Source organism: Pseudarthrobacter sp. TE9888 (assembly GCF_056279345.1).
In genome coordinates this window covers 1-56,457 of sequence record NZ_JBWBRD010000002.1, presented here as the reverse complement: position 1 = coordinate 56,457, position 56,457 = coordinate 1, and the positions used below count along the sequence as shown (strand labels likewise).

Sequence of the window (56,457 nt, the reverse complement as noted above, 5' to 3'; positions counted from 1 at the left end):
AGCCAATTTGCCGCCGGGGCGGACATCACCACAAAGCCCTATGTGTCGGGCAGCAACTACCTGCGGAAAATGTCCGACCTGCCGTCGGGGGAGTGGATGCCTGACTGGGATGCGCTGTACTGGACCTACGTACAGGACCACCGCCCGGTTTTTGAGCTGAACCCGCGCTCGCGGATGATCGTTTCCCTCCTTGACCGGATGGAGCCCGGCGTGCGTGAAGGCCACCGGCGAAGGGCCCGCACGCTGCTCACCCGGCCCGGTGCGGACAAGTTGCTGCAGAGGCCCCCTCCTGCAACCGGAGGGGGTGCGGATCAGGCTACCGGGCCACAGCACCAAGTATCCTGAGTATGCAGGGCGTGATCGCAGCGGCCCCAGTCCCCTCCGGAGAGGGAAAAACCACAAGGAGACGGCATGCCGGTCAGGCGTCTGATGCAGTTGGTCACCGCCGCTTTGGCGGCAGCCATGGTCCTGTCCGGATGTTCGGGAGGCAGCGCCCCGTCCGTGGTGGTGGGGGAGGCGAAGCGCGGCGGCAGCGTCACCGTGGCCGAAGTCAATGCGTTCTCCTCATTCAACCCCTACAGCGCCGCGGGCAATACCGACATCAATTCCAAGATCGGTGCCATCACGCACTCCGGCTTCTACTATCTGGACGACAGCTCCAAAGTGGTCCGCAATGACAAGTTCGGGCACTTCGAGAAGGTCTCTGACCAGCCCCTGAAAGTGAAATACACGGTCAACGAGGGCGTGAAGTGGTCAGACGGGGCCCCGATCGGCGCGGCAGACCTCCTGCTGGCCTGGGCTGCAGGATCGGGGTATTTCGACGACGTCGATCCCGCCGCCGGCAAGGGCACCAAATACTTCTCCGTCGCCTCGGACACCACAGGCCTGGCGGGCACGCTGTTCCCCGAGATCGGTTCGGACGGCCGGTCCATCACCATTGAGTACGCCGCGCCCTACGCTGACTGGGAAGTGGCGTTCGACGTCGGACTCCCGGCCCACGTCGTCGCTGCAAAAAGTGAACTCAACGACGAAGAAGACCTGGTCAAGCTCCTCAAGGACACGCCGCGGGGCAACCCGGAAAAGCCCGCGTCCCACCCCGCCCTCAAAAAGGTCAGTGACTTCTGGAACACCGGGTTTGACACGAAATCCGTTCCCGACGACCCCGCGCTCTACCTCTCCAGCGGCCCCTACATTGTCCGCGACATCGTTCCGGGTGTCTCCATGAAACTGGTCCGGAACAAGGACTACGTGTGGGGCGCCGAACCCTGGCTCGATGAGATCAACGTCAGGTTCACAGGGGCCGTGCCGGCAGCAGTCGAAGCCCTGCGCAGCGGCCAGGCAGACATCATCTCACCGCAGCCCTCAGCGTCAACTGACAGCCTCCTCAGCGGCCTCTCCAGCCAAGGCATCACCGTTCAACGCTACAAGCAGTCCGGCTATGACCACCTTGACCTGAACTTCACCGGGACGTTCTCCGACAAGGATGTCAGGGAGGCCTTCCTGAAGACCGTGCCCCGGCAGGCGATTGTTGATGCCGTGGTGGGAACCCAGGACACCAAGCCGCTCGATTCGCAGGTGTTCCTCCCCGGGCAGCCCAAGTACGACGACACCGTAAAGAACAACGGGTCTGCCGACTACGCCAAGGTGGACATCGATGGGGCAAAGAAGCTCCTGAATGGCGCAACTCCCAGCATCCGCATCCTCTACAACCGCGACAATCCGAACCGGGCCAAGGCATACGGCTTGATCCGCGATTCAGCCGCGCTGGCAGGATTCAGGGTGGTCGACGGCGGGCTGGCAAGCACCGAGTGGGCCGCGGCGTTGAGCCGGGGTGGCTATGAGGCAGCCATCTCAGGGTGGATCGGGACCGAGGTGGGCGTCAGCAGGGTTCCACAGATCTTCCGCACCGGGGCGGGCAGCAACTTCACGGGATATTCCGACGGCGACGCGGACAAGATCATGGAGCAGCTCGCCGCCACGACGGACCTGGGCAAGCAGGACGAACTCCTGGCCGAGATTGATAAGCACGTATGGGAGGACGCCTACGGGCTGCCGCTCTACCAAACCCTGGGTACCACGGCCTTCCGCTCCAGGGTCGCCGGCGTGAAGACCAGCCCTGGTCCGCTGGGCGTCTGGTGGAACGTGTGGGAGTGGCGGCTGTCCTAGGCGCAGCCCCCCTGGTGTGGGGTCCTTTGGCACTTGCGGCGTCGATTCGCCGTCCAGCCTACCGCCGAGTAGCATGTGACGTGCCTAACTATCCACACCTGACGGGGGCATTGCACTGCGCCGGTCACGGTTTGGCAACGGAGTACCAATATCTGGACTGCGTGCGGTTAGGCTAACTCGTATTGTGTAGGTTCCGTCACAGCGGTGAGCTGCTTCGGCCTGCGGGGAAGCACAAGATTCCCCTATATCTCTCCCACAACTCATAGGAGGCGGAATGCGTTTTACGCGCACTTCCAAAGCACTGGGCATCGTGGCAATCGCCGCGCTTGCCCTGACCGGGTGCGGCGCCGGCGGCGGCGGCAGCACCGACGGATCCAGCAGTGCAGCTGGCGATCCCAACAAGGTCATCACCGCCTACAGCAACGAGCCACAAAACCCGTTGCTGCCGGCTAACACCAACGAGGTCTACGGCGGCCGCGTCGTCAACCTGCTCTTCGAAGGTCTCCGCAGCTACGATGCGAACGGCAAGGCGGTCAACGCGCTGGCCGACTCCATCGATTCGTCCGACGCCCAGAACTGGACCATCAAGGTCAAGCAGGGCCAGAAGTTCACCAACGGCGAGGCCATCACGGCCAAGACCTTCGTTGACTCCTGGAACTTTGCCGCAAACTCCAAGAACCTGCAGAACAACGGATTCTTCTTCGAATCGATCGCTGGTTACGAGGACGTGTCGGCCGTTGACTCGGTCAAGGGTGCTGACGGCAAGACCACCACCACGCCGGCTCCCAAGGCCGACACGATGTCCGGACTGCAGGCCACCGATGACTCCACCATCACGGTCAAGCTCGCCCAGCCGGAAGCCGACTGGTCCCTGCGCCTCGGCTACTCCGCCTTCTACCCGCTTCCTTCCGCCGCTCTGAAGGACCCCAAGACCTACGGCGAAAACCCCGTGGGCAACGGTCCCTACAAGTTCGAAAAGCAGGGTTCCTGGGTCCACGACCAGTCCATCACCCTGGTGAAGAACGCGGACTACAAGGGTACCCGCGAGGCCAAGAACGGCGGTGTGACCTTCAAGTTCTACACCGATCCGGGCCCCGCATACACGGACCTGCAGTCGGACAACCTGGACATCACTGACGTCCTGCCGTCCAACGCCCTGAAGACCTACGTCAACGACTTCCCGGACCGCAACGCCACCAAGGCTGTTGCCACCGACTCCACCCTGAACATCCCGGGTTACAACCCGAACTTCCAGGGCGAAGCAGGCAAGCTGCGCCGCCAGGCTCTGTCCTACGCCATCAACCGCGAGGAAATCGCCAAGGTGGTCTTCAACGGCACCCGCACCCCGGCCAAGGCCTTCGCACCGCCGGTCATTGACGGCTTCAAGGAAGGCATCAAGGGCAGCGAGGTCCTGAACTTCGATCCTGCCAAGGCCAAGGACCTGTGGGCCCAGGCCAACAAGATCCAGCCTTACGACGATTCCAAGCCGCTCCAGATTGCTTCCAACACTGACGGTGGCAACAAGGAATGGATCGACGCCGTAGCCAACGGCTTCAAGAACAACCTCGGCATCCAGGCTGAAATCCAGCCCTTCGCCAAGTTCGCCGAAGTCCTGAACCTGCGCAAGTCCCAGCAGCTGCCCGGCCTGACCCGTGCAGGCTGGCAGGGCGACTACCCGTCGCTCTACAACTTCCTGGGACCCGTCTGGGCCACCGGTGCTTCCTCCAACTACGAGAAGTACTCCAACCCGGAGTTCGACAAGCTGCTGAAGGAAGGCCTGGCGGCAAAGAGCACGGACGAGGCAAACGCCAAGTTCAACCAGGCCCAGGAAATCCTGTTCCAGGACCTGCCCGGCCTGCCGCTCTGGGACCAGGCACGCCCGATCGTGTGGAGCAACAACGTCGTGAAGGCCGAAACCGGCTGGAACGGTGAAATCCTCTACTACGGCATCACGGCCAAGTAGGCCCAGATCTAACTTGCCGTAAAAGCTGATGGGGGTTCCGGTTACGTCCGGGCCCCCATTGGCTTGCAAGCGGCAGGAAGGCATTCATGAACCCGTTTTCCCCTTTACCGGAAGGCAGGTGATCCTGTGATCCGGTTCATCTTGCGCCGACTCCTCCAGGTGATCCCTGTTTTCCTCGGCACGACCCTATTGGTGTACTACATGGTGTTTGCCCTGCCGGGCGATCCCATTGCTGCCCTGTTCGGCGATCGCCAGCCCCCACAGGCAGTTATTGACACCCTGCGCAGCCAGTACCACCTGGACCAGCCGTTCTGGGTCCAGTACGGCCTGTTCCTTAAGAACCTCTTTACGTTTAACCTCGGCAACGACTTCACGGGCCAGCCCATCGCGGCAAGCCTTGCCCGCGTCTTCCCGGTGACGGCGATGCTCGCCATCGAGGCGCTGGCCATCCAGGCCATCTTCGGCGTCGCATTCGGCGTCTTTGCAGGCCTGCGCCGCGGTGGCTGGTTCGACTCCACTGTCCTGGTCGCCTCGCTGGTGGTCATCGCAGTCCCCACCTTTGTCCTGGGCTTCGTTTTCCAGCTCGTCTTCGGCGTGCAGCTTGGCTGGGCAAAACCCACCGTGGGCGCCAACGCCAACTGGGTCACCCTGCTGTTGCCGGCGGTGGTCCTTGGACTCGTGTCCTTCGCCTATGTCCTCCGCCTGACCCGTGCATCGGTCAGCGAGAACATGAACGCCGACTACGTGCGCACTGCCACCGCCAAGGGCCTTTCCCGGCCGCGGGTGGTTCTGGCGCACATCCTGCGCAACTCGCTGATCCCGGTAGTGACCTACCTGGGCGCGAACCTTGGCGGCCTCATGGGCGGTGCCATTGTTACTGAAGGCATCTTCAACGTCCCCGGAGTCGGCAACAAGCTCTACCAGGCTGTCCTCCGCAGTGAAGGCCCCACCATCGTCTCCATCGTCAGCGTGCTGGTGCTGGTGTTCGTGGTGGCCAACCTGCTCGTCGATCTCCTGTACGCCTGGCTTGACCCGAGGATCCGCTATGACCAGTAATAACAGCCACTTCGTGGCCCCCATCGATGAAACCCCGCTGCAGGCGACTGACGCCGTCAAAACTGACCAGGCCCCGCTCAGCCTGTGGGCAGACGCCTGGCGCAAGCTCCGGCGTCGTCCGCTGTTCATCATCTCGGCACTGCTCATCCTTGCCCTGATTGTGATTGCGCTGTTCCCGGGCCTGTTCACCTCGACGCCTCCCAACGAAGGCTGTGAGCTCGCCAATTCCGAAGGCGCCCCCACGGCCGGGCACCCGTTCGGCTTCACTTTCCAGGGCTGCGACGTCTACTCCAGGGTTATCCACGGCACGCAGGCCTCGCTTTCCGTGGGCTTGCTTTCCGTCCTTTGCGTCCTGGTGATCGGTGTGACACTCGGCGCCCTCGCCGGCTACTACGGTGGCTGGATCGACGCCGTGCTCGCACGCCTGGGTGACATCTTCTTCGCCCTGCCGCTGGTCCTGGGTGCACTGGTGATCACGCAGCTGCCCCTGTTCCGGGAGAACAAGAGCGTGTGGACCGTGGTGTTCGTTATCTCGCTCCTGGCGTGGCCGCAGATGGCGCGCATCACCCGCGGCGCCGTCATCGAAGTACGCAACGCGGACTTCGTCACCGCTGCCCGCGCGCTCGGTGTCTCGAAGTTCGGGGCACTGATCCGCCACGTCCTGCCCAACGCTTTGGCTCCGATCATCGTCCTGGCGACGCTGGAGCTGGGCGTGTTCATCGTGGCCGAAGCCACCCTGTCCTTCCTGGGTATCGGGTTGCCCCAAAGCATCATGTCCTGGGGTAATGACATTGCCGGCGCGCAGGCATCGATCAGGACCCGGCCGGAAATCATGCTTTACCCGGCCGCGGCGCTGTCCATTACGGTGTTGAGCTTCATCATGCTGGGTGACGCCGTGCGTGACGCCCTGGACCCGAAGAGCCGTCAGCGATGAGAGATAACAAGATGACCAGTCCAGACGTCCGTATTGATGAATCCGGCGCCACCGGTGTAAGGCCGCTGCTCGAAATCCGCGACCTTGCCATCACCTTCAAGACCGGCGGTGGCGAAGTCAAGGCAGTGCGTGATGCACACCTGACCATCATGCCCGGCGAAACCGTAGCCATCGTGGGTGAGTCGGGCTCCGGCAAGTCCACCACCGCACTGGCCGCCATCGGCCTGCTGCCCAACAACGGCAAGGTGTCCGGCGGCCAGATCCTGCTGGACGGCGAGGACATCGCCCATGCCAGCGAGCAGCGCATGATCGAGCTGCGCGGCAACACCATCGGCATGGTTCCGCAGGACCCCATGTCCAACTTGAATCCCGTGTGGAAGATCGGTTACCAGGTCCGGGAAACACTGAAGGCGAACGGCAGGCCCAGCGGTCCGGACGACATCGCCAAGGTGCTGTCCCAAGCGGGACTTCCGGACGCGAAGCGCCGGGCCGGCCAGTACCCGCACGAGTTCTCCGGCGGTATGCGCCAGCGTGCCCTGATCGCCATTGGCCTCTCCTGCCAGCCGCGCCTGCTGATCGCGGACGAGCCGACGTCGGCCCTTGACGTCACCGTCCAGCGGCAGATCCTGGACCACCTGGAGACCATGACCAAGGACCTGGGCACCTCGGTGCTGCTGATCACCCACGATCTTGGCCTGGCCGCCGAGCGTGCCGACAAAGTCGTGGTCATGTACCAGGGCCGCGTCGTTGAAGCGGGCCCGTCGCTGGAACTGCTGCGCAATCCCCAGCACCCCTACACCAAGCGGCTCGTCGAGTCCGCGCCATCCCTTGCCAGCCGCCGCATCCAGGTGGCCAAGGAACAGGGCGTGGAGACGGCGGACCTGCTGGCACCTGCTGCTGAAACGGTGAAGCCGGACACCTTCCTTCAGATCCAGGACCTGCGGAAGGTCTACAAGCTCCGCTCAGGGCTGGGCAAGGCGACTGACTTCGCGGCCGTTGATGGGGTAAGCTTCGACGTCCGGCGGGGAACCACGACGGCGATCGTGGGGGAGTCGGGTTCCGGCAAGTCCACGGTGGCCAAGATGGTCCTCCAGCTTGAGAAGCCTACGGATGGCAGGATTCTCTTCGACGGCGTCGACACTTCGGCCCTCAAGCCTGCCGAACTGTTCAAGTTCCGTCGGCGCGTCCAGCCGATCTTCCAGGACCCGTATGGCTCCCTCGATCCGATGTACAACATCTACCGCACCATCGAGGAACCGCTGCGGGTGCACAAGATCGGGGACCAGGCGAGCCGGGAAAAGAAGGTCCGGACCCTCCTGGACCAGGTGGCGCTGCCCCAGTCAGCCATGCAGCGGTACCCCAACGAGCTGTCCGGCGGGCAGCGGCAGCGTGTCGCTATTGCGCGGGCCCTGGCCCTCGACCCCGAGGTGATCATCTGTGACGAGGCAGTCTCCGCCCTGGACGTGCTGGTGCAGGCACAGGTGCTGAACCTGCTCGCCGACCTGCAGGCCAACCTGGGCCTGACGTACCTGTTCATCACGCACGACCTTGCCGTGGTGCGGCAGATCGCTGACCACGTGTGCGTCATGGAAAAGGGCCGCCTTGTGGAGACCGGGTCCACGGACGAGGTCTTCGAATCGCCCAAGCAGGAGTACACGAAGGCCCTGCTCAACGCCATCCCGGGTGCCAAGCTGATGCTGCCCCCTGAAGTGGCATAGCTGGAGCCTTCCTTCAGAATGGCTGGAGCCGGGACCTTCGGGTCCCGGCTCTTCCCATGTGCGCGGAAGGCGGAACCGCGGCGGCTGTCAGTCCTGGAAGGCGCTGCCTGCTGCGGGCACGGCAGCGAGGGCCCCTTGGCCCGCCGCAGGATTGCGGCCAAGGCCAAGTTCCCGGAGCCTGCCTGCAAGGATTGCGCCGAGGGCCCGGCGGCCATCAGAGTTCATGTGCACTGCATCGGCGAGGTCCTTCGCCAGCCCGTACCTGGTGAGCCAGTCGCCTGTGGAGATAAAGGGCAGTCCGTTGGCTCCCGCCACGGCACCCAGCACGGCGTCAACCTCGCTCCGGCGGCCGCCGCCGTCGTTCGCTCCGCGCGCCAAGGTGCCGATCATCGCCAGCCGTGTGCCGGGATAGCGGGTCCGCAGTTCAGTGATCAGCCGTTCGGCATTCCCGGCGATCTGCGTGTTGCTGGCGCCGCCGGCGGCATCGTTTCCGCCACCCTCGACCACAATCAAGGCGGGAGTGCCGGAGGGGAGGAGCCAGTCGCCGCGCTGCAGGGCGTCCAGGTAGTTTCCTGTGGCACCGTTCGCGGCGACGTAACCCGTGCCGCCACGGCCGCAAAAGTACACGTTGTACCCGACGGCAGCCAGGCCCAGGCGGGGCCAGCCGTCAACGGGTTCCGACTGCGAATCCCCGATCAGCAGGACGGTGCCGGCGACGTCCGGCACAACCGCTTCCATCCGTCCGTTGCCGGCATTCAGGACCCGGGATGTGGCTGCCACGGCAGGATTGGCCCTGCCAGCCTGCCCGCCTGCCGCCTGGCCTGCGGCTGCCCGCGACATCGCTGTACTAGGGAGTCCGCCGTCCCCGCTGTTGCCAATAATCCCCGAGACCGCCACGAGCGCGGAGACCGCGGCGGCGGCAGCCCAGGCGACACCACGCGGGGTGTTGGCCTTGGCAGGGGGCATCGTTGTCTCCGGCGTGCTCAATGGATGGGCTGTGTCACAGACATCATGCCATGCACCGGGATGTGGAAGTGAACTTGGTCACATCCATTGCGGAATGATGGCTGATATTGGCTTAAGCGGCGGCGGTCAGTCCGCTTGGAATTTAGGCCAACAAATAACTCAGCGGCTAGAATAAAGGAAGGCGCCCTGTGCCAAGGGCCTTGTCCGTCGTGCGTTCCAGTTGGAAATGTCGCGATACAACAGCTGACTCCATTGAATCGAGCCTTTACGCATGTCTGAAACCACCACCAACACCGCGGTAGCCACTGCATCGCGCAGTGACCTCCGCAACGTCGCGATCGTGGCCCACGTTGACCACGGCAAGACCACCCTGGTCGACGCCATGCTCAAGCAGACCCATTCCTTTGCAGAGCACAACCACGTAGAAGACCGCGTCATGGACTCCGGCGACCTGGAGCGCGAAAAGGGCATCACCATCCTGGCGAAGAACACCACTGTCGCCTACAACGGTCCGTCCTCGAACGGCGAGACCATCACCATCAACGTGATCGACACCCCCGGCCACGCCGACTTCGGCGGCGAGGTCGAGCGCGGCCTGTCCATGGTCGACGGCGTCGTCCTGCTCGTCGATGCCTCTGAGGGCCCGCTGCCCCAGACCCGCTTCGTGCTGCGCAAGGCCCTCGCTGCGCACCTGCCCGTGATCCTGCTGGTCAACAAGACCGACCGCCCCGACGCGCGGATCGAAGAGGTCGTGCACGAGTCCATGGACCTGCTCCTCGGCCTCGCCTCCGACCTGGCCGACGAGGTCCCCGATCTGGACCTGGACAAAATCCTCGAGGTCCCCGTGGTGTACGCCGCCGCGAAGGTCGGCCGCGCCTCCCTGGAGCAGCCCGCTGACGGCACCGCTCCGGAGAACGAGGACCTCGAACCGCTGTTCAAGACCATCATCGAGCACATCCCGGCTCCGACGTACAACCCGGAGGGTGTGCTCCAGGCGCACGTCACCAACCTCGACGCCTCCCCGTTCCTTGGCCGCCTGGCCCTGCTGCGTATTTACAACGGCACCCTGCGCAAGGGCCAGACCGTGGCCTGGGCCCGCGCCAACGGCGAGCTGAAGAACGTCAAGATCACCGAGCTGCTCGCCACCAAGGCGCTGGAGCGCGTGCCGGCCGAGTCCGCAGGCCCCGGCGAGATTGTCGCCGTCGCCGGCATCGAGGAGATCACCATCGGTGAAACCCTGACCGACGCCGAGAACCCCCAGCCGCTGCCGCTGATCACCGTGGACGATCCCGCGATCTCCATGACCATCGGTATCAACACCTCGCCGCTGGCCGGCAAGGTCAAGGGCGCCAAGGTTACTGCCCGCCAGGTCAAGGACCGTCTTGACAAGGAACTGATCGGTAACGTCTCCATCAAGGTCCTGCCCACCGAGCGTCCCGACGCCTGGGAAGTCCAGGGCCGTGGCGAGCTCGCCCTCGCTATCCTGGTGGAGCAGATGCGCCGCGAAGGCTTCGAGTTGACCGTCGGCAAGCCGCAGGTTGTCACCAAGACCGTTGATGGCAAGATCCACGAGCCGATGGAACACATGACCATCGACGTGCCCGAGGAATACCTGGGCGCCGTCACCCAGCTCATGGCAGCCCGCAAGGGCCGCATGACCAACATGGCCAACCACGGCACCGGCTGGTGCCGCATGGAGTTCATCGTTCCGGCCCGTGGCCTGATCGGTTTCCGCACCCGGTTCCTCACCGACACCCGTGGTGCAGGCATCGCGGCTTCCATCTCCGAAGGCTACGAGCCGTGGGCCGGCCCCATCGAGTACCGCACCAACGGTTCCATGGTTGCCGACCGCGCCGGTGTTGTTACCCCGTTCGCCATGATCAACCTGCAGGAACGCGGCTCTTTCTTCGTGAAGCCCACGTCCGAGGTCTACGAAGGCATGATCGTGGGCGAGAACTCCCGCGCCGACGACATGGACGTCAATATCACCAAGGAAAAGAAGCTCACCAACATGCGTGCCGCTTCCTCCGACACCTTCGAGAACCTGACCCCGCCGCGGGAACTCACCCTCGAAGAGTCGCTCGAGTTCGCCCGCGAGGACGAGTGCGTCGAAGTGACCCCGGACGCCATCCGCATCCGCAAGGTCATCCTGGACACCAACGAGCGCGCCAAGGCCAACCGCGCCCGCGCCAAGGCCTAGTAACTCCGCAGGTCCCCAGAACGCCACCGGTATTTACCGGTGGCGTTCTGCGTTAAGGGCCGGAGGGTGCAGCCAACCGGCGGCTCAAGACGCAGGGACAGTCACTGCGTCGCGGGAGCTGCCGTCAGCGCGCGGCCGGGCTGCGGCGTGGGGGAGCGGGCGGGACTTCCTTCGCGGCCACCACAAGCTCCAGGGGAATGACGACGTCGGTCCGGCGGGTGCGGACGGTGCAGGAACCGGCGTCGCACGCCAGCAGCTTGCCCAGCGCATCCGTCAGGCCGCCTTCAATCCGGTAGCGCACCACCACCCGGGTTCCGGGCCCAGCCGCGGCAAGGAAGCGGACGGGGGCGGACGGTGGCAGACTCACCAGTTCATACTAGGCCGCCGGCTAGGTTAGCGGGAAAGGGCTGGGAGATAATAGGCTCAGATGTCAATAGTCCGGCCGTGCTGCCGGATGCTAGAGCCGGCGGGTAAGCCGGAACCCAACGTGGAGAGGCCAGGGACGTGACGTACGTAATCGCGCAGCCGTGTGTGGATGTTAAGGACAAGGCATGCATTGAGGAGTGCCCGGTCGATTGCATCTATGAAGGCGAGCGTTCGCTGTACATCCATCCGGACGAGTGCGTCGACTGCGGCGCATGCGAGCCGGTGTGCCCGGTGGAGGCCATCTACTACGAGGATGACACTCCCGAGGAATGGGCCGACTACTACAAGGCCAACGTTGAATTCTTCGATGACCTTGGGTCGCCGGGTGGCGCGGCCAAGATCGGCAACACGGGCAAGGACCACCCGATGATCGCCGCCCTGCCGCCGCAGAACCAAGACCACTGACGCGGACGGGAAGCGTGACCGCAGCAGTGAATTCGTTTGGCCTGAACCTGCCCGACTACCCGTGGGAGGCCATGGCCCCCTACGTGGCCAAGGCCTCGGAACACCCGGGCGGGGCAGTCAACCTCTCCATCGGCACGCCCGTGGATCCCACCCCGCAGCTGGTCCAGGACGCCCTGAAGGCCGCCGCCAACGCCCCCGGATATCCCACTGTCCACGGCACACCGGCGCTGCGGGAAGCCATCGCGGGCTGGTTCGAACGCCGGCGCGGAGTGGCCGGCCTGGACCCCAAAAACATCATGCCGACGGTGGGCTCCAAGGAACTCGTTGCGTGGCTCCCGCTGCTGCTGGGCCTGAAGCCCGGAGACGTCGTCGTACGCCCCAAGGTGGCCTACCCCACGTACGATATCGGCGCCACCCTTGCCGGGGCCACCTCGGTAGCCACGGACAACGTGGACGAGCTTGACGACGCCACGCGTGCACGCGTGCGACTCATCTGGGTCAACTCACCTGGCAACCCCACAGGCAGCGTCCGCGACGCGGAGTCACTGAAGGCCCTGGTGGTCCAGGCCCGTGAAATCGGCGCCGTGGTGGCATCGGACGAATGCTATGCAGAGCTCGGCTGGGGCGACTGGGACGTCCAGCGCGGCGGCCGGCGCGTCCCCAGCATCCTGGATCCCCACGTTGCAGGCGGCTCGCACCAGGGCCTGCTCGCCGTGTACTCACTAAGCAAGCAGTCCAACCTGGCGGGCTACCGCGCCGCCTTCGTTGCCGGTGATCCGGACCTGATGCCCAACCTGGTCAACAGCCGCAAGCATGCGGGCATGATCGTTCCCTACCCCGTCCAGGAGGCCATGCGGGTGGCGCTGGGGGATGACACCCATGTCGAGGCCCAGAAGGACCTCTATCGGGGCCGGCGCGAACGCCTGGTGCCCGCGCTGCTGGACTTCGGCCTGGAGATCAAGGAGTCCGACGCCGGACTGTACCTGTGGTCGACGGCAGGAGAGGACACGTGGACCACGGTGGCCCGCCTGGCCGACCGCGGCATCGTGGTGGGCCCGGGAGTCTTCTACGGGGAGGCGGGCAACGGCTATGTCCGCGTAGCCCTGACCGGATCCGACGAGCGGATCGACGCCGCTGTTGCACGGCTGGCCTGATCCGGCCCCGGGGACACGTAATAATCGTGTGACTCGCCCCACATCCGGTGCATTTTAGGCCGGATGGGAAGCCTGCGGATTAGTGACACCCGCCAAGGAGCGGTACTTTTTAAGTTGACGATCAATGGTGGCTTTCTACAAGAAGGCAGCCCGGGTGTTGGAACCTGTCTTCTCAGGCTCAAGTGCGCGGCTCACCTGATGTTGGATCAAGCTTTCGACAGAGGCCGAAGACGCCTCATGAAGGGGACTCCATGACTGAGACCAACAATGCTGCGACCCTGCTCCACGCAGGTGGCGAGCTGAAGCTCCCGCGCATCCAGGTTGTTGAAGGGAACGAAGGTTACGACGTCTCCAAGCTGCTGAAGCAGACCGGTGCCGTGACCTTTGACCCCGGCTTCATGAACACCGCAGCAACCACTTCCGCCATCACCTACATCGATGGCGATGCGGGCATCCTGCGCTACCGCGGATACCCCATCGAGCAGCTGGCGCAGCACTCCAGCTTCCTCGAGGTGTCCTACCTGCTGATCTACGGCAACCTGCCCACGCCCACTGAGCTGGACGAGTTCGACCAGAAGATCCGCCGCCACACCCTGCTGCACGAGGAGCTCAAGGGATTCTTCGGCGGCTTCCCCCGGGACGCGCACCCCATGCCGGTGCTGTCCTCGGCCGTGTCCGCGCTGTCCACCTTCTACCAGGACTCTCTGGACCCGTTCAACGCCGAGCAGGTGGAGGTTTCCACCATCCGCCTGATGGCCAAGCTGCCGGTCATCGCCGCGTACGCGCACAAGAAGTCCATCGGCCAGCCCATGCTGTACCCGGACAACTCCATGAACCTGGTCGAGAACTTCCTGCGCCTCAGCTTCGGTCTCCCCGCCGAGCAGTACGAGCTGGACCCGGTCATCGTCAAGGCACTGGACCTGCTCCTCATCCTGCACGCGGACCACGAGCAGAACTGCTCCACCTCGACCGTGCGCCTGGTGGGCTCCTCCAACGCCAACCTCTTCGCCTCCGTTTCGGCCGGCATCAACGCCCTCTTCGGCCCTGCCCACGGCGGCGCCAACGAGGCCGTGCTGAAAATGCTCCGCCAGATCCAGGCCGAGGGCCTCAAGCCCGAGGACTACATGGAGAAGGTCAAGAACAAGGAGGACGGCGTCCGCCTCATGGGCTTCGGACACCGCGTCTACAAGAACTACGACCCGCGTGCCAAGATCGTCAAGGCCACAGCCCACGAGATCCTCAGCAAGCTCGGCGGCAACGACGAACTGCTGGACATCGCCATGCGCCTGGAAGAGAAGGCGCTCAGCGATGACTACTTCATCCAGCGCAAGCTCTACCCGAACGTGGACTTCTACACCGGCCTGATCTACAAGGCCATGGGCTTCCCCGAGAAGATGTTCACCGTCCTGTTCGCCATCGGCCGCCTGCCGGGCTGGATTGCCCAGTGGCGCGAAATGATCAGCGACCCGAACACCAAGATCGGCCGCCCGCGCCAGCTGTACATCGGCGAGCCGGAGCGCGACTACCCCGCCCGCTGATTCCCTGCCCGTCAGGGACAGCAACAGCACTGACGACGACGGCCGCCCACCTTCCACAGGTGGGCGGCCGTTACGCGTTAACCACCATCCATTGCTGAGCAACTGCCCTTTTGGGGGCCCAAAAGGGCAGTTACGGAGCAATCGATGGGGGTGCGGGGTCAGGAGGCGTAGCCCTGGGGGTTGTTCTTCTGCCAGCGCCAGTGGTCCTCGCACATCTGGTCCACGGTCTTGGTGGTGGACCAGCTCAGGTCTGCCAGGGCCGAGGTGGCATCGGCCCAGAAGGCCGGAAGGTCTCCCGCGCGGCGGCCGGTGATCTCGTAGGGGATGGGCTGGCCCACTGCCTTCTCGAAGGAGCGCAGGACCTCCAGGACCGAGGAGCCCTTGCCGGAACCCAGGTTCCAGCGGAAGACGCCCGTGCGGTCCGCGATGTGGTTCAACGCCGCCACGTGTCCTTCGGCGAGGTCCACCACGTGGATGTAGTCGCGCAGGCAGGTGCCGTCCGGGGTGTCGTAGTCGCCGCCGAAGACCATGAGCTTCTCCCGCCGGCCCACGGCCACCTGGGCAATGAACGGGACAAGGTTGTTTGGAATGCCCTGCGGGTCTTCGCCGATACGTCCCGAGGGGTGCGCGCCAACCGGGTTGAAGTAGCGCAGCAGTGCTATGTGCCAGCGGGAGTCAGCGGCGCCGAGGTCGGAGAGGATGTCCTCGATCTGTTCCTTGGTGCGCCCGTAGGGGTTGTTCGCGCCGATCTCCATTTTTTCCACGTATGGAATGGGGTTGTGTTCCCCGTAGACGGTGGCGGACGAGCTGAAGACGATGGACCGGACATTGTGCCTGTCCATGACGCGGACCAGGTTCAGCGTGCCCACCAGGTTGTTGTAGTAGTACTTCAGCGGCTCCTGCACGGACTCACCCACGGCCTTGAGGCCCGCGAAGTGGATGACTGCTTCAATGCCGCTGCCGGCGAAGACCTTGTCGACGGCGGCCTCGTCCACCAGGTCAACGTTGTGGAACTCCGCGGTCTTGCCGCTGAGTTCGGCTACTCGGCGCAGCGACTCCTCGCTGGAATTGACCAGGTTGTCGATGACGACCACGTCGTGGCCGGCTTCCTGCAGGGACAGAACAGTGTGGGAACCGATGTAGCCGGTGCCCCCTGTGACCAAGATTTTCATGCCTCAACGCTATCCCACGCGCAGCGTTGCCCGTCGCCGTGTCCCGGATGGCGGGCGGCCTGTGACCGGGCAGAAAAAGCACAAGTGTGCTAATAAGGATGGTGCCCAAAATTGTAGACGCCGGTGCCCGGCGGCAGGACGTTGTCCAGGCGGTTCTCCGCATCATCGCCGTGGACGGGCTTGAACGTGCGTCGCTGCGCGAAGTGGCGGACGAAGCTGGACTGGCCGTCGGGTCCGTGCGGCACTACTTCGAGGGCAGTGAGGAGCTCCTGGCGTTCGCCTTCGGCACGGTGGTGGACCGGGTCGTCGGCAGGCTCGACGACCTGTTGCCGGCCGCGCTCGGGGCTGCCCACGCCGGCCCGGGCCAGCGGGAAGCCGTTTTAACCCTCCTGGGTGGGATGCTTCCGCTGGATGAGGAAACAGCCGTGGAAACCTGCGCATGGATGGCCTTCAAGAACGCCGCACGCATCCGGCCTTTCCTGGCGGTGGAAGCGGATCGCAGCCACCGCGAAGTGGCCGCCATCGTGGGTGCATTGGTGGCTGGCCTGCTCCCGGACGATGAACCGCAGGAGAACCTCGTCCTGGAGGCGGAGCGGCTCCTGGCCACGCTGGACGGACTGTGCATGCACGCGCTCCTGCAACCCGGCTGGATGACGGCGCAGATGTGCCGCGACGTCCTCGAGCGCCACTTGGACGGGCTGGCACGCTGAGCGATCAAAAGCCGGTCCGGCACTACCGCGAACTGGCAGCGGGAATAGACTGAGTCCGGGTAGGCCGGGCCGGAAATGACGCCCGGTACCGGGAGGCCAGGAAAGGACTTTGGATGCAGCACGCAGGCGGTTCAGGGTGGCAGATCACCACCGACACATCCGGACCGATGATGATTGCTCTTTATGTCCGGGACGCGGCCGCCCTGAACGGAGTGGGGCGCCCCATGCTGTCCCACGCGGCACCCAAAGTCCGTTCCGCGGACCACAGCCACCTGACCGTGGATGTTGGCGGCCTCGGCGCGCTGAAGACCGAATGGGAGGCCTGGTGGGAGCAACTGCTCAAGGCCCACCCGCACACCTCCCCGGAACTTTCGCCGCCCGACTTCGAAGCCTTCGGGAACTCCCCGGCCCTCCAGCGGGTCCTGCAGGCCCATTTTGGCTCTGCCCTCACCTGGGCCCGGGAGCGGAGGAGCGAGTATGCCGAGCTCGAAGCGCAGCGGGTGGCCAGCGGAACCGACCAGTTGATCGGGGACATGGTGGACGACAGGCTGATGGAAGTGGGCCGGGACTCACGGGACTTCACCTTGACCATCATCGAGCTGCCGCTGGATGAGCAGCGGGCGTGGTACCTGGAACCGGACAAGATCATCATGAGCCACGAGCTGATGGGCCAGCCTGAGCTGTTCCGCAGCTACGTCCAGCCGGTGCTGGAGATCCTGGTCTGACCCGCCGGCGGGACGACGGCGGCCCTCACGTGCCGGCGTCGTCCTTCCGTACAGTGATGCGCACCTGCCCGTCCTGGACACCCGCTGCCTGCCAGCCGTCGCCGCCTGGCCGGTCCCAGGTGCGGCCGGCTACTTCCACCCTGGTCACAGCCAGGTCCTTGGCGTTGGCAACTGCCCATTGGGCAACCGACCACCCCAGGGCCCCTCCGGCGTCCACCACCAGGGTGTCGCCGTCCACCTGCGCCTCGACGCCGCCGTAGGCCTGGTCCAGGTCCGTCACCACAGTGGCAGAGTTGCCACCGGCTGTGGGGGAGCGAAGCGTGCACTGCACGCCCGCCGGGGTCTGGCCGGTCAGTCCGGAAGCGAACGCCCGGCCCATCTCTTCGTGTTGGGCATAGGCCTTGGGGTAGGCGGACCGCTGGACCTGCTGGGCAGCGTCGGTGATGTCCAGCGTCTCGTAGCCCGGGATCTTCACCAGTGCGTCGTAGAAGGCGTTGACTGCGTAGTAGGGGTCCATGATCTGGGCTTCCGTGCCCCAGCCCTGGGACGGCCGCTGCTGGAAGAGTCCGCGCGAGTCCGGCCCGGCCTGGTCGCCGTGGCCGATGTTGCGCAGCTTGGATTCCTGCATGGCGGTGGCCAGGGCGATGGTGGCGGCGCGCGCGGGGAGGCCCCGGCGGACGGCTGCCGCTGTGATCAGGGCGGCGTTGGCCGCCTGGTCCGGCGCCAGTTCCCCCGTCCGGTCGCCGGCTGTGGCAGTGCAGCGTTCCGAGACGAGGGTCTCGGAACGCTGCACGAAGTACACCGCCGTGTAGATGCCTCCCGCAGCCAGCGCCAGGGTGAGGAGCAGCACCGCCAGGCGGCGCAGGCCGCGCCTGCGCGCCACAGACATGGGTGCCACGAGGGGACTAGTTGGCGTGCAGGGCGTCGTTCAGTTCCACGGTCTGGCCCTTGCGGGGGAGGGCCTCCACCGCGCCCGTGGTGGAGTTGCGGCGGAACAGCAGGTTGGGGACGCCGGAGAGTTCGGCGGCCTTGACGATCCGGGTGGTGTCCTCGCCCACCTCGTCCTTGGGACCCGGCACGCGGACCCGGGTGCCTGCCGTGACGTAGAGGCCTGCCTCGACCACGGAATCATCACCGATGCTGATGCCGACTCCGGAGTTTGCCCCGAGCAGGACCCGCTCGCCGATGGTGATCTTTTCCTTGCCGCCGCCGGACAGGGTGCCCATGATGGAGGCGCCGCCGCCGACGTCGCTGCCGTCCCCGGTCACGACGCCCGCGGAAATGCGCCCTTCGACCATGGAGGTGCCCAGGGTTCCGGCGTTGAAGTTTACGAAGCCCTCGTGCATGACGGTGGTGCCCGCGGCAAGGTGCGCACCCAGGCGGACCCTGTCGGCGTCGGCAATCCTGACGCCGCTGGGCACCACGTAGTCCACCATGCGCGGGAACTTGTCGATGCCGTAGACGGTGACGGCGCCACGCCGGCGCAGCCGGGCGCGCGTCAGTTCAAAGCCCTCGACGGCGGCGGGGCCGAAGTTGGTCCACACGACATTGGGGAGCTTGGCGAAGATGCCGTCCAGGTTAATGGTGTTGGGCTGGACCAGGCGGTGCGAGAGAAGGTGCAGCCGGAGGTAGGCGTCCGCGGTGTCCGCGGGGGCTTCGTCGAGGTTGATCTGGACAAAGACCACCTTCTGCTCCGTGCCGCGGTCCTTGTCTGCGCCGTCCTCAGCGATGGCGGTCAGGGCGTCGTCGGCGTTTTCCACCGAGCGGAGGTCCTCGGCCGCAACACCGAGTGCCGGTGCCGGGAACCAGACGTCCAGGACCGTGGTGTCGCTGCCGGCGGTGGCGATGGTGGCCACACCAAAGCCATAGGCGGAACGGTCATCAGCGTTGGAGGTCAGGGTTTCGGGCACGGCGGAGGAAGCAGTCTCAGTCATGTGCTCCAGTCTATCGAGGGCGGGCCCGGCGGTTCGAACTAGACTGTCTTCGTGACTGCTGAAACCGCGCCCGAATCTTCCGTGTCCACCCTTGACCTGCACCAGGATGTGGCGTTGCTGACGGCGGCACTTATGGACATCAACAGCGTGTCGGGCCACGAGGAGCGGCTCGCGGACGCCGTCGAAGCCGCCCTGCGGGAGATTCCCCAGCTGGCCGTAGTCCGGGACGGCGACGCCATTGTTGCCCGCACCGAACTGGGCCGCAGCGAACGGGTCATTCTCGCCGGCCACCTTGATACGGTTCCGTTGCCCCTGACGGAAGGTTCCAGGGGCACCGTCCCGTCCAGTTGGGAGTCCGGCGTTCCGGGCGAGGGGATCCTCTATGGGCGCGGAGCCACCGACATGAAGGGCGGCGTGGCGGTCCAGCTGGCGCTGGCAGCGGGAATGTTCGACGACGGTGCGCAGCCAAAGCGAGACGTCACCTTTGTGTTCTACGACCATGAGGAAGTTGAGGCTGTGAAGAGCGGACTGGGACGCCTGGTCCGGAACCACGGCGACCTGCTCCAGGGGGACTTCGCCATCCTGCTGGAGCCGACGGACGGCACGGTGGAGGGCGGCTGCAACGGGACCAGCCGGTTCGAGGCCAGCACTGCCGGGGAGGCCGCCCACTCTGCGCGGGCGTGGATGGGCAGCAACGCCATCCACGCCGCTGCCCCCATCCTGGCGCGCCTGGCCGCCTACGAGCCACGGACAATCAACGTAGACGGGCTGGATTACCGGGAAAGCCTCAATGCGGTGAAGATCAACGGCGGCACGGCCGGCAATGTGATTCCGGACCGCTGCGTGGTGGAGATCAACTACCGGTTCGCCCCGGACAAGACCCCGGACCAGGCCGAAGCGCATGTCAGGGAATTGCTGGAAGGCTTCGACGTGGTGCGCACCGATGCGGCCGCCGGCGCACGCCCCGGCCTGCAGCACCCGGCTGCCGCCTCCTTCGTTGCCGCCGTGGGAGCCGAGCCCAAACCCAAGTACGGCTGGACCGACGTCGCGCGCTTCAGCGAACTGGGGATCCCGGCGGTGAACTTCGGCCCGGGGGACCCCCTGTTGGCGCACAAGGACAACGAGCACGTTTCCGCCGACGCCATCCGGACTTGCCTGCGCGCCCTGCAGGACTGGCTCGCCGGGTAGGAGGGCCGGCCGCGCCGAAGGGCACGGCTACGGAAGGGGCCCGGAACCTGTCGGTTCCGGGCCCCTTTTGGGCTGGCAATGCCGGCGGTGTGGCTAGACCTCGGCGGGAACTGCGGCCGCAGGTATGACTGCTGCCCCGGGCTTGCGGGAGAGCCGGCGTTCCAGCCATTTGGCGATGGCGGCCAGGATCAGGCACATGCCCACGTAGAGCACGGCGGCCACCATGGCTGCCGGGATAATCGGGGACCCGTATTGGATCTGGCTGCCGAAGTACTTCGCCTGGAAGAGGATCTCGTTGTACGTGACGATGAACCCCAGGGCGGTGTCCTTCAGGATGACCACCAGCTGCGAGATGATGACCGGAAGCATGGACCGGATGGCCTGCGGCAGCAGGATGCTGGTCATGACCTTGCTCTTGGGCAGCCCAATCGCATAACCGGCCTCGCTTTGGCCCCGCGGCAGGGACTCGATGCCGGCACGGAACACCTCGGCGAGGACGGAGCCGTTGTACAGCACCAGACCTGCCACCACGGCCGTGAAGGGAGTGATTCCCTGGACGCCGATGGTTGGCAGGCCGTAGTAGAAGATCATCATGAGGATCAGCAGCGGAACCGCGCGGAACAGTTCGGTGAAGCCGTAGCATGGAGCGCTGATCCAGCGGCGGTCCGACAAGCGGCCAAACGCCAGGAGGATGCCGAGGGCCAGGCTGAGAACTGCCGCAGTGCCGAAGGCGGACAACGTGGCACCTACGGACTGGGCAATGGTCTGCTGCACCAGCGGAAAGGTGAACAGCTGCCACTTCTTGGCCTCGAACTGCCCGCTTTCGGCGAAGCGGAGCAGGATGAACCCGACGATCAGCAGGATCACGAGGGCAGTGACGACGCCGAGGATCCGGTACCGCGCGCGTGCCTTGGGACCGGGGGCGTCAAAAAGGATTGAACTCATCGTGCAACCTTCCACTTCTGTTCAAGCTTTCGCTGCAGCGCGGAAAGGATGAAGACAAGGATGATGAACACGAGCGCCACCCACAGGAGGCCGATCATGGCCGGCTCGCCGCGTTCGGAGAGGTTCGCCCGGATGGCGCCGGCTTCAAAGACGGAGAAGCCGGCGGCGACGGTGGTGTTCTTGAGCAGGGCGATGAACACGCTGAACATCGGCGGGATGACAGCGCGGAAGGCCTGCGGCAGGATCACGAGCGTCAGGGTCTGGGTGAAGGGGAGTCCGATGGCGCGGGCTGCTTCGGCCTGTCCGACCGGGACGGTGTTGATGCCGGAACGGACAGCCTCCGCCACGTAGGTGGCGGTGTACAGGCTCAGGCCGATGATGGCGGCGGTCGTAAAGTCGATCGGCACCAGGCCCAGCTTTGGGTAGCCGAGGGCGAAGAAGAAGAGGACCAGCGTCAGCGGGGTATTGCGCACCACGTTGACGTAAAGCGTTGCGGTGGCACGCATGGCCGGAACCGGGGAGACGCGAAGCGTGGCAACAACGGTACCGAGGACCAGGGCGAAGATCGCCGAGAAAAAGAAAAGTATGAGTGTGTTCCGGAAGCCCGTGATGAAGAGGTCCGAATTGTTCAGCAGCGTATTCACAGAATCGTCGCTTTCGACAGTGGAAGAGGGGGCGGCTGCATGGCCGCCCCCTCAACTTTGGTTTAGTAGTTCTCTACCGGGGGCTGTTCGACCTTGGTGCCCGACTGGCCCAGCGTCTGGTCGTAGATCTTCTGCCACACGGAGTTACCGTCGGTGAACGTCTTGTTCATGAACTGGCGGAGTGCGGTGTCGCCCTTCTTCAGGCCGACTCCGTACTTTTCGGTGGTGAACGGCTGGCCAACGACCTTCAGGCTGTCCGGCTCCTGGGCAGCGTAGCCGAGCAGGATGGCCTGGTCGGTGGTGACAGCGTCAACCTGGCCGCTCTTGAGCGCCTCGACGCACTGCGAGTAGGTGTCAAACTCGGTGGTCTTGGTGTCCGGGAAGTTTGCCTTGATGTTCTGGATCGGCGTGGAACCCGTGGCCGAGCAGACGTTCTTGCCCGAGAGGTCCTTCTCGCTGTTGATGCTGGAGTTGTCCTTCTTCACCAGCAGGCCCTGGCCCGTAACGAAGTAGGGTCCGGCGAAGTCGATCAGCTGCTTGCGCTTGTCCGTGATGGAGTAGGTGCCCACGTAGTAGTCGATGTCGCCGTTGGTGATGGCGGACTCCCGGTTGGCGGACGGGATGGGCTTGAACTCAATCTTGTCCTTGCTCATGCCCAGCGAGGCTGCGACCCACTTGGCGATCTCGATGTCGAAGCCCGTGTATTCACCGGTGGCTGCGTCTTTGAAGCCAAGGCCCGGCTGGTCCTGCTTGACGCCGATGCGGACCTTGCCGCTGGACTTGATGGCGTCGTAGGTCGGGCTGCCGGTGAGCGTGACGTTGTCAGCAACCTTGTAGGGAGCCTCGTCCGTGCCGGAGGAAGCAGTTCCGCCGCCGCCGGAGCCGCCGCAGGCGCTGAGGGAAAGAGCCAGCGCCGCGGTTGCTGCGACAAGCAATGGCTTCTTCCGGGTAAAGAAGTTTTTCATGGGGATACCTTTCATTGAGCGGCCGCGCTGGGGCAGCCGGTGCGGTGTGCTTAGTGGGTCAGGAGCTTGGACAGGAAGTCCTTGGCGCGGCTGCTCTTCGGGTTGGTGAAGAACTCCTCCGGCGTCTCGTCCTCCACGATCTGCCCGTCGGCCATGAACACCACGCGGTCGGCTGCCTTGCGGGCAAAGCCCATCTCGTGGGTGACGACGATCATGGTCATGCCTTCCTTGGCCAGCTGGACCATGACATCGAGGACCTCGTTGATCATCTCGGGGTCCAGCGCGGAGGTCGGCTCGTCGAAGAGCATGACCTTCGGCTTCATGGCCAGTGCACGCGCGATGGCGACGCGCTGCTGCTGACCGCCGGAGAGCTGGGCGGGGAGCTTCGGTGCCTGCTGCCCGACGCCCACGCGCTCCAGCAGCGCCATGGCGTCTTTTTCGGCCTCAGCCTTGGAAGCGCCCTTGACCTTGATCGGTCCGAGGGTGACGTTTTCGAGGATGGTCTTGTGCGCAAACAGGTTGAACGACTGAAACACCATCCCCACGTCGGCCCGCAGCTTGGCCAGGGCCTTGCCTTCGGCGGGAAGCTCCTTGCCGTCGATGGTGATGGAGCCGTCATCGATTGTTTCCAGGCGGTTGATGGCCCGGCAGAGGGTGGACTTACCGGAGCCTGAGGGCCCGATGACCACAACAACCTCACCCTTGCGGACCTGGAGGTTGATGTCCTTCAGAACGTGCAGCTGGCCGTAATGCTTATTTACGGCGTTCAGGGAGACGAGAGCATCGCCGGGCACATGAGTAGTCATAGAAAGAATCTAGCGAACAACCGTGGGTTATGACGCCAATCACCCCAAGTTCCTGCTGATCGTGATTCAAGAGATACCTCAAGTTGGAGGTTAGCCTAGGGGAATGAGCATCAATGCAGATCCGGCCAAGAATTCCCAGCCGCGCCGTAAGGGGCCCCTCGAGCTGCGGCGCAAGCAGGCGGCCGTGGAAATGTCGGACCAGCACCTGCTCGATACGAAGGGCCCCGGCCAGTTCGTCCATACCGACCCATGGCGGGTCCTGCGGATCCAGAGCGAGTTCGTGGAAGGCTTCGGCGCGCTGGCAGACATTGGAAAAGCCGTCAGCGTCTTCGGCTCTGCCCGCACCAAGCCGGGGAGCCTGTACTACGAAATGGGCGTGCAAGTGGGGCGCAAGCTCGCCGAAGCCGGGGTAGCCGTGATCACCGGCGGTGGCCCGGGTTCCATGGAGGCGGCCAACCGGGGAACGGTGGAGGGCAACGGCGTGTCCGTGGGCCTTGGCATTGAGCTGCCGTTCGAACAGGGCCTGAACCAGTGGGTGGACCTGGGCATCAACTTCCGCTACTTTTTCGCCCGCAAAACCATGTTCGTCAAATATGCACAGGGGTTCATTGTCCTGCCCGGTGGGCTGGGCACACTGGATGAGCTGTTCGAGGCCATGGTCCTGGTCCAGACCCGGAAGGTGACGTCCTTCCCCATCGTCCTCCTCGGCGTCGACTTCTGGGGACCGATGATCGACTGGATCAGGGGCACCCTGGTGGCCGAAGGAATGGTCTCCGAAAAAGACCTGGACCTTATCCAGCTGGTGGATGACCCCGCCGAAGCTGTGGACAGGGTCCTCCACGGCGCCGTGACCCCGTCGCTGAACGGCGAACAGCGGCCGGAGTAGCCGCCGGCGCTGCTTGGCCGCGCGGGTCTGGCACGATGGGACCGTGAGCTTCTTTCTGGTTTTCCTCGCCGTCGTGCTCGTTGCCGCGGTTCTTTGGGCCGGCCTGGGCCGGCGCTCCCGCAAGCCGGGTGCGGCGGCGCTGCCGGCCCTGCTCAACGGATTCGATGAGCCGCCAGCGAACCTTCCGCCGGTGCTGCTGCCGGAGCGCGCAGTTCCGGAGGATGTGACCCGGCTTCGGTTTTCCCTGGGCCTGCGCGGGTACCGGATGGACCAGGTGGACCAGGTCCTTGACGAACTGCGCGACCAGCTGGCGGCACGGGATGCGGAACTGGCGGAACTGCGCGGGCGGCTGGACGCGGGCGCACAGCATCCAGGGCAGGCCGACGACGGTGCCCCGGTTCCAGCCGCGGCACCGGAAGAGCCGGGTACCGGAGGGGACGAAAACCGGGCAGCCCAGGAGGACGCTGCCCCGGTGAAGGGCGGCCAGTGAGCACCGTGGCCCGCCGCAACCCGCTGGCGTCCGCCGGCACGGTAACCCAACGCGCTGCCGCCGCCGTCCGCAGCTGGCCTTGGTGGCTCCAGGTCACCGCTCTGTACGGCGGCTCCCGGCTGGCCTCCGCCTGCATCTTCATGGCCGCAGCGCTCCATCAGGGGCCCAACCCGTGGTTCCCGCCCAAACCCGACTACTGGAACTTCATCAATATTTGGGATGCCCGCTGGTACGGCCAGGTCATCGCCAACGGCTACCCGTCGATCCTTCCCACGGACGCAGCCGGCAACGTCCAGGAAAACACGTGGGCGTTCTACCCGCTCTTTCCTTCATTGGCGGGCGGACTCAGCCGCCTCACCGGGATGGACCCCGCCGCCTCGCTCACCTTGATTGCCATGCTGGCCGGATGGGCGGCCGCCCTTGTGGTGTACGCACTCTTCCGGCAGAAGGCCACCCATGCCCCCCTGGCGATGTGGGGCGTTGCGTTCTTTTCGGTCTTTCCCGTCTCCGCCGTCCTGCAGGTCCCTTACGCGGAGCCGCTGTCCATCCTGCTGCTCGCGTGGGCCCTCCTGCTGGTGGTGCGCCGCCAGTACCTGTGGGCCATTCCGGCGGTGTTCCTGCTGGGCCTGTCACGGCCGGTCGGCGTTCCTTTCGCCGCCATGGTGGGGCTGCTCCTGGTCTTCCGGGCCGCCGCGTACGTCCGCGGGCGGCGGCATGACGGCCCCGGCGGCGCACACTCCGCCCGGGACCTGGCGGCACTTACCGGACTGACCGCCGTCGCAGGCTTGTCCGCTTTTGCCTGGCCCGCCGCGGCCTGGCTGGCGACCGGCGATCTGCAGGCCTATACCAAGACCGAAACCGTGTGGCGGGGCCAGGACCTGGTTCCGTTCAAGCCCTGGTTCGACACCGGCGCCGAACTTTTCGGTCCTGTCCTGGGCGTTGTTGCCCCACTGGTCTTCGTGGCGCTGTTCGCCGTGATGCTGTACCTGCCCCCGGTGGTGCGGCTCGGCGTCGAACTCCGGCTCTGGTGCGCCTGCTACATGGGCTACCTGCTGGCGTTCCTGCACCCGCAGACCAGCACTTTCCGGATGTTGCTGCCACTGTTTCCCCTGGCCCTGGGCGCGGTGTTCCTGTCCCGGTCCAGGGCATACCGGGGGACCGTAGTGGCCATGTTCCTGCTGCTGCAGATCGTCTGGATCGTGTGGTTGTGGGCCTGGGCGCAACTGCCCGGCGGAGGGGATTATCCGCCCTAGCAAAACGGGCTTTAATGCAGGTCAGGGCGGGAATGACACGTTGACGGAAATGTCCATCGATTAGCTACGTGCGGGTAATTCCGCGATAATGATAGGTAAGCAAGGACAAAAGCATTCAGAAAACGCGCAGCATTGGCGGTGGTGGCAACCACCCCGCCATAGCGGCTTGATCGACATGCGGACACAGCCCGCCCGGGCTGATTAGTCCTGGGACAAAATGGAGGGGAATTCCTCATGGCGGCTATGAAACCACGCACCGGCGACGGCCCAATGGAAGTCACCAAGGAGGGCCGCAGCCTGATCATGCGGGTCCCGCTCGAAGGCGGCGGGCGCCTGGTGGTCGAACTGAACGCTGCCGAAGCAGCCAACCTCAAGGAATGCCTGGTAGGCGTTACCGAATAGTCGTGCCGGTCAGGGTGCGCAGCCCGCGGGCTGCGCACCCTGACCTTTATGCGGCAACTACTTTTTGACCGCCACCAGCAGGCCATCCCCGGTGGGGAGCATGGCGGACGCCAGCCTGTCGTCGTCGCGGATTGCCTTGCCCACCTGCCGCAGTGTCACCGTGTTGGGCTCGCGGCCGGCAGGGTTGGCTACCTTGTCCTTGTCCAGTGCATCGTTGATCACCAGCAACCCGGAGCGCTTCAGCAGCCGGATGGCCTGTTCCACATAGCCCGGCAGGCCGGGCTTGTCCGCATCGATGAAGACAAGGTCGTAGGCGCCGTCCGTAAGCCGCGGCAGGACGTCGCCCGCACGGCCGGAAATGGTGCGGGTCCGGTTCGCGGGGCTGCCGGCCTCCGCGAAGGCTTCGCGGGCAGCCCGCAGGTGCTCCACGTCCACGTCGATGGTGGTCAGGACGGCATGCGCGCCGAGGCCGCGGAGCAGGCAGACGCCCGAGACGCCGGCGCCGGTGCCGATCTCCACGACGGTCTGGGCTTTGGAGGCGGCGGCCAGTACCGTGAGGACAGCGCCCACGCCGGGGCTGATGGCGCTGACCCCCAATTCAAAAGAACGTTCCCGCGCCCGAAGCATTACCTCATCCTCAGCGGGCAGATCTTCTGCATAGGACCAGCTGCTGGACTTGTCGGCGCTCATGAATAATCGCTTTCTGGGCGTAAAGGGGAATGTCTCCCCAAGCCTACTGTGTCCGGCCCGGCCGGGATGGATAGCAGCCGTTGCGCCGAACGCTGAAGTTTCCAGGTAATCAGGAAATTCCCAGCCAAGTTTGACATGATTGATATCCGCTCATCCAAAAGGTGACCGGCGCCGAATCAGAGATGTCAACAGTATCCGGGCGTTAGCATTCCACGAGGGGAGTGGACGATGTCATCTTCAGTAGTGGCACCTGTCCCTGCAGTAAACAATCCCGACGATGAGTGGGTCCGTCCCACCTGGGAAGAAGTGGTCACCAACCACTCCGCGAAGGTATACCGGCTGGCCTACCGCCTGACCGGAAACAAATACGACGCCGAGGACCTCACCCAGGAGGTCTTTGTCCGCGTGTTCCGTTCGCTGGAGAACTTCAAGCCCGGAACCCTCGACGGATGGCTGCACCGCATCACCACCAACCTGTTCCTTGACCAGGCCCGGCGCAAGACCCGCATCCGTTTTGACGCCCTGGCAGAAGACGCAGAGTCCCGCCTGCCCGGCCGTGAGCCCGGACCGGAGCAAAGCTTCGAGCTGAACAACCTCGACCTTGACGTGCAGGCTGCCCTGGAAGAGCTGCCGCCGGACTTCCGCGCCGCCGTGGTCCTGTGCGACCTCGAGGGGCTCTCCTACGACGAGGTTGCCGAGGCGCTGGGCGTCAAGCTGGGCACCGTCCGGTCGCGCATCCATCGCGGCAGGACCATGCTCCGCGAGAAGCTGGCCCACCGTGATCCACGCCCGCAGCAGTCCCGCCGCAAGCTTTCGATGCCGCGCATCGCCGGCATCCTCTGATCGGCATATGAGGTCCCAGTTTCCTTTTGGCGGCAGGCATCAGCGCACCGGCAGCCACCTCGAGGCCTGCCAGGAGTGTGCCGCCACCGTACGCCGGGAACGGCAGTACCTGGAGCGCCTCCGCGATGCTCCCATTCCGCCCGCCAGCCAGGACCTGACGGCCCGGCTGCTGGCCCGCACCCATGAACTGGCCGCCCAGCCGCCTGCGCCGGCGCCCCAAAGCGGCACCTCCCGCCTCGCCGCGCGGGCGCTGGCCCTGACCGCGGGTGGCACCATGGCGGCCGCCGGCGTGCTGGCCGTGGGGGCGTTCACGGCAGCGGGGGACCCCGCGCCCAGCGAACAGGCCGGACCCGAGGCTGCTTTCTCGCACGTTTCGTCCCAGACTCCCGCTGACGGCAGGACGTTGAGTGCCGCCCAGTTGGCCACCCTGCGTTCCGAGGGATGGGCCTGTCCGGAACTCCAGGCCATCGGCTTCCACCTGGAAGCCGCGCGGGCACTGGTGGTGGACGGGGAGCCTGCAGTGGAACTGCAGCTTACTGACGGGGCCCATCACGCCACGGTCACGGAACAGCACCCCACCAGCCAGGATGCCGGTCCAGCGCATGCGTGGACCACGTCCCCGGCGTCCGCCACCTACCGGGCCGCCGGCCTGACCATCACCTACCGCTCCGACCTGCCCGCCGACCAGGCCGACGACGCCATGCCGATCCTCGGACGGCTTGCCGATTCCGCCGTGGAGGGGGTCGCGGCATCCGTCCCGGAGCGGCCCGAAGGCCAGGCCGCGGAACCCCTGGATGCACGCCTGGAGCGCGGAATCAACAAGATCGCCGCCCTGTTCACCCAATGACACGGACTGTTCATCCGTCCGCCGGGTGGGAATCGTCACTCGCAGCCCGGAGAGGGTAATCTTCCTAAAGTGTTTGGAATCAACGGCCCGGAGTTCATTCTTCTGCTGATCATCGGTGTGCTGGTGATCGGCCCCAAGCGGCTGCCGGAATATACGCAGAAGCTGGCCAACCTGGTCAAGGAAGTCCGTCGGATGGCCAACGGTGCCCGGGAGCAAATCAAGGAAGAAGTGGGCATCGACATCGACGATGTCGACTGGAAGAAATACGATCCCCGCCAGTACGATCCCCGCCGCATCATCAAGGAAGCACTGCTCGACGACGACACCAAACCGGTCAGCGCAGGCGCTCCCGCCGCGGTGGCTGCCGTTGCCGGCGCCGCAGCCGAGGCACCCAAGCGCCCCGAAAGGGTAGTGCAGAGGCTGGCCCCCGGCGAGGCCGCGCCGTTCGACACCGAAGCCACCTAGGCAGGTCAGCGCGGCTGCAGGCCCAGCTTCATCCCGGCAAGCCCGCGCGGTGCGGCGGCAAGCCGGCCGGCGATCCCCGCCAAGGCGGAAGCCGCTGCAGCCCCGGGCCTGCCGAGGACAATCGGAACCCCTGCATCCCCGCCCTCGCGCAATTGAATGTCCAGGGGAATCTGTCCCAGCAGGGGAACGTCCGCCCCCACGGTGGCGCTGAGCCGTTCCGTGAGTACCGTCCCGCCGCCGCTTCCGAAGAGCTCCATCCGGCCGCCGTCGGGCATCTCCAGGTAGGACATGTTCTCGATGACGCCGGCAATCTTCTGCCCCGTCTGGGTGGCGATGGCACCCGCCCGTTCAGCGACGTCGGCCGCGGCCGCCTGGGGCGTGGTGACCACCAGGATTTCGGCTTTCGGCAGCAACTGGGCCACGGAGATGGCGATGTCACCGGTACCCGGCGGGAGGTCCAGGAACAGGGCGTCCAGGTCTCCGAAGTAGACGTCCGTGAGGAACTGCTCCAAGGCCCGGTGCAGCATGGGTCCGCGCCATGCCACCGGCTGGTTGCCGGTGACGAACATGCCGATGGAGATGACCTTGACCCCGTAGGCAACGGGCGGAAGGATCATGTCGTCCACCTGGGTGGGTTTCTGCGTGATGCCCAGAAGGGCGGGAACGGAGAAGCCATAGACGTCGGCGTCCACGATGCCCACCCGCAGGCCCCGGGCGGCGAGGGCGGTGGCCAGGTTGACCGTTACCGAGGACTTGCCCACGCCGCCCTTGCCGCTGGCCACGGCATAGACCTTGGTCAACGAATCCGGCTCGTTGAAGGGAATCCTGCGCTGCCCGCCCGGGCCACGCAGCTTTTCCTTGAGGGCGTCCCGTTGCGCCTGGTCCATCACCTTGAGCTGGACGTCGACGGCGGTCACTCCGGGTACGGAGGAAAGGGCGTTTTGTGAGTCCGCGGTGATGGTGTCCCGCAGCGGGCAGCCCGCAATGGTGAGCAGGACTGCCACGGTGACCCTGCCGTCGTCGGACACCTGGACGGAGTCCACCATGCCCAGTTCCGTGATGGGGCGGCGCAGCTCCGGATCGATGACCGTTGCCAGGGCGTCGTTGACGGTCCGGACCAGGGGTGAAGGGCCGGCGGCTGCGGGGTCGGTGGGGGCGGTCATGGCAGGAGCCTCGGCTTTCGTGAGGTGGCAGGGGCGGGCCGGCGTGTGGCGGGCGGCCCGGTGGTCATTGGGCAGAGTGGCCCGGTTTGACCCGGGGGATCTGCTGCGTGCGCGGGTTGCGCTGCCGGTCACGCTGTTCGCGCAGTTTGTCCTTGACCTTGTCCCGTGGGGATTCGTGGGAGCCGGGCCCGGAGTCCTCGTGGGTCCGCAGTTCCTCCTGTGCCTCAAGGAGGTCTTCGAGGAGGGAACGCAGTTCGGCCCGGACGTAGTCGCGGGTGGCTACCTCGCGCAGCGCGATCCGCAGGGAGGCCAGCTCCCGGGTCAGGTATTCCGTATCGGAAAGGTTCCGCTCGGCGCGCTGGCGGTCCTGCTGCAGCGAGACGCGGTCACGGTCATCCTGCCGGTTCTGCGCCAGCAGCAGCAGTGGTGCAGCGTAGGAGGCCTGTAGCGACAACATCAGGGTCAGCAGGGTGAAGCCAAGGTCCCTTGAGTCGAACTGCCATTCGGCGGGGGCCCACGTGTTCCAGCCGAGCCAGAAGATGCAGAAGATGGTCATGTAGACCAGGAACTGCGGCGTACCCATGAACCGGGCGAAGCCCTCGGTGGCGTGGCCGAAGGCGTCCGGGTCCGGGGAGAACTTGGGCAGGATCCGCTGACGGGCGCTCAAAGGTGTGTCGAGACTGCCTTTTGATTCTGCATTGGCCAGGTTCCGCTGGTTGGTGTTCTTCGGAGCGCTGTTATCAGCCAATGCGGCCACCGAGCTTTCTTATCGGGGCTTCGCCATCATGGGCGCGCCAGTCGTCCGGCAACAAATGATCCAATACGTCATCAACAGTCACCGCCCCCACAAGCCGGCCGGAGTCATTGACCACCGGGAGGGAGTTCAGGTTGTAGGTGGCCAACGTCCGTGCCACTTCGCTGATGTGGGCCTGGTCGGACAACGGCTCGAGGTTCTTGTCCACCAGGTTTCCCAGTGCCTCGAACGGCGGGAAACGCAGCAGCTGCTGGATGTGCACCACGCCCAGGAAGCGGCCCGTGGGCGTTTCCAGCGGCGGCCGGGCAATGAAGATCGACGACGCCAGGGCGGGGGAGAGCTCCTCGCGCCGGACGTGGGCCAGGGCTTCGGCGACGGTGGCCTCCGGCGGCAGGATGACGGGCACCGGGGTCATCAGGCCGCCGGCGGTGTCCTCGTCGTACTCAAGCAGGCGGCGGACGTCTTCGGCGCCTTCAGGCTCCATGAGCTGGAGCAGTTCCTCGGCCTGGGCGGAGGGGAGTTCACCGAGGAGGTCGGCGGCGTCATCAGGATCCATCTCCTCCAGGACGTCCGCGGCGCGCTGGACATCCAAGGCGGAGAGGATCTCCACCTGGTCGTCCTCCGGCAGTTCCTGGAGGACGTCGGCCAGCCGTTCGTCCTGCAGTTCGCTGGCAACCTCGAAGCGGCGCTTGTCGCTCATTTCCTGCAGGGCCTCGGCGAAGTCCGCGGGCTTGAGGTCCTCGTGGTTGGCCACGAACTGGGTGGCCGCCTGCGGTTCGGTGCGCGGTCCCTGCTGGGCATCCGCCCAGTCGATGATCAGCGTTTCGTTGCGGCGCAGCCTGCTCAAGGGGGACAGGGAGTGGCCGCGCCGGACGAAGAGCTTGCTGACGAACCAGTCGCGGGAGCGGTGCTGGTCTATGGCGATGTCTTCGATGGTGGCGTCGCCGCTCCCGTCGCGGAGGGTGACCCGGCGGTCGAACATCTCGGCCACCACCAGGGTTTCCGCCCCACGCTGTTCAAACCGGCGCAGGTTGACCAGGCCCGTGCAAATGATCTGCGTCTGGTCGATCGAGGTGATGCGGGTCATGGGCACGAAGACACGCTTCTTGCCTGGAACTTCCACCACAATGCCCACCACGTGCGGGGCTCCCTGGGTTCCCCGGGACAGCACAACAACGTCGCGCAGCCGGCCCAGCCGGTCGCCCAGCGGGTCGAAGACGTCGAGGCCCAGGAGGCGTGCCACGAAGACGCGGGTAGGTGTTGTGCTCACCACTACAGGCTACCGAGTCTGCTCTCTTTTAGCTGAATTTACAGGCGGCACCCACCTTCATGGGCAAGAATGGGATTATGTCGAACATTTTTGGTGGTCCCAAGCCCGGCGCCGCGAATGGACCGGATGATGCCCGGGCTGTTCCCACCGGCGACACCGTTGGCTCCTACACTTCGTACCTCGACGCCCAGAAGGCGGTCGACTACCTGGCGGACCAGCAGTTCCCGGTCCAGATGGTGTCCATCGTGGGCAATGAACTGAAGATGGTGGAACGTGTCACGGGGCGCCTGAGCTATCCGCGGGTGGCGCTCTCCGGTGCCCTGAGCGGCATGTGGTTCGGCCTCTTCGTGGGCGTCATGCTCTCCTTCTTCGCGCCGTCGCCCGGATACTTCTCCATCATGACCTCGGTGCTGATGGGCGCGGCGTTCTTCATGCTTTTCGGCATCGTCACCTACGCCATGCAGCGTGGTAAGCGGGACTTCACCTCTACCAGCCAGGTGGTGGCCACCAACTATGACGTGATCGTGGCCCCCGAGGCAGCCCATGAGGCCCGGCGCCTCCTGCAGCAGCTGCCCATGTCGCGTTCGGACGCGGCGTCGGGCCACGGCCCGTACGCCCAGCACGACTACTACAACCAGCAGCAGCACCAGCAGCCGGGGCAGCAGCAGGGACAGGGCCCGGCCCGCCCCGCCGGCTGGAACGATCCTTACGGCCAGAGGTCCCCGGGCCAGAATGGACCAACACAGGAAGGTCACGGGTACCCGGAGGACGGCAGCCAACAGCACAGCGGCCAGCAGCACGGCGGCCAGCAGCCGGCGCAGCACTTCGACGGCGGCCAGCAGTACGGCGACCCGCAGCACGCCCCCCAACAGCCCGCCCGTTCCGCGGTCCGCTACCCGGACCTGCCCGACGGCCGCCCGCAGTACGGCGTCCGCGTTACGCAGGACCCGGCCGCCGGGCAGCCGAGGATGGGCGGCGCCACAGAACACCCTGCAGAACACCGGGCAGGAGACCACCCGCAGGACGGTAGCGACCATCCGGCTGATGCCGCTTATGGTGCGGACGGCGAGCAGCACCGGGGTGACCACCGCCAATAGCAGCGCCGGTGCGTCCCGGTCCACTGGTCCGGGCGCCGCACGGAAATCGGAACCGATGAAAAGAGCGGGGCCGCTGGAACGAATCCGGCGGCCCCGCTCTTTGTTGGGAGCTTCCTAGGCTTCTTCGGTGCGGTAGATCCCGGCCATCCAGTCCTCCACATCCTCCGCGTTGCGCGGCAGGGCGGCGCTGAGGTTGACGGGGCCGTCGGCGGTCATGAGGATGTCGTCCTCGATCCTGACACCGATGCCGCGGTATTCCGCCGGGATGGCAAGGTCTTCCTTCTTGAAGTACAGGCCGGGCTCGATGGTGAACACCATGCCCTCGGTGAGGACGCCGTCGAGGTAAAGTTCACGCTTGGCCTGGGCGCAGTCGTGGACGTCGAGCCCCAGGTGGTGGCTGGTGCCGTGCGGCATCCAGCGGCGGTGCTGCTGGCCCTCGGGGCTGATTGCCTCCTCCACGCTGACAGGCAGGATCCCCCATTCGGACAGGCGCTCAGCCAGGACCGTGGTGGCCGCTGTATGGATGTCGCGGAACTTGGTCCCGGGCTGCGCGGCTGCGAATCCGGCGTCGGCAGCGTCGAGGACCGCCTGGTAGATCTTGCGCTGGATGTCGCTGAAGGTGCCGCTGGCCGGGAGCGTCCGGGTGATGTCCGCCGTGTAAAGCGAGTCGGCCTCGACGCCGGCGTCCAGGAGCAGGAGCTCGCCGGCGTGGACCCGGCCCGTGTTGCGGGTCCAGTGCAGCACGGTGGCGTTGTTCCCGGACGCCGCGATGGTGTCGTAGCCTAGTTCGTTGCCCACCTCGCGGGCGCGGGCGAAGAAGGCCCCCTCCACCACACGTTCGCCGCGGGCATGCGTAAGGGCCCGGGGCAGGGCCTTGACCACCTCTTCGAAACCTTCGACCGTGGCGGACACCGCGATCTTCATCTGCTCGATTTCCCACTCGTCCTTGAGCAGGCGCAACTCGGAGAGGGCTTCGCTGAGTTTCTCGTCCAGGGCGTCGAGCACCTCGAGGTCCAGGTTCTCGGGGTCCTTGGCCGTGTTGTACCGGGCGGTGTCCACCAGTGCGTCGATGTTTTCGTCAACCTTGCGGACCAGGCGGATGGAGATCCCGCCGATCTCCGGGGCGCCCACATCCTTGGTGATTGCCGTTTCCAGCTGGTCGATGTGCGCGGTGGCCAGTCCCAGCCTGGATTCGAACTCTTCGAGGGTGGGGCGGGCCCCAATCCAGAACTCGCCGGAGCGGGAGTCCGCGTAGAACTGTTCCGTATCCCGGCCGGCCAGCGGCCGGAAGTACAGGGTGGCGCGGTGGTGGGCGCCGTCGTCGCCCGTTCCTTCGTCCACCGGTTCCAGGATCAGGACTGCATCCGGTTCGTGGTCCAGGCCGAGTCCCGTCAGGTGCGCGAAGCCCGAGTGCGGGCGGAAGCGGTAGTCGCAGTCGTTGGAGCGGACCTTGAGCGGCCCCGCGGGGATGACCAGGCGTTCGCCCTTGAACTGGGCCGAGATGGCCTTGCGCCGGGTTGCGGCGTAGGCGGCGACGGCATCGCGCGGGGGGAGCTCCGGGGTGGAGGGCGCCCAGTTGCTGGCCATAAAGGCTTTGAAGGCGTTGGAACTGGGCCGCTGGGAGCGGTTGTTGACGCGGTCCTGCAGCGGCTGGGAAGCAGAGTTTTGGGTGTTTTCGGCATCGTTCACGGCACCATCGTCTCACCAGCATCCCGGCTAAGCGAACAGGCTTCCCCGGGCTCCTGTCCCCAGTCCACTACGCTGGATAAGTGAGGATTGACCTGCATGCCCACTCCAACGTCTCCGACGGCACCGAGACCCCGGCCGATGTCATGGCCTCTGCTGCCCGCGCGGGACTGGACGTGGTGGCCCTGACGGACCATGATTCAACCGCGGGCTGGGCGGAAGCCACCGCCGCCGCGGCTACGTACGGAGTGGCCCTGGTACCGGGCATGGAAGTCTCCTGCCGGACCGAGGAAGGCATCAGTGTCCACCTCCTGTGCTACCTGCACGACCCCACCCATCCCGGGCTCCTCGAGGAAATCACCAAGGCGAAGGACTCCCGCCTGACCCGCGCCGAACGCATGGTCACCATCCTCGCCGAGGACTACCCGCTCACTTGGGACGACGTAATCCACCATGTCGCGCCAGGCGCCACCCTCGGCCGGCCGCACATCGCTGACGCCCTCGTCGCCGCGGGCGTGGTGGAGGACCGGTCCGAAGCGTTCGCCTCCATCCTCACCTCCCGGTCCCGCTATTTCATCCCGCACTACGCACCGGACCCGGCCACCGCCGTCGAACTTGTCCGCGCCGCCGGCGGCGTGCCCGTCTTTGCCCATCCCGTGGCCTCCGCCCGGGGACGGATCGTGGGGGAGCGGACCTATCGGGAGATGATCGACGCCGGCCTGGCCGGCCTGGAGATCGACCACCGGGACAATCCGGATGAGGGCCGAGAGTTCCTGCGCAGGCTCGCTGCCAGGCATGGCCTATTGATCACGGGTTCCTCCGACTACCACGGCACCGGCAAGCCGAACCTGCTCGGCGAAAACCTCACGGCCCCGGACATGCTGGCGCGGATCGAGGAACAGGGCACGGGAGCTGTCGTCGTCCGGCCCTAGGACGGTACAGCTAGCCGGCCGGCAGGAATGAGGTCAGCGTGGCGTGCGCACCCAGCCGCTTGGCCATAATGTCGATGGCCGGCTGGTTCTGGTCCACGCACACGAACTTCCGGCCGAGCTTGGCGGCAACTGCGCCAAGGGTGCCGGAGCCGGCAAAAAAGTCCAGGCACCAGTCACCGGGCCGGGACGAAGCGGCGACGACGCGCCGGACCAGGCCCTCCGGCTTCTGCGTCGGGTAGCCGGTCTTCTCCTTGCCGGTGGGAGAGACGATGGTGTGCCACCAGACGTCGGTGGGCAGCTTGCCCAGTTCCCGCTTGGCAGGTGTCACCAGGCCCGGCGCCATGTAGGGTTCACGGTCCACCTCGGCGCTGTCGAAGTGGTACTTCGCCGGGTTCTTCACGTACACCAGGATGTTGTCGTGCTTGGTAGGCCACCGGTTCTTCGCCCTGGCGCCATAGTCGTAGGCCCAGATGATCTCATTCAGGAAGCATTCCCGGCCGAAGATGGCGTCCAGCATCACCTTGGCATAGTGCACCTCGCGGTAATCCAGGTGCAGATACAGGGTGCCGTCGTCGGCCAGCAGCCGCCACGCCTCCACGAGCCGGGGTTCCAGGAAGGACCAGTAGTCGCTGAACGCGTCATCGTAGCGGTGCAGGGCGCCCTTGATGGTGTCGTAGGAACGGCCCTTGAAGCCCACCCGGTCCCCGCTGCCGCCGGCGTTCACCACCATCCGGGTTTCCTGGCGCTGCTGCGGCCGGCCCGTGTTGAAGGGCGGGTCCACGTAGATCAGAGTAAAGGCGCCGTCCGGCAGCGTCGGGAGGTACGCCGCGTTGTCCGCGTGCACCACCAGGCTGCCGCCGTCCGGCGCCCAAACAGTATCACTCATCAGGGCGGTTAGGCCTCGGAGGCGCCGGGCTGGCTGCTGTTGTCCGCGCCGGCCACCACTTCGCCGTTGCGGCGGCGGGTGCGGGTGCGGGTGCGGCGCGCACGGTTCGGCTTTTCGCCGTCGGCTGCGGGTGCGGCGGCCTCGCCGGCGGGCGCGGTCTCCGGAGTCGAGGTACGACGACGGCGCTCGCCTGAGCGGCCGGCCGAGTCGCTGCTGCGGCCGCCCTCGCGGCTGCCGCCCTTGCCGGAGTCGGCCCTTCCGCGGCCCCGTCCGTCACGGTCGCGTGACCGGTCTGAGTCGCGGCCACCACGGCTGTTCTTCTTGCCGGTTTCGCCCAGGTCTTCGAGTACCTCGGCGTCGACACCGGCAAGGGTCCGCTTGTCGCGGGGAAGGCGGCCCTTGGTGCCCTCGGGAATATCAAGATCGATGTACAGGTGCGGCGAGGACGAGTAGGTTTCCACGGGCTCCGGGACGCTCAGGCCGAGGGCCTTGTTGATCAGTGCCCAGCGGGGCATGTCGTCCCAGTCAACGAACGTGACGGCGGTGCCCTTGTTGCCGGCGCGGCCGGTACGGCCCACCCGGTGCAGGTAGATCTTTTCGTCTTCCACGCACTGGTAATTGATCACGTGGGTCACGTCATCGACGTCGATGCCGCGGGCAGCCACGTCCGTGGCCACCAGGACGTCAACCTTGTTGTTGCGGAACGCGCGCAACGCCTGCTCGCGGGCGCCCTGGCCCAGGTCACCGTGGATGGCGGCGGCCGCGAAGCCGCGGTCCACCAGTTCCTCGGCCACCTTGGCAGCAGTGCGCTTGGTCTTGGTGAAGATGATGGTGCGTCCGCGGCCACGGGCCTGCAGGATGCGGGCCACCACCTCGGTCTTGTCCATGCTGTGTGCCCGGTAAATGAGCTGGCGGATGTCCCGCTTGGTCAGGCCCTCGTCCTCCGGATCCGCAGCGCGGATATGGGTCGGCTGGGTCATGTAGCGGCGGGCCATGGCAATGACGGGGCCGGGCATGGTGGCTGAGAACAGGAGGGTCTGGCGGACGGCAGGCGTGCCGGCAATGAGGGTCTCAACGTCGGGCAGGAAGCCGAGGTCCAGCATTTCGTCGGCCTCGTCGAGGACCACGAGCTTGACGTTCTTCAGGCTCAGGTGCTTTTGCTTGTACAGGTCGATCAGGCGCCCGGGAGTGCCAACCACCACCTCCACGCCCTGCTTGAGCGCCTCGACCTGCGGCTCGTAGGCGCGGCCACCGTAAATGGTGGTGATCCTGGCGTTGCGTTTGCGGGACGCCGTCTGCAGGTCACTGGCCACTTGCACGGCCAGTTCGCGGGTGGGGACGATCACCAGGGCCTGCGGTGCCCCCGGCACAGCCAGCTTGGCGTAACCCGGGTCATCCTGTCCGATCACGCGCTGCAGCGCCGGAATGCCGAAGCCCAGGGTCTTGCCGGTACCGGTCTTGGCCTGGCCAATGATGTCATGGCCGCCCAGGGCCACCGGCAGGGTCATGGCCTGGATGGGGAAGGGGTGGGTGATGCCGGCGTCGGCCAGGGACTCGACGATGTCGGCGCGGACGTTGTAGTCGGCGAAGGACTTCTCCGCGATCTCGTGCGGCTTTTCGTCCGAGATGATGGTTTCTTCCGGCTCGATGGTTTCCGTGCCGGACACATCGCTGAGGAGCTGGTGGGTATGCAATTCACTCACAGGTGAGTTTCCTTATTCATTTGGGCAATGGCGCTGCCTGCTCAACGGGCCGGCCAGGGCTGGCCGCTCCGGAGCACGCTCAGGCGCGCAAGCGATTCCAGTGGAAGCCGATCGCGGGCTATCTAATGCTGGCACTGGTGACCAACGGGTACTTCTCAAGATCGCGTAGGGGCGGGCTTGTTGGTTTCAAATCAAGGAAATCAACGACCGGGCATCCAGTTCTACCCCTCCAGTCTAGCCGTAAGGGCACAAAAACACGGTTTCGGCCCGCCTTGGGAGCCGCCTGCCGCTCAGGAAACGAGCTCGAAGTGGATCTGCCGGGTGGTGATATCGGAGGAAACGAGCCGCACCCGGACCTTGGTGCCGGACTCCAGCTCGCCGGCGCACCGTGCGGTCACGGCCGGTTCGGCAACCTGGATAATTCCCGAACTGCCGTTTCCATTGCCGTTCTTGCCATTCCCGTTGCCGTTCCCGTTCTGCGGCTTGGACCCGGAAATGACGATCGCATCGAACTCCTGCCCGATGTGGTTCAGCAGCAGTGCCGCTTCCACGGTGTCCAGGGCCAGGCGCTCCATCCTTGATGCCAGCTGGTCCGATCCCGCCATGATGCCCGGAAGCAGGGGCAGGGCTTCGCGTGCCCAGCCGGGAACATCGCCGCCGTTGCTCAGGGCCTCGCAGATGACCAGCACGAACCGGTCCACCAGGCGGCGCAGCGGCGCTGTGGTGTGGGCATAGGCGGCGCCGATGGCGGACTGGATGCCGTCCTCGGGGACGGTGCCATCGAAGGCGGTGTAGGACGCGCCGCGGAACAGCATCCCGGCCGAATGCATGATGGCCAACTGGCGCGGGTCGGTGGGATCGAGCGACCGCAGGTATTCGCCGTAGCTGACCTGCCCGTCCCAAGGCCTGCCGAGCACCTCGGTCTGCAGCCGGAAGTGCCGCAGCGACCGTTCGTCAGGGGCGGGCATGGTGCGCAGGATGCCCACTTTGCCCTCCAGCATGAGCTGCGCGGCGGCCATTCCGGTCATCAACGAAATCTGGGCGTTCCAGTCCTCGACAGGAAGCTGCGGAACGGCGTCGATCCGGTAGCCGCCGTCCGGCAGCTGGACGATTTCCTGCTCGGGCATGTTCAGGCTGGCGCCTTCGCGCGCCCGTTCCAGTGCCACCCGCTTCAGTCCCACCTCGCGGAGCAGCCGAAGGACGGGAGGGGCGGTCCCGGCGTCGAGGTCGGCCTGGGCGCCCTTGTAGCTGAGCTTGTCGCGGCTGCGGATCCGCGCCCGCCGGACACCCACGCTCAGCACCGTCGCGTCGCCGTCGAGCGTGAAGTCCCAGACGAAAGCCGAACACTCCTGGCCGGGGAGCAGGCTCCCGGCCCCCTCGCTGATCACCTCCGGATGCAGCGGGATCCGCCCGTCCGGGGCGTAGAACGTCTGGCCGCGGCGCCGGGTTTCGGCGTCCAGCGGACCACCCGGTGCAACGAATGCGGGGACGTCGGCGATGGCGTACAGGACGCGGTAGCCGTTGCCGTCGGGTTCGATGAAGACTGCCTGGTCCAGGTCCGTGGAGGATGCCGGATCGATGGTGACGAATTCGACGGCGGTCAGGTCGTAGGAAGGCAGCTTCAACGCCGCGACGGCGGCCCGGGCGTCTTCCACAGCGTCGGCAGGGTACGGGCCCGGCAGCTCAAGCTCGGTCCGCAGCAGGCCCAACGCCTCTTCCAGGGCGTTCCTGTGGTCATGGACGTTGGGGGCCAACCGATGATGTGACACAAAATTCAGCGTAGCCCCAAGTCCCGGGATTATGCAGGCTCAGCCGTCCAGCGCGCCGAGGAGCGAGGCTGCGGCTGCTGCGGGGTCGGGGGCCTCTGTGATGGCGCGCACCACCACGATGCGGCGGGCACCGGCCTCCACCACCTCGCGGACGTTTCCGTGGTCGATGCCGCCGATGGCAAACCACGGGACGGGATCCCCGGCCTGCCCGGAGGCGCCGGCGGCGTACTGCACCAGTTCAGGCCCGACGGCGGCCCTGCCGGGTTTGGTGGGTGTGGCCCACACCGGCCCCACGCAGAAATAGTCCAGACCGGACGGGCCGCCGGTTGCCGCGAGGGCCGCGTCGACCTGGCCCGTGGTGTGGCTGGAGAGGCCGATGGCGGCGTTGCCGTTGACCAGGGTGCGCGCCGCAGCCAGCGGAAGGTCCTTTTGGCCGATGTGGAACACCGGTGCCCCGGACAGCACGGCGATATCGGCGCGGTCATTGACGGCCCAGAGTTTCCCGTGCCGCACCGCCGTCTCCTTCAAGGCCGCCAGGAGGTCCAGTTCCTCGGCGGCCTCGATGGTCTTGTCGCGCAGCTGGATGATGTCCACGCCCCCGGCAAACGCGGCGTCCACGAACTCCGCAAAGTCGCCGCGCGCAGCGCGCGCATCGGTGCACAGGTACAGGCGGGCTGCCTTCAGGGCATCGTTGTGGCCCGCGTTGGCAACTTCGGCCGTGCCGGCCGGGATTGCTGGAGCGTGGGGGCCTGGGGGCAGGGAGGAAGCGGACACATTCATGCCTGCAAGCCTAGTTCCTCTAAACTGGGCTGGTACTGCGGGAGCCCGCGGCAGCTGTCACAAAGCGCCGGGCTGAGAGGGCGTCAGAGCCGACCGCTTGACCTGATCCGGTTAATGCCGGCGTAGGGAAGGAACCATATGAGCACCCCCGTTGACCATCGCGCCGGGCCGCCCGGTGCTCCCCGTTCCACGGTCCACGCAGACGTCGCCGTCATCGGCGGCGGGGTGGTGGGCCATGGCATCGCCTGGGAGGCGCAGTGCTCCGGCCGCTCCGTGGCCCTGATCGATGACGCACCCGGAAGCGGCGCCAGCTGGGCCGCCGCCGGGATGCTGGCCCCCGTCAGCGAACTGCACTACCAGGAGGAGGACCTCCTGGAACTGATGCTTGACGCGTCTTCCCGCTGGCCCGGTTTCGCCGCAGGCATGCGCAGGAGCCACCGGCGCGGATTCCGGATATCTGACGACGCCGACACTCGCCGTGGGTGCCGACGCCGCGGACCGCCGCGCGCTGATGGACCTTCGCGCCGTACAGCAGGCCAACGGACTTGCCGTGGAACCCCTGACGGTGAGGGAAGCCCGCCAACGCGAGCCGCTCCTCAGCCCCGCCATCGCCTGCGCCCTGGACACTCCCGCGGACCACCAGGTAGATCCGCGCCGCCTGGTGGCTGCCCTGCGGCGGGCCCTCGCCGGCGCCGTCCGCGGGAAGCCTGGCCTGGCCGCGGCAGGGGCGGTGGACGGGTATGCCGTGCCGGACCGGGCTGGCGGACTGCTGTGGGAGGGCGGAAGCGTCGTCGGCACCTCCCTGGCCGGCGGCGGCACCGTCCTGGCAACGGAGACCATTGTGGCCAACGGCCTGCAGGCAGGGGACCTTGGCGGCCTGCCCGACGGCCTCGACCTGCCCCTGCGCCCGGTACACGGCGACATCCTCCGCCTCGCCGTTCCGCCTCACCTCCAGCCCCTCGTGACGTCCACCGTGCGGGGGCTGGTGCACGGCGTTCCCGTCTACATCGTTCCCCGGCAGGACGGAACCGTGGTCATCGGAGCCACCCAGCGCGAGGACGCCCTGTCGGATTCCGTGAGCGCCGGAGGCGTCTACCAGCTGCTGCGCGATGCCCAGGCGCTGGTTCCCGCCGTCGCCGAACTGGAACTGCTGGAGTGCACCGCCCGGGCCCGGCCCGGAACCCCCGACAATGCACCGCTGCTGGGCCGTGTGCCGGCGGCCGACGGATCCGCCGGCAATCAGGCCGGGCACGTCACGGGACTCATCATCGCCACCGGGTTCTTCCGGCACGGGGTGCTGCTCACTCCCGCGGCCGCGGCCATCTGCGCCGGGTTGCTGGACGGGCACGCCGACCCGCGCTGGGCGCCTTTCAGCCCGGAGCGCTTCTCGCGTCCGGCCGCCGCCGGCACAAACCACCACATCAAGGAGACAGCGTGAACATCACCCTGAACGGAAACACCCACACGGTGGCGGACGGCACCTCCATCACCACGCTCGTCAGCCAGGTCACCGGACGCCCGCTGGCACCCAACGGCCAGGCGACGGACGGCGGGAAGCTGGGGGTCGCCGTCGCCCATAATGCCCAGGTGGTGCCGCGGAGCCAATGGTTCGCCACGGCGCTCGCCGAGGGCGACGACATTGAACTTGTCACGGCAGTACAGGGAGGCTGACACCATGACCGAAACCAGCACCATCAACCCGGCCGGGAATCCCGGCGCCGCCGACGCCCTGGTGATTGACGGCGTCGCCCTCGGATCCCGGCTGATCATGGGCACCGGCGGGGCACCCAGCCTGGACGGCCTGGGCGCTGCACTCCTGGCCTCCGGCACCGCCCTGACCACCGTGGCCATGCGCCGGTACTCCACCGCGGAAACCGGCTCGTTGTTCCAGCTGTTGGTGGACCACGGGATCCGCGTGCTGCCCAACACTGCAGGCTGCTTCACGGCCAGGGATGCCGTCCTCACGGCGGAGCTTGCCCGGGAGGCCCTGGAGACCGACTGGGTGAAGCTGGAAGTCATTGCCGATGAGCAGACCCTGCTGCCCGATGCGGTGGAACTGGTGGAGGCCACGGAGCAGCTGGTCAACCGGGGGTTCAAGGTCTTCGCCTACACCAACGACGACCCCGTACTTGCCCTGCGGCTGGAGAACCTGGGCGCCACCGCCGTCATGCCGCTCGGAGCCCCGATCGGCACCGGCCTGGGAATCCTGAACCCGCACAACATCGAGCTCATCGTGTCCCGTGCCTCGGTGCCGGTGGTGCTGGACGCCGGCATCGGCACGGCATCGGACGCGGCCCTGGCCATGGAGCTGGGCTGCGACGCCGTCCTGCTCGCCACGGCCGTGACGCGGGCGCAGAACCCCGCACTCATGGGCGAGGCGTTCAAGCATGCAGTACTCGCCGGCAGGATGGCCCGGGCAGCCGGGCGCATCCCGCGACGGGAACATGCCCTGGCCTCGTCCGCGATGGAAGGCCGGGCGGAGTTCCTCTGACACCGGGACATACGTGTGTGGCCACCACCCGGCAGGGTGATGGCCACACACGTATGTCCTGCCCTGCAGGCGGTCAGCGCCGCAGAATGACAGTCAGGCGTTCCGTATCGCGCCGGGCACGGGTGCGGCCCAGGTAGACGACGGCGGCGATGGCCGCGGCGACGCCCAGGACCATCGGCAGGACCCAGGGAAGCCAGGTGGTTCCCGGCAGGTAGCCGAAGCCCGCGGTCATCAGGATGATCCAGGCCAACGCCGCAACGCCCACGGCAACGCCGGCCGGCAACGCCGCGCCGTATTTGGAGTGCCGTTTGTCATTGGCCCAGACAACGAAGCCTGCCGCGACGGTTGCCAGCACCACGATGGTCAGCGAAAGCATGGATCTCCTTGAAGAACGGCAGGCCTGCAGCAGGCCGGGACTAGAACTGGCCGAAACCTACGCGCCGGACCTCTTCGGCACCGATTTCCACGTAGGCAAGCGCGTTGCCCGGAACAATGATCAGGCGTCCCTTGTCATCCTTCAGGCGAAGTTCGCTGCCCTCGTTAATGGCTTCGCCAACAACCTTGGCCACAGTCTCCGCATCCTGGGTTGATTCCAGCACGATTTCGCGGCCAACGTTCTGAACGCCGATCTTAATCTCCAAGGGGGCCTCCCAGCCTGTGAAAGTACTCGTGTTTCTCTACGAGGTGTTGTCTTATTTGTAGTCTAGGACTCTTTGGGGAAGCGAGAGATTCCGCGCCAAGCTAAACGGTAGATGAGGTCACTGGCCACATCGAGGTCCAGGTTGCCATCCGTTTCCAGCCAATACCGGGCGCTGACCTGCGCCATTCCGGCCAGCCCGCGGCCCAGCAGTTCGGCCTCCAGGTGGGGGAGTTTCGTGTCCTCGGCAATGACGCGGGCGATGGCGTCGGCGAAGGTCCGGTTGAAAGTCTCCAGCCTGGAGCTGACATCGGTGTCGTTGATCAGGTCGGATTCGAACACCAGGCGGTGGGCCTGGTCGTCATTGGCGATGAAGTGGAAGTAGGCCCGCATGACGGCCTGGACGCGTTCATCGTTGTCCGTGGTGGAGTTCAGGGCGCCCAGCATCAGTTCGGTGAGCGATGCCAGATGGCTTTCCAGCAGCGCGAGGTAGAGGTCGCGCTTGGACGGAAAGTGCTGGTACAGCACCGGTTTGCTCACATGGGCGGTTTCTGCGATCTCGTCCATCGCAGCGCCGTGGTAGCCGTTGGCTACGAACACCTCCTGGGCCGCAGCGAGGAGTTGTGCGCGGCGCTCATCCCGGGGCAGCCGGGCGGACCGCTGGCCTGCGGGGCGGGAGGGAGCTTGCGGTTCGGCGGCGGTCGGGCGGTCGGCCCGGGCTTCAGGGACCACAGTTGTCCTTCTTTCCATTGCAGTTACCCTTCACTTTACTGCGGGGTAATATGACCCGGCGGTATCCCGGGGCATACATTGAAGTATGGCTTCGTCTTTCACCGCAAATGTTGCGTCACCCTCCCTGGATCCGCTGGTGGAACCGGCCGCCGACCTGACTCCCGCCGAGGTCGAACGATACTCCCGGCACCTGATCATTCCCGAGATCGGCGCCCTCGGGCAGCGGCGGCTCAAGAACGCCAAGGTGCTGGTGATCGGCGCCGGCGGACTGGGGGCACCCGCGCTGCTCTACCTCGCCGCGGCCGGGGTGGGAACCATCGGCATCATCGACGACGACGTTGTGGACTTGAGCAACCTGCAGCGCCAGGTGATCCACGGCGTCAGCGATGTGGGCCGGCCCAAGATCGAATCGGCGCGCGACGCCATTGCCGAACTGAACCCGCTGGTGGACGTCCGGCTGCACAACGTGCGCTTGGACTCGTCCAACGCCCTGGAACTGTTCAGTGGCTACGACCTCATTCTCGACGGGGCCGACAACTTCGCCACCCGGTACCTGGTCAACGACGCCGCCGCCATTCTCGGCAAGCCCTATGTGTGGGGCTCCATCTTCCGTTTTGACGGCCAGGTCAGCGTGTTCTGGGAGAAGCACGGACCCACCTACCGGGACCTCTACCCCGAGGCCCCGCCTGCCGGTTCCGTCCCGTCCTGTGGCGAGGGCGGGGTCTTCGGCATGTTGTGCGCCGCCGTGGGATCGCTCATGGTGACCGAAGCGGTGAAGCTGATCACCGGCGTCGGGCGCTCCTTGCTGGGCCGCGTGGCCCTGTTTGACGCGCTGGGCGGCAGTTGGCGCGAGATCCGGGTGGCGAAGGATCCGGCCGCCGACCCCATTACCGAACTCACCGACTACGAGGCCTTCTGCGGTATCGCCCCGGCCGCCGCGTCGGACACCGAACACACGGTCACCGCCACCCAACTCGCCACCATGCTGGCCTCGCGCAAGGCCGGGCTCAAGGACTTCGAACTGGTGGACGTCAGGGAATCGGGGGAGTACGACATCGTCCGGATCGACGGAGCCAAACTGATTCCGCAGGGACGCATCCTGGCCGGCGAGGCCTGGGAGGAACTTCCGCAGGACCGGGACATCGTGTTCCACTGCAAGGCCGGTACACGGTCCGCGAACGTGCTGGCGGCCGCCCGGGAAGCCGGCTACCAGCGGGTCAGCCATCTCGACGGCGGGATCCTGGCCTGGGTGCGCGACGTCGAACCCCAGAAGCCGGTCTACTGACCCGGACGCCCCATCACCTTTGGCGGCTTTTTAAGAAACGCCCCATCACTTCCCTGAAGAAAGTGATGGGGCGTTTCCGATTTAGGGGCAAATGGTGATGGGGCGTCGGGGAGGGAGAACCTCAGGCGGTCTCGCGGCCCTTGTGGTCCACGGGGCACTCGGCCTCGGCCGCTGCAGGGGCGGTGCCGGGCTGCTCGACGGTGATGCCGTACAGTGCCTCCAGGGCCGCCACGTAGTCGTCCTGCTGGCCGTTCGCCGCGAGTTCGCGGGCGCGGACGGTGGGCACGTGCAGCAACTGCTTGACCATGCGGCGCAGCGCGAACTCGACTTCTTCAGCGGCGGCCGTGCATCCGTGGCGGGCACGGACCTTTTCCATCTCCGCGTCCAGCACGTTCATGGTGTGGCGCCGCAGGGCCACGATGGCGGAGTCCACGGAGCGGGCTTCGCGCTCCTGTTCGAAGGCCTTGGCCGCGCCCTTGACGATGCCGCTGGCCTGGGTCAGGGATTCCGCCTGCTCCTGCGGGGCAGCCAGGCGCACCGATTCCAGGGTCAGCAGTTCAACGCCGTCCAGTTCGCCGACGGCGGGATCGAAGTCGTGGGTGAGCGCCAGGTCGATGGCGATCAGCGGCTGCGGCGACTCCGCGCGGACCTGGGCCAGTTCATCGGCCTCGACCCGGGTGTCCGAGCCGCTGCAGCCGATCATGACGTCGGCGGCAGCCACCGCCGGGCGCAGAGACTCCACGTCCAGGGCCGAACCGCCGCGGGAAGCCACGAACCCTTCGGCCCGGCCGGAGGAGGAGAAAACGGAGATGTCCGTGCAGCCGCGCTCCCGCAGCAGGGCCATGGTGGCGCCGGCGTACGCGCCGGTTCCGAACAGGACAACCTTCTTGGTTGACCAGTCCGGGTCTTCGGAAAGGTCGGTGGCCAGGTCCAGGGCCACCGAAACGATGGACAGGCCCCGCGAACCCAAAGCAGTCTGCGCGCCCACGTCCTTGGCGGCTTTGGACGCGGCCTGGAACAGCCGGACGAGTCCGGCGCTGGCAGTACCGTCGTGCTGTGCGGTGATGAGGGCGCGGCGGACCTGCCCGGCGATCTCGCGCTCACCGACGACGGCGGAGTCCAGCCCCGCGCTGACGGCAAAAAGGTGCTGGGTCACCTCGGGCCCGGTGCGGGTGCTGAAGGAGCGGGACACGAGGGGTTCTGCCAGCCCGCTGGCCTCGCTGATCCGCGAGACGAGGGCTGCCCGGGCTGCTTCAACATCGTTCGGATTCGCGGCCTCGCCGTAGATCTCATAACGGTTGCACGTCGCCAGGACCACCGCGCCGGCGACGGCGGGTGATTCGGTAAGAGCGGAAGCGGCAATCCCGGAGGAACCGTTGCTCAACTGAGCAACGGTTTCAAGATCGATGTCGGCGTGTGTAGCCACCAATGAGAAAAGAACCACAGCAGACCAATCATAGCTTTTTCGTTGCCGGGTAGAACAACCATCGCAAAGGATAGTCGCCACAGTGCTGCGTGATCCCCGCCACCTCCCGGAATTCCGGGACTCCAGCGACAGGTTGTCGTTATCTTTTGCGGCTCTTTTTGGGCACAATCAAAGGCATGACTCCTAGCCCTGCCGTCTCCGCTGCCGGCGCCCTCGCCGCAGACCATCCACTGATGGACGGCCGCACAGCAGACTCCCCGCTGATCACGGCCTACCGCGGCGGCAAGCCGTCCCGCCGTCCCGTTTGGTTCATGCGGCAGGCCGGCCGCTCGCTGCCGGAATACCTGAAGGTGCGCGAGGGAATCGCCATGCTGGATTCCTGCCTCCGGCCGGAGTTGGCCTCCGAGATCACGCTCCAGCCCGTCCGCCGGCATGACGTGGACGCCGGGATCTTCTTTTCGGACATTGTCATCCCGTTGAAGCTTGCCGGCGTGGGCGTGGACATTGTGCCCGGGGTGGGGCCGGTCCTTGATAAGCCCGTGCGCACTGCGGCCGATGTCGCGGCCCTGCCGCAGCTGACGTGGGAGGCCCTGGAACCCATCCGCGAAGCAGTCCGCCTCACGGTGGCCGAACTGGGCAAGACACCCCTGATCGGTTTCGCCGGGGCACCGTTCACCCTGGCCGCCTACATGGTGGAAGGAAAGCCTTCCCGCGACCACCTGGGCCCACGGACCATGATGCACGCCGACCCGGAGACGTGGAACGCGCTGGCCAACTGGGCCGCCGACGCCTCGGGCATGTTCCTCCAGGCGCAGCTGGAGGCCGGAGCCTCCGCCGCGCAGCTCTTCGACTCCTGGGCGGGCTCCCTGGGACTGGCCGACTACACCAAATTCGTTGCCCCGGCGTCGGCCCGTGCCCTGGACCATGTCCGCCACCTGGGCGCCCCGCTCATCCACTTCGGCACCGGCACGTCCGAACTCCTCGTGGCCATGCGGGACGTGGGAGTGGACGTGGTGGGCGTTGACTACCGGCTGCCGCTGGATGAAGCAAACCGCCGCCTCGGCGGGACAGTACCCCTGCAGGGAAACATCGACCCCGCGCTGCTTGCAGCTCCCTGGGACATCCTTGAAGCGCACGTCCGCGAGGTCATCGCCGCCGGCTCCGCAGCCCCCGGCCACGTCCTGAACCTGGGGCATGGCGTACCGCCCGAGACGGACCCTGACGTCCTCACCCGGGTAGTGGAGCTCATCCACTCCATCTCTCCGGCCTAAACCGTGGGCGGCACCCCGGCAACACCCGGCAAGGCGCTGGTGGTGGGCGGCGGGATCTCCGGGCTGCTCTCCGCCCGGGAACTCTCAGCAGCCGGCCATGAGGTGACCGTCCTGGAGTCCGGGACGGCATGGGGCGGCTGCGTGGGCAGCCACACGGTGGCCGGGCTCATCCTTGACAGCGGCGCCGAGTCCTTCGCCACCAGGTCCGACGCCGTCGCCCGGCTCTGCGCGGAACTCGGGCTCGGCGGGAAGATCGTTCCCCCGCGCCCCGGAGGCGCCTGGGTGCAGCTTCCGGACGGGCCACGGGAGCTGCCCAGGACCGGCGTCCTGGGCATTCCCGCCAATCCCTGGGACCCCGAGGTGCGGCGCACCCTGGGCATCCTCGGCTCGCTGCGCGCCTCCGTGGACCGGCTCCTGCCCGCCTCTGTCGGGGCCGGCGCGGGCGTCACCAGCGTCGCTGCGCTGGTACGGGCCCGAATGGGATCGCGGGTGCTGGAACGCCTGGTCTCCCCGGTAGTGGGCGGCGTCCACTCCGCCGATCCCGGCCTGCTCGACGTCGACATGGTGGCTCCCGGCCTCCGCGCCGGGCTGCGGCAACACGGATCCCTCGCTGCCGCAGTCTCGGCGCAGCGGCGCCGTGCGGGCACACCCGGGCAGCCGCAGCAGCCCGGCCAGCCCGCAAAAGCCGGGTCCGCCGTCGCCGGGCTCGAAGGCGGCATGCACACCCTGGTGGACGCCCTGGTGGCCGATCTCCTGCGCCGCGGTGTGGTCCTTGTGCCGGGCACTGCCGCGACGGCCGTCTCCCGCACCCCCGGGGGCTGGCGGGTCGACGCCGCCGGGGCGGCCTACGATGCCGCACTGCTGGTCATGGCGGTGGAGGGACCGGCCGCCGTCGAACTGCTGGAACAGGCCGTCCCGGCAATCTCTGGAAAAAAGCCAGCCTCCGGGCCCGACGTCAAGCTGGTCACCCTGGTCCTGGACAAACCGGAGCTGGACGCGCGGCCGCGCGGAACCGGGATCCTGGTTGCCCCGCAGACGCCGGGGATAGAAGCGAAGGCGCTCACGCATGCTACTGGAAAGTGGGATTGGCTGGCTGCTGCCGCCGGGCCGGGACGCCACGTCGTGCGCCTTTCCTATGGCCGCGTGGATGGAGCGTCCGGGCAGGCCTCCGGCCCGCAAACGGATGATGAGCTGCTCACCGCAGCCCTGCGCGACGCTTCCGAGCTGTTGAACGTCCCCATCGCGGGGGAGGACATACGGGGCTGGGACGTGGTGCGGTGGCGCGGAGCCCTGCCTTTTGCCGCCGTGGGGCACCGTGCCCGGGCCGCCGGAATCCGGCAGGCCTGCAGCGCTGCCGGCGGGATGGCCGTCGTGGGCGGATGGGTAGCCGGGAACGGCCTGGCCGCTGTGGTGGCCGACACACGCACGCAAATCGCCCAACTCACCGCCACCTGAGCATTCCTGCTGGTCAGCCGGCCGAACCCAGCCCCGCGGCACCCGCACGGCACCCCGCACGGAGTCACGTCCAGTTTCCAATCGGCCAAGCCTTCTGGTTAGGGTCGATGACTATGGTTCAACACAGGTCCGAGCTTTCAATGTCCCGGACCGGTATCCATGGGGGACTCCGGCGCGGCACCGCAGCAGCGGCCGTCGGAGCGGTACTGGTTCTTTCCACCGGCGTCCAGGCGTCCTTGGCCGACGACGCGGTCCCGCCTCCGCCAGAGCCGGCGGCACAAGGCGCGGCCTGGCACGGAGGACAGGGCAGCGGAGAACAGGCCGCAACGGCAACCCCGGCACCCCGGACCACTTCGACGCTGCTCCCGTTGCCCGGTTCGCTGCTTCCCACGATTTCCGCTTCCCTGTCGGCAGGCTCGACCTCCACTCCCTCGCCGGCCCCGACGGCCTCCGGGACGCCCCTGGCACCCGGACCGCAGACAACAGCCGCATCCACGCCGACCGCTTCCCCGGGTTCGGGACGGGCCGGGTCTCCCGCAGCGTCCGGGCCGGCGGCCGCCCCGGGAACCGGTCCTTTGGCAGCGGCAGGAGCCTCCACTCCGGCGGCCGTTGCCACGTCCGCTGCAGCGGCGCCCGGAGCAGGGGAGGGGCCTTCCGCATTGTCCGCGACGCAGGCTACCGTGCCGGGGGCCGGCGGAGCGTCCGCCGGCGGCGGTGTGGGGACCGACGCCACCGGGACCGGGGACACTGCAGGCGTGGGGGACAACGGGCCGGCCGCCGCCCCGGTTTCCACGCCGGGGCCCGCCCTGCCAACGTCGCTGTCCATCAACGCGCGCCAGTCCCAGCCCACGCGGGCGCCGCAGGCCGCTGGAGCACCGGAAGGACCGGGACAGGCAGTATCTTCGACCGGGCCACTGCCCGGCGTGCCCGATGCCATGGTATGGCTGGGTGCCGGACTGGTTGGCGTGGGTGCCGCGGCCGGGCTGGTATTCCTGCGTATGCGCCGCCCCTAGGTCGGCGTGGGCGCCGGCCTGCCGGGCTCCGGAAGGTGACTTTGATCACTTCTACGAGTTGTAGAACTCTTCGGTTTCGCCTTGGGGGCAGGGAAGGGGCAAACTTGTATCCATGAGCCACACTTCTGCCGAATCTGTCACTAAAACCGAAGAATCAGCCGAGCAGTTCTTTACCCTCTGGACGGTATTCAAGCGGTCGGAGTCAGTGGTCCGCAGTGCGGATGCCGCCGCCGACTTCGAAGCGCTGCTGGAGCGTCTCGCCGCCGCCGGTGTCACGCACCGGGGCAGCTACGACGTCTCGGCCATGCGCGCCGACGCCGACGTCATGGTGTGGCTCCACGGACCCAAGCCGGAGGCGCTGCAGCAGGCCATCCGCGACATCCGCCGCAGCACCCTCTTCGCCGGCACGGAGATCGTCTGGTCTGCCATGGGTGTCCACCGCGAAGCCGAATTCGCCAAGAACCACACCCCCGCCTACTCCCGCGGCGTCGCACCGGCGGAATGGCTGTGCGTCTACCCGTTCGTCCGGTCCTACGAGTGGTACATCCTGCCGGACGCCGAGCGCGGCAAGATGCTCCGCGACCACGGACTGCTGGGACGTGACTTCCCGCAGGTCATTTCCAACACGGTGTCCTCCTTCGCCCTGGGCGACTGGGAGTGGATCCTGGGCCTGGAAGCGCCGGAACTGGTGGACCTCGTGGACCTGATGCGGCACCTCCGCGCCACCGAGGCGCGCAACCATGTGCGGGAGGAAGTGCCGTTCTACACCGGACGCCGCATCTCCGCGGACGAGGTTGCCGAGGTCCTCGCATGAGCCCGGAGCAGCAGGCCGCCACAGCAGTCAACCCCGTGACCGAGGCCGGACGCATGGCCCCCAAGAGCTATGACGCCGTGCTGCTGGCCTCCTTCGGCGGCCCGGAAGGCCAGGAGGACGTCATCCCGTTCCTCCGCAACGTCACCCGTGGCCGGGGGATCCCGGACGAGCGGCTCGAGGAAGTCTCGCACCACTACCGCGCCAACGGCGGCATCAGCCCCATCAACCAGCAGAACCGCGAGCTGAAGGCTGCGCTGGAAGCCGAGCTGGCTGCCCGCGGCATCGAGCTTCCCGTGCTGTGGGGCAACCGCAACTGGGCCCCGTACATCCCGCAGACCCTGCAGGAGGCGTACGACGCCGGGCACCGCCGCGTGCTGATGCTCACCACAAGTGCCTACTCCTGCTACTCCAGCTGCCGCCAGTACCGCGAGGACATCGGCATGGCGCTGACCGAAACCGGCCTGGACGGCAAACTCGAAGTGGACAAGGTCCGCCAGTACTTCGACCACCCCGGTTTCGTCGAGCCGTTCGTCGAAGGAACCGCCGCCGGCCTGGCGGAGGTCCGCGCCAAGCTTGCCGAAGCCGGCACCCCGGATGCACCCATCCACATCCTGTTCGCCACCCACTCCATCCCCACCCGGGACGCCGAGGCTGCGGGCCGGTCCGAGGGGGAGCCGCGCGCGTTCGAGGAAGGCTCCGCGTACGTTGCCCAGCACCTGGCCAACGCCGCCGCCGTCATCGAGCGGGTCCAGGGCGGGTCCGGGCTGACCGCGCCGTGGTCCCTGGTGTACCAGTCCCGTTCCGGGGCCCCGCACGTGCCGTGGCTTGAACCGGACATCAACGATGCCATCGAGGAACTGGCCGGCCAGGGCGTCAAGGGCATCGTCATCGTTCCCCTCGGCTTCGTCAGCGACCACATGGAAGTTGTCTGGGACCTGGACACCGAAGCGATGGAAACCTGCGCCAACCTGGGCCTGGCCGCCACCCGCGTCCCCACCCCCGGGACACACCGCAAGTTCGTCGACGGCCTGGTGGACCTGATCTGCGAACGGACGGTGGCCAACAACATCAGCGACCGCCCCGCCCTGACGGATCTTGGGCCCTGGTACGACGTCTGCCGTCCCGGATGCTGCGCCAACTTCCGCGGCGAAAAGCCCACCATCGCAGGGGCTGACACGACTGTGGGTACCGGCCACGACCCGTACCCGTCCGGCGCCTCCGGGGAAACGGCCCAGCCGTGACGGTCCGGATTGGAACCCGCGCCAGCAAGCTGGCGCTTACCCAGACCCAGCAAACCGCCGACCAGTTGGCCGCCGTCGGAGGTTTCCCGGTGGAACTGGTGCACGTCCGCACGGATGGCGATGTCCTGACGGGATCGCTGTCCCAGATGGGCGGCACTGGCGTGTTTGTTGCTGCCCTGCGCGATGCACTGCTGCGCGATGAGTGCGATGTTGCCGTGCACTCCCTCAAGGACCTGCCAACCGGGGCCGCGGTAGGGCTTAGCCTTGCCGCCACCCCGCGGCGCGTGGACGTCCGCGACGTCCTGTGCGCCCGCGACGGCCTCAAGCTGGCAGACCTGCCCGCCGGGGCCCGCATCGGCACCGGTTCGCCCCGGCGCGCAGCCCAGTTGCGGGCCGCCCGCGCTGACCTGGACATCGTGGACATCCGCGGAAACGTCGACACCCGACTGGGCCGGGTGCCCGGGCTGCCCGGCAACTCCACCGACCAGGTGGTGCCCGGAAAATCGTGCGACCTGGATGCCGTGGTGCTCGCGGCAGCCGGCCTGGAGCGGATCGGCCGGCTGGACGTGGTATCCGAATTTTTGGAAACCGACGTGATGCTGCCCGCAGCGGGGCAGGGATCGCTGGCCATCGAATGCCGGACGGCGGACGCCCCTGCGAAAACAGGCCCGGGCGGAGTCCTGGCCCAGGCCTTGGCCGCGCTGGATGATCCTGACACCCGCCTCGCAGTCACCGCCGAACGGGCCCTGCTGGCCCGGCTCGAAGCTGGCTGCGCAGCGCCCGTTGGGGCCTACGCCTACCGCAAGGGCAGCTTGCTGCACCTGGAAGCGGTGGTGTGTGCCGTGGACGGCACCGCCACCGTGCGGGACAAGCGGGCCACCGACGGGCTGACGGAAGTGGGGGCAACCCTGCTGGGCATCGAACTGGCTGAGCTTCTCCTTGCCGCAGGCGCCGCCGACATCGCCGACCTGCAGGCGTCCTGACCTGGCGATGACGCAGCCTTCCAGCGGCACCGCGCCCCGGACTCCGCTCGGCGGCGTCCGGGTCCTGGTGACCCGCAGCCCGGAACGTTCGGCTGCCCTGGTGGAGGCGCTGGCGGGAGCCGGTGCGGAACCGGTGCTGCTGCCGCTCATCGACTTCGAACGGGCACCTGACCAGCACGCGCTGGACGTCGCCTGTGACGCCCTCGCAGCTGCGGCCTTTGACTGGCTGGTGGTCAGCAGCGCCACCACCGTCCACGTCCTGATGGAAAAAGCGGCGGAGCGTGGCCTGCGCCTGGGCCAGCTGGTGCCGCGAGGGACACGGATAGCGGCCGTCGGTCCCGCAACGCGGCGGCTCCTCGAAGCCGGCGGCCTCACAGTGGAACTGACCCCGCCCGGAGAACAATCGGCCGCCGGGCTGCTCGCCGTCTGGCCGGGAGGGGGCAGGATCCTGCTGCCCCAGGCGGACATCGCCGCCGGCACCCTGTCTGAGGGCCTGGCAGCTGCGGGCGGCACTGTTACCGCCGTGACTGCCTACCGCACTGTCGACTATCCAGCGGCAGCGGAACGGCGGCTTGCCATGCAGGCGGAGGACGGCGGCGCCGGTCCCCGGCCGTCGTCGTACTCCCTCCTGACACCGCAAACCGCCGCCGCTGACATCGCCGCAGGACGCCTTCACGCTGTGATCGCGGCGTCCCCGAGCGCCGTGCGCCGGATCGCCGCGCTGGGACCGCTGGGCGGCTGCCGGCTGGTGGCCATAGGACGGTCGACGGCGGAACAGGCCTCTGCCCTGGGCCTGGACGTTGCGGCGGTGGCGGCTGAGCCCACCCCGGACGGCCTGGTAGTGGCGGTGGCCAACGCACTCGGCCCGCCCTGACAGTGGCAGGCACGCTTCCCCCCAAAGCTTCACAACCAATGCGAAGGACAGGACCCATGACTTTCCCCACCCAACGCCCCCGCCGCCTGCGCACCACCCCCGCCATGCGCCGGATGACCGCCGAAACGCGCCTTTCGCCGGCCGAACTCATCCTTCCGGCCTTCATCAGGGAAGGACTCACTGAGCCCAACCCCATCACGTCGATGCCGGGCGTGGTCCAGCACACCACCGACACGCTGAAGCGGGCTGCCGCCGAGGCCGTTGAACTTGGACTGGGCGGAATCATGCTCTTCGGCATCCCGGAAACACGCGACCCCGAAGGCTCGGCAGGGCTTGATCCGGACGGCGTGCTCAACAAGGCCATCCGCGACGTGCGCGCTGAAGTAGGCGATGACCTGGTGATCATGAGTGATGTCTGCCTGGACGAATTCACCGACCATGGCCACTGCGGGGTGCTCGACGCCGACGGATACGTGGACAACGACCGCACCGTGGAGATCTACGCCAGGATGGCAGTGGCGCAGGCAGAAGCCGGCGCCCACATGCTGGGCCCCTCCGGGATGATGGACGGCCAGATCGCCGCCATCCGCGCAGCACTGGACGAGGCCGGCCACGTCAACACGTCCGTCATCGCCTACGCCGCGAAGTATGCATCCGCGTTCTATGGCCCGTTCCGCGAAGCGGTGGACTCCCAGCTCAAGGGT

The 56,457-nt window shown here is 66.7% G+C and carries 55 protein-coding genes, 1 pseudogene and 1 riboswitch (1 of these 57 only partly in view); of the genes and pseudogenes, 34 read left to right on the top strand and 22 right to left on the bottom strand.

Annotated elements, in window-relative coordinates; genetic code table 11:
* From ACZ9J7_RS00740 to ACZ9J7_RS00715, 6 genes are all read left to right on the top strand, one after another.
* A protein-coding gene (locus ACZ9J7_RS00740) for a cryptochrome/photolyase family protein (protein WP_476206238.1) crosses the window boundary here: on the top strand, positions 1-345 show its end. The gene continues 1,314 nt to the left of window position 1, outside the view; 345 of the gene's 1,659 nt are visible here — the last part of the coding sequence; the start codon falls outside the window, past its left edge; it ends in the stop codon at positions 343-345.
* Positions 346-411: 66 nt separating this feature from the next.
* A complete protein-coding gene (locus ACZ9J7_RS00735; protein WP_476206236.1) occupies positions 412-2,166 on the top strand; it encodes an ABC transporter family substrate-binding protein in 1,755 nt (584 codons plus the stop codon).
* Between the two features lie 274 nt (positions 2,167-2,440).
* Positions 2,441-4,129, top strand: coding sequence for a peptide ABC transporter substrate-binding protein (locus ACZ9J7_RS00730; RefSeq protein WP_476206234.1), 1,689 nt, complete (start codon positions 2,441-2,443; stop codon positions 4,127-4,129).
* Between the two features lie 126 nt (positions 4,130-4,255).
* Entirely contained in the window at positions 4,256-5,185 is a 930-nt protein-coding gene (locus ACZ9J7_RS00725) for an ABC transporter permease (protein WP_476206232.1), read from the top strand.
* Positions 5,175-6,119 (top strand): ABC transporter permease, encoded by a 945-nt coding sequence (locus tag ACZ9J7_RS00720; RefSeq protein WP_224026584.1) that lies wholly within the window; start codon positions 5,175-5,177, stop codon positions 6,117-6,119. The genes ACZ9J7_RS00725 and ACZ9J7_RS00720 overlap by 11 nt, the downstream gene beginning before the upstream one ends.
* 11 nt (positions 6,120-6,130) lie before the next feature.
* Positions 6,131-7,837 carry a dipeptide ABC transporter ATP-binding protein gene (locus ACZ9J7_RS00715; RefSeq protein WP_476206229.1) on the top strand — a complete coding sequence of 569 codons (1,707 nt, stop codon included), beginning with the start codon at positions 6,131-6,133 and terminating at the stop codon, positions 7,835-7,837.
* 87 nt (positions 7,838-7,924) lie between these two features.
* On the opposite strand, the gene ACZ9J7_RS00710 is transcribed toward ACZ9J7_RS00715, so the two are convergent.
* On the bottom strand, positions 7,925-8,803 hold the full coding sequence (locus ACZ9J7_RS00710) for an SGNH/GDSL hydrolase family protein (RefSeq protein WP_476206227.1): 879 nt from the start codon (positions 8,801-8,803) through the stop codon (positions 7,925-7,927).
* 271 nt (positions 8,804-9,074) lie between these two features.
* On the opposite strand from ACZ9J7_RS00710, the gene typA reads away from it, so the two are divergent.
* The gene (gene typA / locus ACZ9J7_RS00705) at positions 9,075-11,003 is read left to right on the top strand and encodes a translational GTPase TypA (RefSeq protein WP_255172740.1); all 1,929 of its coding nucleotides are present in this window, start codon (positions 9,075-9,077) and stop codon (positions 11,001-11,003) included.
* 124 nt (positions 11,004-11,127) lie between these two features.
* Here typA and ACZ9J7_RS00700 read toward each other — a convergent pair whose 3' ends face one another.
* Positions 11,128-11,370 (bottom strand): putative acetyltransferase, encoded by a 243-nt coding sequence (locus ACZ9J7_RS00700; protein WP_476206225.1) that lies wholly within the window; start codon positions 11,368-11,370, stop codon positions 11,128-11,130.
* Positions 11,371-11,507: 137 nt separating this feature from the next.
* Here ACZ9J7_RS00700 and fdxA point away from each other — a divergent pair, with 137 nt between their 5' ends.
* The 3 genes from fdxA (at position 11,508) to ACZ9J7_RS00685 (ending at position 14,526) form a co-directional block, all read left to right on the top strand.
* Positions 11,508-11,834 carry a ferredoxin gene (gene fdxA / locus ACZ9J7_RS00695; protein ID WP_013601705.1) on the top strand — a complete coding sequence of 109 codons (327 nt, stop codon included), beginning with the start codon at positions 11,508-11,510 and terminating at the stop codon, positions 11,832-11,834.
* A gap of 14 nt (positions 11,835-11,848) precedes the next feature.
* On the top strand, positions 11,849-12,988 hold the full coding sequence (gene dapC, locus ACZ9J7_RS00690) for a succinyldiaminopimelate transaminase (protein ID WP_476206222.1): 1,140 nt from the start codon (positions 11,849-11,851) through the stop codon (positions 12,986-12,988).
* 251 nt (positions 12,989-13,239) lie between these two features.
* On the top strand, positions 13,240-14,526 hold the full coding sequence (locus ACZ9J7_RS00685) for a citrate synthase (RefSeq protein ID WP_056334606.1): 1,287 nt from the start codon (positions 13,240-13,242) through the stop codon (positions 14,524-14,526).
* Positions 14,527-14,684: 158 nt separating this feature from the next.
* On the opposite strand, the gene galE is transcribed toward ACZ9J7_RS00685, so the two are convergent.
* Positions 14,685-15,698, bottom strand: coding sequence for a UDP-glucose 4-epimerase GalE (gene galE / locus ACZ9J7_RS00680; RefSeq protein ID WP_476206220.1), 1,014 nt, complete (start codon positions 15,696-15,698; stop codon positions 14,685-14,687).
* Positions 15,699-15,799: 101 nt separating this feature from the next.
* On the opposite strand from galE, the gene ACZ9J7_RS00675 reads away from it, so the two are divergent.
* A complete protein-coding gene (locus tag ACZ9J7_RS00675; RefSeq protein WP_476206218.1) occupies positions 15,800-16,408 on the top strand; it encodes a TetR/AcrR family transcriptional regulator in 609 nt (202 codons plus the stop codon).
* A 113-nt stretch (positions 16,409-16,521) separates the two neighbouring features.
* Positions 16,522-17,133 carry a hypothetical protein gene (locus tag ACZ9J7_RS00670; RefSeq protein ID WP_476206216.1) on the top strand — a complete coding sequence of 204 codons (612 nt, stop codon included), beginning with the start codon at positions 16,522-16,524 and terminating at the stop codon, positions 17,131-17,133.
* A 25-nt stretch (positions 17,134-17,158) separates the two neighbouring features.
* Here the strand turns inward: ACZ9J7_RS00670 and ACZ9J7_RS00665 are convergent, their stop codons facing one another.
* Both ACZ9J7_RS00665 and dapD read right to left on the bottom strand, forming a co-directional pair.
* On the bottom strand, positions 17,159-18,016 hold the full coding sequence (locus tag ACZ9J7_RS00665) for a transglycosylase SLT domain-containing protein (RefSeq protein WP_476211783.1): 858 nt from the start codon (positions 18,014-18,016) through the stop codon (positions 17,159-17,161).
* Between the two features lie 22 nt (positions 18,017-18,038).
* A complete protein-coding gene (gene dapD / locus ACZ9J7_RS00660) occupies positions 18,039-19,067 on the bottom strand; it encodes a 2,3,4,5-tetrahydropyridine-2,6-dicarboxylate N-succinyltransferase (RefSeq protein ID WP_476206214.1) in 1,029 nt (342 codons plus the stop codon).
* A 51-nt stretch (positions 19,068-19,118) separates the two neighbouring features.
* On the opposite strand from dapD, the gene dapE reads away from it, so the two are divergent.
* Positions 19,119-20,255, top strand: a complete 1,137-nt coding sequence (dapE, locus tag ACZ9J7_RS00655) for a succinyl-diaminopimelate desuccinylase (RefSeq protein ID WP_476206212.1) — start codon at positions 19,119-19,121, stop codon at positions 20,253-20,255.
* Positions 20,256-20,348: 93 nt separating this feature from the next.
* On the opposite strand, the gene ACZ9J7_RS00650 is transcribed toward dapE, so the two are convergent.
* The 4 genes from ACZ9J7_RS00650 to ACZ9J7_RS00635 all read right to left on the bottom strand — a co-directional run bounded on the left by ACZ9J7_RS00650 (position 20,349) and on the right by ACZ9J7_RS00635 (position 23,615).
* Complete coding sequence (locus tag ACZ9J7_RS00650) at positions 20,349-21,200, bottom strand: amino acid ABC transporter permease (RefSeq protein ID WP_476206210.1); 852 nt, start codon at positions 21,198-21,200, stop codon at positions 20,349-20,351.
* Positions 21,197-21,844, bottom strand: a complete 648-nt coding sequence (locus tag ACZ9J7_RS00645) for an amino acid ABC transporter permease (protein ID WP_476206208.1) — start codon at positions 21,842-21,844, stop codon at positions 21,197-21,199. The genes ACZ9J7_RS00650 and ACZ9J7_RS00645 overlap by 4 nt, the downstream gene beginning before the upstream one ends.
* Before the next feature lie 62 nt (positions 21,845-21,906).
* Complete coding sequence (locus tag ACZ9J7_RS00640; protein WP_476206206.1) at positions 21,907-22,809, bottom strand: glutamate ABC transporter substrate-binding protein; 903 nt, start codon at positions 22,807-22,809, stop codon at positions 21,907-21,909.
* 50 nt (positions 22,810-22,859) lie between these two features.
* Entirely contained in the window at positions 22,860-23,615 is a 756-nt protein-coding gene (locus tag ACZ9J7_RS00635; RefSeq protein WP_141181976.1) for an amino acid ABC transporter ATP-binding protein, read from the bottom strand.
* Between the two features lie 103 nt (positions 23,616-23,718).
* On the opposite strand from ACZ9J7_RS00635, the gene ACZ9J7_RS00630 reads away from it, so the two are divergent.
* The 4 genes from ACZ9J7_RS00630 to ACZ9J7_RS00615 all read left to right on the top strand — a co-directional run bounded on the left by ACZ9J7_RS00630 (position 23,719) and on the right by ACZ9J7_RS00615 (position 26,646).
* Positions 23,719-24,501, top strand: coding sequence for an LOG family protein (locus ACZ9J7_RS00630; RefSeq protein ID WP_476206204.1), 783 nt, complete (start codon positions 23,719-23,721; stop codon positions 24,499-24,501).
* 43 nt (positions 24,502-24,544) lie between these two features.
* Positions 24,545-24,991, top strand: a complete 447-nt coding sequence (locus ACZ9J7_RS00625; protein WP_476206202.1) for a DivIVA domain-containing protein — start codon at positions 24,545-24,547, stop codon at positions 24,989-24,991.
* Complete coding sequence (locus ACZ9J7_RS00620; protein WP_476206200.1) at positions 24,988-26,244, top strand: hypothetical protein; 1,257 nt, start codon at positions 24,988-24,990, stop codon at positions 26,242-26,244. The genes ACZ9J7_RS00625 and ACZ9J7_RS00620 overlap by 4 nt, the downstream gene beginning before the upstream one ends.
* A gap of 234 nt (positions 26,245-26,478) precedes the next feature.
* A complete protein-coding gene (locus ACZ9J7_RS00615; protein ID WP_009357720.1) occupies positions 26,479-26,646 on the top strand; it encodes a DUF3117 domain-containing protein in 168 nt (55 codons plus the stop codon).
* Between the two features lie 57 nt (positions 26,647-26,703).
* Here ACZ9J7_RS00615 and ACZ9J7_RS00610 read toward each other — a convergent pair whose 3' ends face one another.
* Positions 26,704-27,336: an O-methyltransferase gene (locus ACZ9J7_RS00610; protein WP_141159894.1), complete on the bottom strand. Its 633-nt coding sequence runs from the start codon at positions 27,334-27,336 to the stop codon at positions 26,704-26,706.
* Positions 27,337-27,564: 228 nt separating this feature from the next.
* Here ACZ9J7_RS00610 and sigE point away from each other — a divergent pair, with 228 nt between their 5' ends.
* The 3 genes from sigE to ACZ9J7_RS00595 all read left to right on the top strand — a co-directional run bounded on the left by sigE (position 27,565) and on the right by ACZ9J7_RS00595 (position 29,491).
* Complete coding sequence (gene sigE / locus ACZ9J7_RS00605; protein WP_387557177.1) at positions 27,565-28,179, top strand: RNA polymerase sigma factor SigE; 615 nt, start codon at positions 27,565-27,567, stop codon at positions 28,177-28,179.
* Positions 28,180-28,186: 7 nt separating this feature from the next.
* Complete coding sequence (locus ACZ9J7_RS00600) at positions 28,187-29,026, top strand: anti-sigma factor (RefSeq protein ID WP_476206196.1); 840 nt, start codon at positions 28,187-28,189, stop codon at positions 29,024-29,026.
* 69 nt (positions 29,027-29,095) lie between these two features.
* On the top strand, positions 29,096-29,491 hold the full coding sequence (locus tag ACZ9J7_RS00595) for a twin-arginine translocase TatA/TatE family subunit (RefSeq protein ID WP_476206194.1): 396 nt from the start codon (positions 29,096-29,098) through the stop codon (positions 29,489-29,491).
* 5 nt (positions 29,492-29,496) lie between these two features.
* On the opposite strand, the gene ACZ9J7_RS00590 is transcribed toward ACZ9J7_RS00595, so the two are convergent.
* The 3 genes from ACZ9J7_RS00590 to ACZ9J7_RS00580 form a co-directional block, all read right to left on the bottom strand.
* Entirely contained in the window at positions 29,497-30,654 is a 1,158-nt protein-coding gene (locus tag ACZ9J7_RS00590) for an Mrp/NBP35 family ATP-binding protein (protein ID WP_476206192.1), read from the bottom strand.
* Between the two features lie 64 nt (positions 30,655-30,718).
* On the bottom strand, positions 30,719-31,411 hold the full coding sequence (locus ACZ9J7_RS00585; RefSeq protein WP_476206190.1) for a DUF1003 domain-containing protein: 693 nt from the start codon (positions 31,409-31,411) through the stop codon (positions 30,719-30,721).
* Positions 31,395-32,678 (bottom strand): magnesium transporter MgtE N-terminal domain-containing protein, encoded by a 1,284-nt coding sequence (locus tag ACZ9J7_RS00580; protein ID WP_476206188.1) that lies wholly within the window; start codon positions 32,676-32,678, stop codon positions 31,395-31,397. Before ACZ9J7_RS00580 ends, ACZ9J7_RS00585 begins: the two co-directional genes overlap by 17 nt.
* A 77-nt stretch (positions 32,679-32,755) precedes the next feature.
* Between ACZ9J7_RS00580 and ACZ9J7_RS00575 the strand changes: the two genes are divergently transcribed.
* Complete coding sequence (locus tag ACZ9J7_RS00575; RefSeq protein ID WP_476206186.1) at positions 32,756-33,775, top strand: YflT domain-containing protein; 1,020 nt, start codon at positions 32,756-32,758, stop codon at positions 33,773-33,775.
* Positions 33,776-33,889: 114 nt separating this feature from the next.
* Here the strand turns inward: ACZ9J7_RS00575 and ACZ9J7_RS00570 are convergent, their stop codons facing one another.
* On the bottom strand, positions 33,890-35,464 hold the full coding sequence (locus ACZ9J7_RS00570; protein ID WP_476206184.1) for an aminopeptidase P family protein: 1,575 nt from the start codon (positions 35,462-35,464) through the stop codon (positions 33,890-33,892).
* Positions 35,465-35,544: 80 nt separating this feature from the next.
* Between ACZ9J7_RS00570 and ACZ9J7_RS00565 the strand changes: the two genes are divergently transcribed.
* Entirely contained in the window at positions 35,545-36,393 is an 849-nt protein-coding gene (locus ACZ9J7_RS00565) for a PHP domain-containing protein (RefSeq protein ID WP_476206182.1), read from the top strand.
* A 10-nt stretch (positions 36,394-36,403) separates the two neighbouring features.
* Here ACZ9J7_RS00565 and ACZ9J7_RS00560 read toward each other — a convergent pair whose 3' ends face one another.
* From ACZ9J7_RS00560 to thiE, 4 genes are all read right to left on the bottom strand, one after another.
* Positions 36,404-37,279 (bottom strand): DNA-methyltransferase, encoded by an 876-nt coding sequence (locus ACZ9J7_RS00560; RefSeq protein ID WP_141181967.1) that lies wholly within the window; start codon positions 37,277-37,279, stop codon positions 36,404-36,406.
* A gap of 8 nt (positions 37,280-37,287) precedes the next feature.
* Complete coding sequence (locus ACZ9J7_RS00555; protein ID WP_476206180.1) at positions 37,288-38,982, bottom strand: DEAD/DEAH box helicase; 1,695 nt, start codon at positions 38,980-38,982, stop codon at positions 37,288-37,290.
* 290 nt (positions 38,983-39,272) lie between these two features.
* The gene (locus ACZ9J7_RS00550) at positions 39,273-40,751 is read right to left on the bottom strand and encodes an RNB domain-containing ribonuclease (RefSeq protein ID WP_476206179.1); all 1,479 of its coding nucleotides are present in this window, start codon (positions 40,749-40,751) and stop codon (positions 39,273-39,275) included.
* Between the two features lie 39 nt (positions 40,752-40,790).
* A complete protein-coding gene (thiE, locus tag ACZ9J7_RS00545; protein ID WP_476206177.1) occupies positions 40,791-41,531 on the bottom strand; it encodes a thiamine phosphate synthase in 741 nt (246 codons plus the stop codon).
* A 27-nt stretch (positions 41,532-41,558) separates the two neighbouring features.
* A riboswitch (TPP riboswitch) is annotated at positions 41,559-41,677 on the top strand.
* Here thiE and ACZ9J7_RS00540 point away from each other — a divergent pair.
* The 3 genes and pseudogenes from ACZ9J7_RS00540 (at position 41,670) to ACZ9J7_RS00530 (ending at position 44,022) form a co-directional block, all read left to right on the top strand.
* A pseudogene (locus tag ACZ9J7_RS00540) lies at positions 41,670-42,969 on the top strand (FAD-dependent oxidoreductase). It overlaps the preceding riboswitch by 8 nt.
* Positions 42,966-43,202 (top strand): sulfur carrier protein ThiS, encoded by a 237-nt coding sequence (gene thiS, locus ACZ9J7_RS00535; RefSeq protein ID WP_141159909.1) that lies wholly within the window; start codon positions 42,966-42,968, stop codon positions 43,200-43,202. Before ACZ9J7_RS00540 ends, thiS begins: the two are co-directional and overlap by 4 nt.
* A 4-nt stretch (positions 43,203-43,206) precedes the next feature.
* Positions 43,207-44,022, top strand: a complete 816-nt coding sequence (locus tag ACZ9J7_RS00530; protein WP_387557135.1) for a thiazole synthase — start codon at positions 43,207-43,209, stop codon at positions 44,020-44,022.
* A 73-nt stretch (positions 44,023-44,095) separates the two neighbouring features.
* On the opposite strand, the gene ACZ9J7_RS00525 is transcribed toward ACZ9J7_RS00530, so the two are convergent.
* The 3 genes from ACZ9J7_RS00525 to ACZ9J7_RS00515 all read right to left on the bottom strand — a co-directional run bounded on the left by ACZ9J7_RS00525 (position 44,096) and on the right by ACZ9J7_RS00515 (position 45,391).
* Positions 44,096-44,398, bottom strand: coding sequence for a hypothetical protein (locus ACZ9J7_RS00525; RefSeq protein ID WP_141159911.1), 303 nt, complete (start codon positions 44,396-44,398; stop codon positions 44,096-44,098).
* A gap of 40 nt (positions 44,399-44,438) precedes the next feature.
* Positions 44,439-44,663, bottom strand: coding sequence for a DUF3107 domain-containing protein (locus ACZ9J7_RS00520; protein ID WP_159631504.1), 225 nt, complete (start codon positions 44,661-44,663; stop codon positions 44,439-44,441).
* 62 nt (positions 44,664-44,725) lie between these two features.
* Positions 44,726-45,391, bottom strand: coding sequence for a TetR/AcrR family transcriptional regulator (locus ACZ9J7_RS00515; protein ID WP_476206172.1), 666 nt, complete (start codon positions 45,389-45,391; stop codon positions 44,726-44,728).
* A gap of 85 nt (positions 45,392-45,476) precedes the next feature.
* On the opposite strand from ACZ9J7_RS00515, the gene moeB reads away from it, so the two are divergent.
* A complete protein-coding gene (gene moeB / locus ACZ9J7_RS00510; RefSeq protein ID WP_476206170.1) occupies positions 45,477-46,676 on the top strand; it encodes a molybdopterin-synthase adenylyltransferase MoeB in 1,200 nt (399 codons plus the stop codon).
* Between the two features lie 121 nt (positions 46,677-46,797).
* On the opposite strand, the gene ACZ9J7_RS00505 is transcribed toward moeB, so the two are convergent.
* Entirely contained in the window at positions 46,798-48,120 is a 1,323-nt protein-coding gene (locus ACZ9J7_RS00505; RefSeq protein WP_476206168.1) for a glutamyl-tRNA reductase, read from the bottom strand.
* Between the two features lie 158 nt (positions 48,121-48,278).
* Between ACZ9J7_RS00505 and hemE the strand changes: the two genes are divergently transcribed.
* The 8 genes from hemE to ACZ9J7_RS00465 form a co-directional block, all read left to right on the top strand.
* Positions 48,279-49,373, top strand: a complete 1,095-nt coding sequence (gene hemE, locus ACZ9J7_RS00500) for a uroporphyrinogen decarboxylase (protein ID WP_476206167.1) — start codon at positions 48,279-48,281, stop codon at positions 49,371-49,373.
* A 3-nt stretch (positions 49,374-49,376) separates the two neighbouring features.
* Complete coding sequence (gene hemG, locus ACZ9J7_RS00495; protein ID WP_476206165.1) at positions 49,377-50,828, top strand: protoporphyrinogen oxidase; 1,452 nt, start codon at positions 49,377-49,379, stop codon at positions 50,826-50,828.
* A 140-nt stretch (positions 50,829-50,968) separates the two neighbouring features.
* Complete coding sequence (locus ACZ9J7_RS00490) at positions 50,969-51,841, top strand: hypothetical protein (protein ID WP_476206163.1); 873 nt, start codon at positions 50,969-50,971, stop codon at positions 51,839-51,841.
* Between the two features lie 112 nt (positions 51,842-51,953).
* Positions 51,954-52,655 (top strand): hydrogen peroxide-dependent heme synthase, encoded by a 702-nt coding sequence (hemQ, locus tag ACZ9J7_RS00485; RefSeq protein ID WP_476206161.1) that lies wholly within the window; start codon positions 51,954-51,956, stop codon positions 52,653-52,655.
* The gene (locus ACZ9J7_RS00480) at positions 52,652-53,896 is read left to right on the top strand and encodes a ferrochelatase (protein ID WP_476206159.1); all 1,245 of its coding nucleotides are present in this window, start codon (positions 52,652-52,654) and stop codon (positions 53,894-53,896) included. Before hemQ ends, ACZ9J7_RS00480 begins: the two co-directional genes overlap by 4 nt.
* Complete coding sequence (hemC, locus tag ACZ9J7_RS00475; protein ID WP_476206158.1) at positions 53,893-54,879, top strand: hydroxymethylbilane synthase; 987 nt, start codon at positions 53,893-53,895, stop codon at positions 54,877-54,879. The genes ACZ9J7_RS00480 and hemC overlap by 4 nt, the downstream gene beginning before the upstream one ends.
* A gap of 7 nt (positions 54,880-54,886) precedes the next feature.
* Complete coding sequence (locus ACZ9J7_RS00470; protein WP_476206157.1) at positions 54,887-55,753, top strand: uroporphyrinogen-III synthase; 867 nt, start codon at positions 54,887-54,889, stop codon at positions 55,751-55,753.
* A gap of 56 nt (positions 55,754-55,809) precedes the next feature.
* The coding region (locus tag ACZ9J7_RS00465; protein ID WP_476206156.1) for a porphobilinogen synthase at positions 55,810-56,457 on the top strand (648 nt) is incomplete at its 3' end.

Excerpts from the sequence above, each read along its gene's own strand:
- ACZ9J7_RS00735 (WP_476206236.1), top strand. The coding sequence starts at position 412 with ATGCCGGTCAGGCGTCTGATGCAGTTGGTCACCGCCGCTTTGGCGGCA.
- ACZ9J7_RS00730 (WP_476206234.1), top strand. The coding sequence starts at position 2,441 with ATGCGTTTTACGCGCACTTCCAAAGCACTGGGCATCGTGGCAATCGCC.
- ACZ9J7_RS00720 (WP_224026584.1), top strand. The coding sequence starts at position 5,175 with ATGACCAGTAATAACAGCCACTTCGTGGCCCCCATCGATGAAACCCCG.
- ACZ9J7_RS00715 (WP_476206229.1), top strand. The coding sequence starts at position 6,131 with ATGACCAGTCCAGACGTCCGTATTGATGAATCCGGCGCCACCGGTGTA.
- ACZ9J7_RS00710 (WP_476206227.1), bottom strand. The coding sequence starts at position 8,803 with ATGCCCCCTGCCAAGGCCAACACCCCGCGTGGTGTCGCCTGGGCTGCC.
- typA (WP_255172740.1), top strand. The coding sequence starts at position 9,075 with ATGTCTGAAACCACCACCAACACCGCGGTAGCCACTGCATCGCGCAGT.
- ACZ9J7_RS00685 (WP_056334606.1), top strand. The coding sequence starts at position 13,240 with ATGACTGAGACCAACAATGCTGCGACCCTGCTCCACGCAGGTGGCGAG.
- galE (WP_476206220.1), bottom strand. The coding sequence starts at position 15,698 with ATGAAAATCTTGGTCACAGGGGGCACCGGCTACATCGGTTCCCACACT.
- ACZ9J7_RS00670 (WP_476206216.1), top strand. The coding sequence starts at position 16,522 with ATGCAGCACGCAGGCGGTTCAGGGTGGCAGATCACCACCGACACATCC.
- dapD (WP_476206214.1), bottom strand. The coding sequence starts at position 19,067 with ATGACTGAGACTGCTTCCTCCGCCGTGCCCGAAACCCTGACCTCCAAC.
- ACZ9J7_RS00650 (WP_476206210.1), bottom strand. The coding sequence starts at position 21,200 with ATGAGTTCAATCCTTTTTGACGCCCCCGGTCCCAAGGCACGCGCGCGG.
- ACZ9J7_RS00640 (WP_476206206.1), bottom strand. The coding sequence starts at position 22,809 with ATGAAAAACTTCTTTACCCGGAAGAAGCCATTGCTTGTCGCAGCAACC.
- ACZ9J7_RS00635 (WP_141181976.1), bottom strand. The coding sequence starts at position 23,615 with ATGACTACTCATGTGCCCGGCGATGCTCTCGTCTCCCTGAACGCCGTA.
- ACZ9J7_RS00630 (WP_476206204.1), top strand. The coding sequence starts at position 23,719 with ATGAGCATCAATGCAGATCCGGCCAAGAATTCCCAGCCGCGCCGTAAG.
- ACZ9J7_RS00615 (WP_009357720.1), top strand. The coding sequence starts at position 26,479 with ATGGCGGCTATGAAACCACGCACCGGCGACGGCCCAATGGAAGTCACC.
- ACZ9J7_RS00610 (WP_141159894.1), bottom strand. The coding sequence starts at position 27,336 with ATGAGCGCCGACAAGTCCAGCAGCTGGTCCTATGCAGAAGATCTGCCC.
- sigE (WP_387557177.1), top strand. The coding sequence starts at position 27,565 with ATGTCATCTTCAGTAGTGGCACCTGTCCCTGCAGTAAACAATCCCGAC.
- ACZ9J7_RS00600 (WP_476206196.1), top strand. The coding sequence starts at position 28,187 with ATGAGGTCCCAGTTTCCTTTTGGCGGCAGGCATCAGCGCACCGGCAGC.
- ACZ9J7_RS00590 (WP_476206192.1), bottom strand. The coding sequence starts at position 30,654 with ATGACCGCCCCCACCGACCCCGCAGCCGCCGGCCCTTCACCCCTGGTC.
- ACZ9J7_RS00575 (WP_476206186.1), top strand. The coding sequence starts at position 32,756 with ATGTCGAACATTTTTGGTGGTCCCAAGCCCGGCGCCGCGAATGGACCG.
- ACZ9J7_RS00560 (WP_141181967.1), bottom strand. The coding sequence starts at position 37,279 with ATGAGTGATACTGTTTGGGCGCCGGACGGCGGCAGCCTGGTGGTGCAC.
- thiE (WP_476206177.1), bottom strand. The coding sequence starts at position 41,531 with ATGAATGTGTCCGCTTCCTCCCTGCCCCCAGGCCCCCACGCTCCAGCA.
- ACZ9J7_RS00530 (WP_387557135.1), top strand. The coding sequence starts at position 43,207 with ATGACCGAAACCAGCACCATCAACCCGGCCGGGAATCCCGGCGCCGCC.
- ACZ9J7_RS00525 (WP_141159911.1), bottom strand. The coding sequence starts at position 44,398 with ATGCTTTCGCTGACCATCGTGGTGCTGGCAACCGTCGCGGCAGGCTTC.
- moeB (WP_476206170.1), top strand. The coding sequence starts at position 45,477 with ATGGCTTCGTCTTTCACCGCAAATGTTGCGTCACCCTCCCTGGATCCG.
- hemE (WP_476206167.1), top strand. The coding sequence starts at position 48,279 with ATGACTCCTAGCCCTGCCGTCTCCGCTGCCGGCGCCCTCGCCGCAGAC.
- ACZ9J7_RS00490 (WP_476206163.1), top strand. The coding sequence starts at position 50,969 with ATGTCCCGGACCGGTATCCATGGGGGACTCCGGCGCGGCACCGCAGCA.
- hemQ (WP_476206161.1), top strand. The coding sequence starts at position 51,954 with ATGAGCCACACTTCTGCCGAATCTGTCACTAAAACCGAAGAATCAGCC.
- ACZ9J7_RS00480 (WP_476206159.1), top strand. The coding sequence starts at position 52,652 with ATGAGCCCGGAGCAGCAGGCCGCCACAGCAGTCAACCCCGTGACCGAG.
- ACZ9J7_RS00470 (WP_476206157.1), top strand. The coding sequence starts at position 54,887 with ATGACGCAGCCTTCCAGCGGCACCGCGCCCCGGACTCCGCTCGGCGGC.